The organism is Pedobacter sp. ISL-64, from assembly GCF_018613605.1.
GTDB lineage: Bacteria > Bacteroidota > Bacteroidia > Sphingobacteriales > Sphingobacteriaceae > Pedobacter.
The window spans coordinates 139626-197296 of the sequence record NZ_JAGGPU010000020.1; the positions used below are offsets into that span (position 1 = coordinate 139626).

Below are 57671 nucleotides of genomic sequence, written 5' to 3' on the forward strand. Positions count from 1 at the left end.
TAACCAATAGATTTAACGAGATCATGATGAAAAAACTTATCTTATCTGCGGCAGTATTCTGCAGTTCTATTTTAGTGCACGCACAAAACGAAACACAGTTAACCATTAAACCAGCTGGCGATCAGATAGTGAGCAAGCACATTTACGGTCATTTTTCGGAGCATTTGGGCCGATGCATTTATGATGGCTTTTGGGTAGATGAAAATTCTACCATTCCGAATAAAGGAAGGATCCGTTTAGATATTGTAGATGCCCTGAAGAAAATAAAAGTCCCTAATCTGCGCTGGCCAGGCGGCTGTTTTGCCGATGAATACCATTGGAGAGATGGCATCGGTCCGAGAAACCAACGTCCGAAAATGGTCAATACCAATTGGGGCGGCGTAACAGAAGACAATAGCTTTGGTACACACGAATTTCTAGACCTCTGTCAGATGCTCGATTGCGAACCTTATATCGCAGGCAATGTAGGCAGCGGAACTGTTGAAGAAATGGCCAAATGGGTAGAATACCTGAATTTTGACGGGGTTAGCCCAATGACGGCCATCCGTGCTCAAAACGGAAGAGAAAAACCATGGAAAGTTTCTTTCTGGGGCGTGGGTAACGAGAGCTGGGGATGTGGTGGCAATATGACACCTGCTTATTATTCTGATTTATACCGCAGGTACGCCACTTATGCACGTAATTATCCGGGCGCTCCGTTAAAAAGAATTGCCAGCGGTGCAAATTCCGACGATTACAACTGGACAGAAACCTGCATGAAAAACATCGGCGACCAGATGTGGGGATTAACTTTACATTATTACACCATCCCAACAGGAAACTGGGGCAAAAAAGGATCGGCTACCAAATTTGATGAGGCACAATACTTTTCGACCATGAAAAACTGTTTAAAAATGGAAGAACTGGTAACCAAACACTCAGCAATAATGGATAAATACGATCCAAAAAAGAAAGTGGCTTTAGTGGTTGACGAATGGGGAATCTGGACGGATGTAGAACCAGGAACAAACCCTGGTTTCTTGTATCAACAGAACAGTTTACGCGATGCTTTAATTGCTGGTACAACTTTGAATATCTTTAATAATCACTCCGATCGTGTTAAAGTAGCCAACCTGGCACAAACAATTAATGTTTTACAGGCCTTAATTTTAACCGAAAAGGATAAAATGGTCTTAACCCCTACTTATCATGTTTTTGATCTGTACAAAGTGCATCAGGATGCAAAATATCTACCGATTGCCTTTACCAGTCCTGATTATACTGTAGGCGATCAAAAAATTCCGGCTTTAAATGTTTCTGCTTCTCAGGATGCAAGTGGTGTTATCCATATTTCATTGGTGAATTTAGACCCAAACAAGAAAATTGCCTTAAGCACCGTTTTAGATGGGTTAAAATGGAGTTCGGTTACAGGACAGATTTTGACCTCAGCCAAACTTACCGATGTAAATACGTTTAGCGATTCGAACAAAGTGCACAATGCAAAATTTACAGGCGCAAAAAAATCAGGAAATTCGCTTAAAGTTGAGTTGCCTGCGCAATCAGTTGTGGTACTCGAATTAAAATAAAATGATAAAAAAACTCATATGCCTCTCTATAATCTTACTATCGGCTTTTTTTAATGCTCAGGCACAGTCGAAAAAGGAGGTTTATCTCTTTGCCTATTTTAAAGGTAACGGGGAAGACGGGTTGCATCTGGCCTATAGTAACGATGCATATAAATGGACCACGCTTAAAAATGACCAATCGTTCCTTACGCCTATGGTAAGCAAAGATAAATTGATGAGAGATCCTTGCATTATCCGAGGGGCTGATGGCTTATTTCACATGGTTTGGACAGTAAGCTGGAAAGATAAAGGTATCGGTTATGCCAGTTCGAAGGACCTGATTAGCTGGAGCGAGCAGCAGTTTTTACCGGTAATGGCTAAGGAAGATGGTGCGAGAAATACCTGGGCCCCTGAAATCACTTACGATAGCCGTACTAAAACCTATATGATTTATTGGGCTACAACCATTACGGGTAAGTTTAATGAAACAGCCTCAACTGAAGAAAGCGGCTACAATCACAGAATTTATTACGTTACCACCAAAGATTTCAAAACCTATTCGAAAACCAAACTACTTTACGATCCGGGTTTTAATGTAATTGATGCTACTATTGTAAAAAACGGGAAACAGTTTATCATGTTTTTAAAAGACGAGACCCGTGAGCCCGCTCAAAAGAATATCAAAATAGCTTATGCCGATCAATTGATTGGTCCTTACAGCAAGGCGGGAAATCCAATTACTGGGAATTACTGGGCTGAAGGACCAACAACCTTAAAAACCGCTAATAACTGGATGGTGTATTTTGATAAATACCGCGATCATAAATATGGCGCAATCCAATCTGCAGATTTAAAAAACTGGACCGATGTTTCTGATAAAATCTCCTTACCAAAAGGTTTACGACACGGAACCATATTAACAATTAAGGAAAAAGAACTCAAAATCTTGTTAAAGCAATAGGGGTTAAGAAAGCGAAATAATACCTGATTCTCCGTGGTCTGTGTCCGCACAGACCCCTTATATTCATGGATAAGATTTCTCCATTCCGTTGCACTTCAGTCGAAATGACGCCTTACATAATAGATCCTGAAACATGTTCAGGAGGACGATCGCCTTTAGATCCATCGTCATTTCGATCAACATTCTCTGGTCTGTGTCCTCACAGACCACTTATATTCATGGATAAGATTTCTCCATTCCGTTGCACTTCAGTCGAAATGACGCCTTACATAATAGATCCTGAAACAAGTTCAGGATGACGATCGCCTTAGATCCATCGTCATTTCGATCAACATTCCCTTGTCTGTGTCCTCACAGACCTCTTATATTCATGGATAAGATTTCTCCATTCCGCTGCACTTCAGTCGAAATGACGCCTTACATAATAGATCCTGAAACAAGTTCAGGAGGACGATCGCCTTTAGATCCATCGTCATTTCGATCAACATTCTCTGGTCTGTGTTCTCACAGACCACTTATATTCATGGATAAGATTTCTCCATTCCGCTGCACTTCAGTCGAAATGACGCCTTACATAATAGATCCTGAAACAAGTTCAGGATGACGATCGCCTTAGATCCATCTTCATTTTGATCAACATTCCCTGGTCTGTGTCCTCACAAACCTCTTATATTCATGGATAAGATTTCTCCATTCCGCTGCACTTCAGTCGAAATGACGCCTTACATAATAGATCCTGAAACAAGTTCAGGATGACGGATCACGAAAATCAGTCCTCTATCTCACCAACCTCACTTCGTATATATTTGCAATAGCTGATCCCTGATCGGCAACAAATTTCACTTCTAAGTCTGCTTTTAATAGCTCTTTGGGGATTAGATATTCTTGTGTATAAAAAGTATCACCTTTGTTTCCATCCAACTTTACTTTTTCAATTACAACACCATTAATCGAAATAGAAAAGTTTTTATTCTTTTCTTTTCCGTAATAAGTTAAACTCAGCTTATTTGCCGATAAATCTTTGTTTTTAAGCACATAACTAAACCATGCTTTTCCATTTCTAAAATGCCTTTCCTGATAAGTTCCGTTGTCGGTTTGCTCGCCCTTAAAATTGTGATCCGATTCTGGCTGCTGCTCTCCAGTGGTGATCAGATCGACGGTTCGCTGTTCCGTTTTCATTTTTTCTTCTTCTGCCAGCTTAATCGCCTTTGCACGCTCTGGCAATGCCTCTGCGCTGCTGTAAGGAAAATAAACCACATATCGCTTTTCAACCAGGGTGTAAAAAGGAACCAATTTTAAAGATTTGTATTTTGGCTGATAGATCGCATTTTGAGCACTGAAGGTTAAACTGTTTTTATCAATCAAAGTAATTTCATTTGCTAAGGTATTTTTAGCTCCTGTAACGAGTGGTGCGTCACTGATCGGGAATAATGGCCCTGAAGCAATATGCCCCATCCTACTGCCATCAGCTAATAAATTAGGTTGATTTAATGTATCCATCGCTGCAGCGAGCACAACCGGGCCACGAAGAAAGGCCACCCAATCAGAACCGTCGGGCATAAACTCAGTAGTGGTGTGCATTGGCAATGAAATGTTAATCACATCGCCGGTAGCCCAAACACGATCGATACTGGCATACCCATTCGCATTACTTTCAGTGGCAACTTTTTTTCCATTAACCAAAACAGTCATTTTTCCCTGTTCTATCCAAACCGGCTGACGAAAATGTAGGGTAAAACGTTGCTTGTTCTTTAACTGAAGTTTGATTGTCGTATTTTCAGCATCTGGAAAAAGTGTTTGTTGTGTAAGCTGAATACCTTTTTCCTTCCAGTTTAAGGTAGAGGGAATGAAAAGATTTACATACAAGTCATTCTTGCCATGAGCATAAATCAACTCTCCATATTTACCATGATTTTCCAATCCCGAGCCTACACAGCACCAGAAACTCTCCTGCGGACTCGAATAAGTACGGTAATGCCCCGGCCGCATCGGTGTAAAATATACAAAACCACCTTTTGGCCGCTGCGAAGAGAGGATATGATTGTAAAGCGTGCGTTCGTAATAATCGAGATAAGTGTTAGAAGGCGCGGCCAAAAATAGTTGTTTGGTGAGCTTCAGCATATTGTAAGAATTGCAGGTTTCAGGCCCTTCGCGCGATTCTGTCATCGATGAAAAATCGTTGGCCGGATGAAAATGTTCCCTAACACTATTTCCGCCAATAGCTACTGTTCTATGTTCTACTACTGTTTTCCAAAAGAAAGCAGCCGCATTTGCCCAGGAAGGGTCTTTATCCAACAAGGCGATCTGCTCAAAACCAATCACCTTAGGTATCTGTGTATTTGCGTGCAGACCATTCAGTGAATCAGTATTTTTTAGCAATGGATTTAGAATGGATCGATCTGAAAACCGTTTTGCCAGTTGAAGGTACTTTTGATTACCCGTTATCGCATAAACATGTGCGAAAGTTTCATTCAACCCACCATGTTCGCTTTTTAGAAGTTCCTGTACTTGCTGATCAGATAAATTCGTGACCAAATCCACACACCAATCGGTGAGTTTTAGGAGCATTTGTTTTGCTTTTTCATTACCTGCAACCGCATAAGCATCGTAAAGGCCTGCATAAATTTTGTGGATATTGTACAAAGGAACCCACTTTCCATTCAGCGAAAAACTTGACGACTTGATGTTGCCTGCTTTGATCTCCTTCCAGATTTCTTTTCCACCAGGAATACCTGCCAAATACCCATCACCGTTTTTTACCTGGCATTTATCCAATTCGGCAATCATGTATTCCATTCGGTCTTTAACCTTTGTATCACCGGTTGAAGCATACATTAAAGCCAGAGCAGACAAATAATGTCCGCCAATATGCCCGTCTAAACCCGTGTTTTCCCAGTTTCCGTATGATGCTGCTTTAGGTTTTAATCCTGCCTCCCTTAGGTAAGGCGCCAAAAGCCTATCCGCATCTAACGAAAGTATGTATTTTTTATCGGTTTCCTGAGCCTGCTTAAAAGGCCCTTCAAGCAAACGTACTTCCGTTAAATTAAATGGCTGCAAGTTCGCCTGTCCAAATGCAGTTCCGTACAGGGCGGTAAACAATACAGCTGTAATTATTTTTTTCATTGCTAAATGATAGTCTATTTTAAATGTTTATTTATCTCTTCGGCCATTCTTAATCCCAGCGCCCAGGTCCCATTGGTACCAAAATGGATATGATCTTTTGGATAACGCGTATTTTTATCACTCGCTCTTTGGCTAAGATCATCAGTGAGTATAACATAAGCGTTGCGGACAGATAATGATGTTTTAGCACTCGATGCCACTTCACGCTGTCCGTTTCGAACTTCATCTATTGCTATACTCTTGTTGGGTGGTGGGCAAACATAACCGTAAACAAACAGCATATTGGCTGTTTTTAAATCCTGTCTAACCCGAATAATGAATTGTTTCAAATTTTTACCGTAACTCTTGCTTATTTCCTCCCCTTTATCAGTATCGGATTCGCCCTGCTGCCACAACATACCCTTAATCAAAGGTTGATAACCACGTTTGACTAAACTATCCAACCCAGATTTAATCGTACTCATAAATACCTTATATTGTAAACCTTGGTTTATGGTATCCTTTTGGTCCTTCCCTGGATTCCATTGTTTATAAAGATTGGTACCACTATGTGCATGTTTTATAATGGCTATACGAGCTTTTGGACGAAGATTTTGTAATTGTGATCCAAAACCCAGTTCAGGGCCAAAACGGTCGGGCGATTCTGATGAAGCATGTAATGGAAACCATTGATCAGGTAAAAAACTACTATTAAGATGAGGTTTTCCTGTATGATAAATCAAAACCCTGCGATCAACTTTCATCGAATCATCCATATTGGACAAGTATCCTTGTCCAGTTGCATTCGACTGTCCACCAATCAGATAAACCTCAATTACAGGCTTTTTTTGACCGAAACAAGAAAAGCTAATAAAAGTTAATATTAAAATTAAGTTACCGCTCATTTTAATTCCCATCTGGTTTAACCACACTGCTTTTAGGGCTCTCTGGCCAGTGCCAATCTGTAGGGTTATCTGGTTTTGAAGGATCGAATTTGGGCAGATCGTCTACCAGGTATTTTGCAATGGCTAATTTCTGTTCCTTAATACCTAAAATGATGCATTGTGCAATTTCATAAGCCCCATAAGGATTAAAGTGTGTGTTATCGGCTAATGCTTTATCCTGACCTGGATAACTGTTAGCAGGATAATGAACAAAGGCTTTTTTCGATGGCTCTTCGCCCAAAGCATTAAACAAAGTCGATGTCATGGCATTTAAATCAATTAAAGCTACTTTTTCATCAGCAGCCACTTTACGTGCTGCAGCAGGGAAATCGCCAAGAGAATTTACAATTTTTCCATCCAGGCCAAAAGACCTTCTACTGGTTGAGGTAACCACAACAGGAATCCCTCCTTTTTTCTTCACTTCCAAAATAAATGTTTTTAACCTTTCGGTATATGATTTATAAGCGCCATCGTTTGGCCCTTTATCTTTTTGATCGTTATGTCCAAATTCAATAAAAAGGTAATCGCCAGGTTTCATCACACTTAAAACCTTCGCTAATCTTTTGCTCCCTAAAAATGAACCCAGCGTTAAGCCAGATTCAGCGTGATTGGCAATCGCAACACCAGGTTTAAAAAAACGGGGAATCATTTGCCCCCACGATGCCCAAGGTTCATCATCCTGGTTCACCACAGTCGAGTTCCCGGCTAAGAAAACAGTAACCTGATCGTCTACTTTTGTAATTTCGAGTGCCTGTAGTGCGGTTTGATGGTCAAATTCTAAAGTCAGTTTATCATCCCAATCGAGTTTGGTAAGTTCGCGTGGTTTTAAAGAAACAAGTTGTCCGCCGGCAATATGTTTATCTTTAATATTTACGATAAAAGTTTTAGTTAGCGATTGCCCAGCTGTGGTTTTCACATTTTCGAGCATCAACCTTCTCGATTCTGCTTTTACCGTACTTAATGCGGGGCCTTTCGGATCGCCTAATGTGATTGTTATTTTGTAATTACCCTCTGGAACGGCTACCGAAAAATAAAATGGTTTATCACTCTTTACCAGATCTGAAGTCAAATAATTCTTCCCACCATAATCTATGCCCACAACTTTCGAATCAAAATCGAAACCATAACCCTTTTCTGTGCTGTAAACATCAGTTGGCAAAACTGGTGTATAACCTTTAGCAACCTTTCCGGTACCAAAATCAAATTTGTAATTGGTTTTTTCTTGGGCCTGGGATAGATTGACAATTAAACCAAGAAAAATGAATGGTTTAATAAACTTTTGAATGCTCATATACTTAAGGTTTGACGTAGGATCTGTTTGATGATTGAATCCATCATGATCGCTTTCCTAAACTCTGGTTAAATAAACGTCTACCTGACATTTATAAACGAATATATAAAAACAATTCCCAATTAAAATGAGAATGAACAGCGTATTTAAAATTTAAGCGTTTTTTTAATAAAAGTACATTCTCGGCAAACTCAGAAAACAACAAATTTCCAATTTTAAATACTAATTAATACTACAAAGATAAACGATTCACAATGTCACATAAATTTCTTCAGTTTTTAATTAAAAAATTATAAGTCAAAGAAATATTAAGCTATAAGACCAAAAACCCCATTTCACGAGCTTAAATCAATAAAAATTCAATAATTTTTAATCAAAAAAGCATAAAAATTCAACACAAAACGTATAAAATCAGACTATTATAAAAATAAATTCGTAAATTAACCCATTATTAATACTAACTCAATATGGATAGTCTTTTTTTGTATTTGAAATTTAAATACACTACATAAAGAACCATAATTGAAAACATTAATTAGAATTTTGTTCATAAAATTCATTTTTAAATGAAAAAATAGGTTGCTTTTCAAACGCTTGTTCAGTTCATTCATTTATAAATTTTTAAAACAATTTGACTTGATCAAGTCGTATATTAGTCTAATTAATCATACACACTAATTGCAGCCCTAAAAAGCTCTGTTATTGCGTATTACAGGCAGGCATAAAGAACCATTATGTTTCGCTTTTAGTCATCCATCAAACAGAAGAAGTAGAAAAATCTAAAGCCATGAACAAATACGCCATTATTGGAGTAACTCCTTTCGAAATCCCTGATAGTAAATTGGTTTCTAATTTACAAAAAGCAGATTGCTTTCCGGTTCTCAGTCTTGGACACAACATAACCGAAACGGAAAACGCACTTCATTCACTTGTAGAATTGGGTATTTCAGATTTTGGTGTAAGTATCAATTCGGCGGTATTCGCCAACATTGATCTTCCTGCCCAGGTAAGTTTAATTATTGCTCCATATGATTTCGTGATAAAGCGTAAAACATCTTCAAAAATTATCTATCAGGTTTTTGATCTCGAATCGGCACTGGCTGCACAAGCAAAGGGTGCCGATGGAATCATAGTAAAAGGAAATGAAGGTGCTGGCCGTGTGGCTTACGAATCTTCTTTTGTACTTTTTCAACGGATTATTAAAGAAATTACACATATTCCCGTTTGGGTTCAGGGTGGTGTGGGTATCCATACTTCCGCTTCATTAATGGCTCAAGGCGCAGCAGGGATTATTTTAGATAGCCAACTCGCCTTATTCCCAGAATGTTCCGCTCCTGAAGATTTAAAAACTGTTTGTGGTAAATTAAGTGGAACAGAAACCAAACTGATCGATAAAGCTCGCGTATTGGCCCGTCCAAATTCGCCGGCATTGGCAGAAGATATAGATTATAATGGTCTTCAAAAATATTTTAAGGGTTACAATCTGGAAACAAATTATCTTCCAATGGGTCAGGATATTGCCCTATCGATTGATCTGGTTACCAAATATAAAAAGCTTGATAAGTTGATTTTTGGCATAAAGGAAGCCATTTACGGCCATTTAAAACAGGCCAAAGCCATCAATGTAATAAAAGCGGATAACCCGCTTGCTAAAGATTTAAACATCACCTATCCTATTGCGCAGGGCCCAATGACCAGGGTAAGCGATGTGGCGCCGTTTGCAGATGCAGTTTCGGAAGCTGGTGCCTTATCGTTTATAGCGTTATCCTTACTAAAAGGTGCGTCGGCAAAAAACCTGATTGAAGAAACCAAAAAACTGGCTGGCGAAAAAACATGGGGCGTAGGTATTTTAGGTTTTGCACCACAAGAGCTTAGAGATGAGCAACAGGAATATATATTAAATGCGAAACCTCCCGTTTTACTAATTGCAGGCGGAAGACCATCGCAGGCTAAACCCTTCGAAAAAGCAGGGATCAAAACTTTTCTCCATGTACCCTCTGCTTCTCTTTTAGATATGTTTTTAAAAGAAGGAGCTAAACGTTTTGTATTCGAAGGCCGCGAATGTGGTGGCCACGTTGGCCCCCTATCGAGCATGGTTTTGTGGGAAAAACAGATTGAACGTTTGTTAAAGGAAGAAAATCCGGAAAGCATCAGTGTTTTCTTTGCAGGTGGCATCCACGATTCTTTTTCCACTGCATTCATTTCAGTAATGGCTGCTCCTTTGGCAGCCAAAGGAATGAAAATCGGTGTATTAATGGGCACCGCTTATTTATATACCAAAGAAGCCGTAAGCAAGGGCGCCATTTTAGATAAATTCCAACAGGAAGCCATGCAGGCAAACGAAACCGTACTGCTTGAAACCGCTCCAGGACATGAAACCAGGTGTTTAAATTCTTCATTTGCCACCTTCTTTAACGAAGAAAAAAAGAAACTTCAGGCAGAGGGAATGGATAAAAAAGAAATTTGGGCAAAACTTGAAACGCTAAATGTTGGCCGTTTACGTATTGCCGCAAAAGGTATAGAAAGACGTGGCGATGAACTGGTAAAAATCGACGAAGCTGAACAAACTGACCTGGGCATGTACATGATCGGTCAGATTGCACCTATGCATAAAGAAGTGATGTCATTGCTCGATCTTCATCAGGATGTAGCCGACAACAACTATACACATATTTTAGACGCCACACTTTCATCACCTCCTGAAAATAAAACCAAAGCACTGGATGTTGCCATTGTGGGTATGGCTTGTATCTTCCCTGGGGCTAAAAACCTCGAAGAATACTGGCGCAATATCATTCTAGGCAAAGATTCGGTAACCGAAGTGCCGGATGAAAGATGGAATAAGGACCTGTATTATAATCCAGATTCTACTGCAGGAGATATGTCGCACTCTAAATGGGGCGGTTTTATCCCGAGGATAGATTTTGACCCCTTAGAATTTGGTATTCCACCGCAATCGCTTGCGGCCATAGAGCCTACCCAACTGCTTACCCTAATGGTAGCCAAACAGGCTATGCAGCACGCAGGTTATGCGGATGGTGGTGTTGACAATGAAAATGTTTCGGTAATTATTGGTGCCGAAGGTGGAAACGATCTGGCCAACAGCTACAGCTTTAGAGGTTTTTACAAACAGGTTTTTGGCGAAATGCCAGCCGAAGTAGATGCCATATTACCAAAAACAACAGAAGATTCTTTTCCGGGTATTTTGGCGAATGTAATTTCTGGCAGGATCACCAACAGGTTAAACCTGGGCGGTCGAAATTATACGGTTGATGCGGCCTGCGCTTCATCTTTGGCCGCAATAGACCTGGCTTGTCAGGAGTTATTTTTAGAAAAATCGGATATGGTTTTGGCCGGTGGAGCAGATCTGCACAACGGCATTAACGATTACCTGATGTTCTCGAGCACACATGCCCTTTCTAAAAAAGGAAGGTGTGCCACTTTTGATGCCGAAGCAGATGGGATTGCCCTTGGCGAAGGGATTGCCATGATCGTATTAAAAAGATATGATGATGCTTTACGCGATGGTGATACGATTTATTCTATTATTAAAGGTGTAGGTGGATCGAGTGACGGCAAAAGCCTTGGTTTAACTGCACCACGTAAAAACGGACAGGTAAATGCCTTAGAAAGGGCTTATAGCCAGGCTGGAATTACGCCATCACTGGTTGGTCTGGTAGAAGCACATGGTACAGGCACAGTGGTTGGTGATAAAACTGAAATCAGCGCATTAACCGATATGCTCAACCAATCAGGCGCAACCGCCGGACAAACGCATTTAGGCTCCGTAAAAACGCAGATTGGCCATACCAAATGTGCTGCCGGAATTGCAGGTTTGATTAAAGCATCACTATCGGTTTACCATGGCATTAAACCACCTACCATCAATTTAAAAACACCAAATAGTTTCTACAATGCCCAAACAAGTCCATTCGCTTTTCATACCGAAGCTGGTTTATGGATGGAAGAAAAAAGATATGCTGGCGTGAGTGCCTTTGGTTTTGGCGGAACAAATTTCCATGCGGTATTGGAAAGTGCTCAGAATACCGAAAATAAAAATTCGATCTTAAAATCGTGGCCATCAGAGCTTTTTGTTTTCAGGGGAGATACTTACGAGGAAGCCAAAAGCCGCGTAATTTCGGTAAAAAATCTCTTAGAACTGAACGATCAGATCGAACTGAAAGATATTGCCTATAGTTTAGCAACCGCTGATACCAAACCTGTTCAATTGAGCATCGTTGCCAATCATGCAGAAGATCTGGTAATGAAAATCGACCTTGTTTTATCTGGTGTAGAAAGCAAAGACACTTACCTTACTCAAAAACAGGAAGGCAAGGTTGCTTTTATGTTCCCAGGGCAAGGCAGCCAAAGGGTAAATATGGCAAGAGATCTTTTTGTGGTTTTCCCTGAAATGAGAAAACTGCTGAAAGCTTATCCTGAATACGAAAAAATCCTATTTCCAAATACCGTGTTTAACGAGGTTGATGCGAAAGCACAAAAAGAACGCATAAAAGATACCCGCATGGCACAACCGTTATTGGGTATTGTTGATCTTGCAATCGCTAACTTCTTAAAATCATTGGGTATTGTGCCTGATATGGTTGCGGGCCACAGTTATGGAGAATTGCCTGCGCTTTGTTTTGCCGGTGCTTTTGAAGAAGAAACCCTGGTTTACCTGAGTGCAGAAAGAGCAAAATCTATTTTAAATGCAGTAGAAAACGGCGATCCGGGCACGATGCTCGCCGTGAGCGCAAAACAGGAAGACCTTGCACAATATCTTGGCGATATCAAAGACGTTTATCCGGTAAACTTTAATGCGCCAACCCAATGTGTTATTGCGGGTAGCACCGCAGCTATCGGCCAGTTGGCTACAGTTTTAAAGGAGGCCAAAATATCTTTCCGCCCGCTAGAGGTGGCCTGTGCTTTCCATAGTCCATTGGTAGCCAAATCGAAACAGCTTTACCAACAAGTACTATCTGGTGTAAACTTTAATGATCTAAAAATTCCGGTATGGTCTAACACCACGGCAAAAGAATATCCAACTGAAGCTGCCGCTGTAAAAGAACGTTTGACCGACCATTTGATAAAACCTGTCCTTTTTGTTGATGAGCTTAGGGATATGTATGCAGCCGGCGCCAGGGTTTTCGTAGAAGTTGGCCCTGGCAAGGTGCTAAGCGGTCTAACCAAAGCTTGCATCGGTAAGGACGAAGTGATTTTACACACCGAAGATCAAGGTCAGAATAAACTCAGCAATTTATTAGGCACACTTGCAGGTTATATGGCTACTGGCCGCGAAATCAAACTCGAAAAATTATTCGAAGGCCGTTCTGTTAAAAGCATCAAATTGGATGAACCTTCAATTTATAAAAAAAGTCCCGCTATCTGGTATGTGAACGGTCAACACGCTGTTCCATCAACGGGTAAACTTCCGGCAAATGGTGCATCCCCTATTACTAAACCGATTATCCTTATGAATAACACCTCTACACCAACTGAAAATCAGCAGGTTAATGGCTCTGCCAAAGACTTGATGATGCAGGAGTACCTGCACAGCATGAAAATGCTGATTCAGGCACAACGCGATGTGATGCTTTCCTTTTTAGGGCAGGCTCCCGCAATGCCTTCGCAAATCATTAATCAACCTTTAACATCATACCAGGCACCTCAACCTGTCCGTATCGAAAATCAGATCACAGTAAAACAGGAAGTGCCACAAGTACAAACCATCGAAGTAATAACACCTGTTGTTGCACAAAAAGATTTAAAACTAGTGCTTTTGCAGCTAGTAAGCGATAAAACCGGCTATCCACAAGAAATGTTGGGTATGGAAATGGATCTGGAAGCCGATTTAAGTATCGATTCGATCAAACGTGTAGAAATTATTGGTGCTTTACGTAGCGAACTGGGTGGTTTCTCTCAATTAAACCTTCCGGAAGATAAAATTATGGAACAGCTTGCCGGACTTAAAACCTTAAGCAGCCTTGTAAACTGGATTACAGAAAACACCGAACAGCCAAAAGCGGTTAGTGCACCTGCTCCGATAGCCGTAACAACAAGCCAGGCTGAACCTGCAAAATTTTCATTAGATCAGCTAAAATCGGCCATTCTTGATGTGGTGAGTGAAAAAACAGGTTATCCAAAAGAAATGCTGGGCATGGATTTAGATCTTGAAGCTGATTTAAGTATCGATTCGATCAAACGGATGGAAATTATCGCCTCTTTAAAAGAAAAAATCGGATTTGGCTCACAAAGTGAACAAGCTGATGATTTAATGGAGAAACTGGCCGCAATCAAAACCTTAAATGCCCTGATTAACTGGATTGCCGATGTTGAAGCAGAAAGCTCGGAGGTGCTTACAGAAGCAAAAAAGCTTATTGAGGAGAGCATCGATGATCAAACGGTTAAAGAAAAATTATCCCGTTTAAGATTTGAGCTAACTCCTGCTGCACTTACCATTACCGAAGCAGCCATTTTAAAAGGTCAGCGTTTTGCCTTAACCGATGATGGTGGCGGACAGGCGATCAAAATCAAGAAAGTGCTCGAAAAACATGGTGCTATTGCCAATCTGGTGAGCTTTGAAGACTCATTGGATGGCTATCAGGGTCTCATCATTTTGAACATGTTCGAAGCACAGCAAAAAGTAGGCATTCTCGATCATTTCGCAACGATTAAAAAACTAAATTTTGATACCGTAAAATGGGTGTATCTGATTGCTGATACCAAACAATATTTTAACGATCAATCTGATATTTCTTTCTTAAGAAATTATCAAGGGTATTCGGGATTCTTTAAAAGTTTAGACCGCGAATACGAGCATACCAAATGCCGTTTCATCAGTCTCGAAACCAAAATGTCGCCGGATGAAATCACCAATATTACCTTAAACGAAATCCTGAATCCGGATAAACCTTCGGAAATTATTTACAACGACCATAAAAGACACATTATGGAACTTGTACCGCATCAATTGAGTACCGAAACCGATGCGCACATCCATTTGGATAAAGATGCCGTGGTAATGGTTTTAGGTGGCGCACAAGGCATTACAGCCGAACTGATGATCCACTTTGCAAAAGATTACCCTTGCAGGTACATTTTGGTGGGCCGTTCTGCAAATCCAATAGCTTCGGCAAATGAAGCCAGTTCTTCGTTAAAAACCAAAGATGAGATCAGGCAGTACGTAATTAAGCAGGGCGAGATTAAAAAACCTGCCGAAATAGAACAGGAAACGAATCGGATTTACAAAAATAACCAGATTTTACGTTGCATTGCAACTTTAGAGGAAGGTGGATCGACGGTAGTTTACGAGTCGTTAGACCTTAAAGATGAAGAAGCACTGACCCGTTTGATCAATCAGGTTTACGAAGATTATGGTCGCATAGATGGCGTGGTACATGGTGCAGGTTTATTGGAAGATAAATTGTTCCATAGTAAAACTTCCGAATCTTTCGGACGCGTTTTTGATACCAAAGTAACCCCATTAAGGGTATTGGCCGAGCAGTTAAGACCAGAAACTCAATTTGTGATCCTTTTCTCGAGTATCGCTTCGGTTTACGGAAACCGTGGGCAAACCGATTATGCCGCAGCAAACAGTGTAATGGATAAATATGCCTGGGCCTTAAAACAGAAGATTCAAGGCAAGGTAATGGCCATTAACTGGGGGCCGTGGAAAGGTGCAGGTATGGTTTCGCCAACATTAGAAAAAGAATACCAGCGCAGGGGAATTGCATTGATCCCGTTACAGGATGGAATGGAAACTTTCTTAAACGAACTTAAATATGGTAAAGAAAGCCAGGTATTGATCATGGCCGGAAACACTTGGACATAGAAAATCGCATAACCAAACAGCAGATGAAGAAAAGCGACGTAGCAATTATTGGAATGTCATGCATTTTTCCGGGTGCAAAAGATATGCAGGCCTTTTGGGAAAATATTATCAACCGCGTAGATTCTACACAAGAGGTTCCGGCTGATCGGATTGACCCTGTTCATTTCGACAAAGCAGTTAGCGGGGTAGATCGTTTTTATTGCAATCGAGGAGGTTTTATTCCCGATCATCAATTTGATCCCCAACGCTTCGGAATTTTACCCTTGGCTGTTGAAGGTACCGAACCCGATCATCTGTTGACCTTAGATCTGGTTCATCAGGCACTGGAAGATGCTTCGGTATTTGAAAAAAAATATTCCCTCGATAAAACCGGGATCATTATTGGCAAAGGCAATTATGTGGGACCTGGGGCAACCCGCGCCATCGAAATTGTAAGAACTGGCGAGCAAATTTCGAGTGTATTAAAAGACTTGATGCCACAACTTACCGATGCAGAAATTGAAAAGGTAAAACACGAATTTCAATTGCGCAAAGGCCGTTTTAGTGCCGATACCGCAATGGGATTGATCCCTAATTTAGTAGCCTCACTGGTAGCAAATCGCCTTAACTTAGGCGGACTGGCTTTTACTTTGGATGCTGCCTGTGCCAGTTCGCTCATCGCAGTTGATCATGGCGTGCAGGAGCTGAATAGTGGTCGTTGCGATATGATTATTGCAGGCGGTGTACATTTAGGCCAGAATGCAGCCTTTTGGAGCATTTTTTCACAGCTGGGCGCTTTATCCAAACAAGAAAAAATAAAACCTTTCGATCAAAATGCCGATGGATTGATTATTGGCGAAGGTTGCGGTTTTGTTGTGCTCAAACGCCTCGACGATGCCATAAGGGATCAGGATAAAATTTATTCAGTAATTAAAGGTGTAGGCATCAGTAGCGATGGCAGCGGAACCAGTGTAATGAGTCCATCGGTTAAAGGCCAATTAAAAGCCATTACCGAAGCCTGGAAAAACGCAGAATTAGAAAGTAAAAATATTGGCTATTTAGAAGCCCACGGAACAGGTACACCACTTGGTGATAAAACTGAGGTTGAAACTTTAAAACAGTTTTTCGGTCAGGATGCCGATCTGCCAAAAGCAGGTATCGGTTCTGTAAAATCGAATATCGGCCATGCCATGCCCGCAGCGGGTATAGCAGGATTGATCAAATCGAGTCTGGCTTTATATCACGGTATCATCCCCCCTACTTTACATTGTGATGAACCTGTAGCACAACTGGCCGAAACCCGTTTTTCTGCCGTACAAAAAGCGATAGACTGGAACCAATCGGGTTTGCCAAAACTGGCAGCTGTAAATGCATTCGGTTTTGGTGGAATAAATGCCCATGTGGTATTAACCGCTTATGATACGCCTAAAAAAGATGAAGTATTGGTCATCGCAAGGCCAAGTCATGAGGCCTTGATCGAATCGCTCGAAAATGGAGATTATAGCATTGGGAATGGAAATTTCCGTTTAGTGTTATTTAATCCAAGTTCCGAAAGAATCAAAAAGGCCTTAAAAATTGTGGCTAAAAATTCTCCCTGGAGAAATAAACAAGACATTTGGTACACCAATGCGCCACTATTGGCGAACGATGGAAAAATAGCATTTGTTTTTCCGGGTTTAGATGGACTTGCAGGTGGCGAAATCAAATCGGTAGCCGATTATTTCAACATTAGTATCGACGAAAACGAAAAACAGGACGGTCTTTTAAGCGAGGCCCTGAACATACTCAATAAAAGCAGTGTTTTAGATCAGGCTTTAAAACAACTGGGCATTAAATCTGATATGAATGCAGGGCACAGCCTTGGCGAATGGCTTGCAGCAAGATCTTCAGAACTGGCGGAAGAAAGTTCGGTAATGAATTTACTGAATGTGCTTAACCCCGAAACTTTTGAACTGAAAGATTCGCGTTTCATCGCCGTGGGCTGCGGTTTAGATACACTTCAACCCATAATCGAAAGCATTACCGATTTATATCTTTCTAACGATAATTGCCCGCAACAGGTCATCCTTTGCGGCAGCAAAATAGCACTCGATGAACTGGTTCCGATATTAAAGGTCAAACAGATCTTTCATCAAGTTTTGCCTTTCCAATCGGGTTTCCATTCTCCATTTGTAGCCGATAAACTGGGTTTGATCCTCGAGGGTATGCAGGATATGCAGTTTCGAAAAACTACTACACCCCTTTGGTCGGCCACTACTTTAGAAACTTATCCCGAAGGCTTTGAAGCCATCCGTCAATTAAGTGCTGAACACCTGATTAAACCAGTGCGTTTCCGTGAGCTTACCGAAAAGTTATATGCAGAGGGTGCGCGTGTTTTTATTCAGGTGGGTTCTGGTGGTTTGGTCGGCTTTATCGACGATACTTTAAGGGGAAAAGAAATCAGCACCATTAGTGCTAATGTGCCGATCCGTTCGGGCATTACGCAGTTACAAAGGGTTTTGGCAGCACTTTTTATTGAAGGAAAAGAAATTGGCCTTAATTATCTGGGCAATATCAAATCAACCCCACCGCAAAAAAATAAAGGCATTAAACTCGAACTGGGCTCGCCGATTATCCATAACCTGCAAACACTTAAAGGCTTAACCATTAAACAAGCCCAACCAACACCATCTAAAAGTTTTGTGGAGGCTAAACATCCGGTTTTACAGGCTTTTAATGAGAATGTGATGGAAATGATCAACATGCAGAGCGAAATGATCGAACTGTTCGAAAATGCAGCGTTACAAGTCGATCAGCCGAGCAACTGGGCACCAGCCAAACCAATAAAACCCGTAAGGCAATCTTTTAGCCAAAAACTTGATGTGAGCCTTGAGAACTGCCCTTACCTGATCGACCACTCGCTGTTAAGGCAACCCAAAGGCTGGCCAACCGTCGAAGATATGGATCCTGTGATCCCGATGACCATGATTTTTGAAGTGTTTGCTGAAATAGCCAACGCACAATCGCCTGAAGAAAAGGTACAGAAAATCATGAATATGCGGGTTTTCCAATGGATGAACGTGGTTAAACCTTTTCAGGAAACCGTAACGGGCGAATGGAAAGACGAGCAAAGCGTTTACCTTAATCTGGAGCGTTTCGCTAATGCAGAAGTGCAGCTGGCTGCACAGTTAAGTGCCGCTCCAAACAGAAATTTTGATATTGGAAAATTATTGGATATCGACCGTACTTCTGCGCAGATTTACGACGCGCACATGTTCCACGGACCAGATTACCAGGGTATCAAAAAACTGACCGCAGTTGGTGAAAAAGGAATTACTGGCATCATCGAAGCCTCAGGCGGAAAAGGCTCATTGCTCGATAACGCTGGTCAATTATTTGGCTTATGGCTTCAACTCACTTTAGAAAAAGATAGGATTGCTTTCCCTGTTAAAATTCAGGAAATAGAATTTTTCGGCGATATGGCCGATCAGAAAGGACAATTCGAATGTACCTGCGTACTTACAGAAATAAACGATGAATTTGCCACTGCCGATATCGTGATGAAAAGAGATGGCATCACCTGGCTCATTATATCAGGCTGGCAGAACCGCAGATTGGAAATAGACGAACCGCTTTGGAACGTGTCGATGTCGCCACTCCACAACCGTTTATCGAAAGAGGTTGCACCTGGCGTTTTCCTTTTCGGCAATGCTTATTCACGAGTGGTATCATGGGATTTTATCCTGAAAAGATATTTCAACCAGACAGAGAAAAAGCACCACCAAAACCTCTTACCCAATAAAAGAAGAACCTGGATGATCAGTCGCGTGGCGGCGAAAGATGCCGTTCGGAATTTATTGAATACACAGAAAAACCAGGCCTGTTACCCCATCACCTTCGAAATCTATTCGGATGAATTCCGCAAACCTTACGTTAAAGGTGGTTTAACAGATAACATCAATATCTCGATTGCACATAAAGGTACCGATGCCGTCGGCATAGCACGTTTTAACGAACCTGTTGGTATCGACATCGAACATATTGAAGAACGGAGCGCCGGTTTCTTCGATCTTGTGTTTAACGATCACGAAATGGCACTGCTCGAAAGCCGCGACAAAACAGAATGGGCAACCCGGTTCTGGGTAGCCAAAGAAGCTTATGGAAAATACCTTGGCAAAGGCTTACAGGGCAATCCCAAAGCCTATACTGTTGAAGTAATCAACGGCGAAGAACTATGCATCAATAACATCACAATCAAAACAATCAAACATAAAAACTATATCATCGGATGGACACTATAACTACGAAATTAAGCAGCGAAGAAATCTTCAACCTCATGAAACAATTTATCACCGAAGTAATCGGCGAAGAATTTGTTGAAGAAATGGATATCACCCCTGAAAGTTCTTTCACCAAAGATCTGGAAATGGATAGCATCGAAATTGTATCTTTTTCCGAAAAAATCAAAGCGCATTTTGGCGAACAGATCGATTTTACGGGCTGGTTATCTTCAATGGATTTAGATCAGCTGATCAACTTAAACTTAGGCATGATCATCTCTTATATCGAAGAATGCCAATCATAACGGTAAACAACAAATCGGTTCACATTCAGGAGCTCAATAAAGGGGCTGCTGAAACCATCGTCCTCGTTCACGGGATGTTCAGCAACCTGTCTGTCTATTACTTTAATATCGCGCCGCTATTGGCCACAAAATGTCATGTGGTACTGTACGACTTAAAAAGTCATGGCATGAGCGAAAAGGCTTTGGAGGGATACGACCTGACGAGCATGACCAACGATCTGTTCGCATTAATGGAGGTTTTAAACCTTCAAAAAGTGCATTTAGGTGGTTATAGTTTCGGTGGATTGATTGCTTTAAAAATGGCCATCCGCTTTCCAGAACGCATTAATAAACTGGCAATAATTGAAGCACCAGATCCGAATGACGATAAAACAAGGGGGATTATTGATGAGTACAGCCGCGAATTTTTAGAACATTACGTTGAAAATTTCACTGATACCACAAAAGTGAAAATGGGTAAAAGGCAGATGGAGCGCAACCACCGCATGTACGAGTACCTTTTTTATCAAACTTCGATTAAAACCGACATGGAACTCGAAAAAGACTTTTTTGGCAGCCCTGCAATCGAAACCATAAAACAGTCTACCCTATTGCTATATGGCACCGATTCCAATTGCCTAAATGCAGGTAAACATTTAGACGGAATGATTAAAAATGCCTCGTTAATCGCTGTGCCGGGAGATCATAATATCCCGATACAACAACCATTGGTAATCGCCGAAGCATTGTTAAACTTCTTTCAGGAAATATAAAATTAAACACACATGGCAAAATTTGTATTTGTTGTTCCTCCGCTAACTGGCCATATTAACCCTACGCTAAGTATGGGTACTGCCTTGCTTGAAAGAGGCCACCGTGTAGGATGGATTACTTTAGATGAATCATTAGGCGATAAACTTCCTGCTGGAGGCGAGTTGCTGTTGATCAGTTACGACCAAAACGACCAACAGAAAAAAGATTCAGAAAAATACCTCGATATCATCACCAAAAAAATTGTTTACGGTATCGATAGCATCAAATTTCTGTACGAGGAAGTATTGATTCCGCTTAACAGGCACAGTTATGATGGCATTGCCGATTTACTCGATCAGTTCAAACCCGATTTGGTGATAACCGACCATCAAATGTTTGCCGGTGCAATTGCCGCAAGCAATAAAAACTATCCTTATGTTACATCTGTTACCGCACCTGCAGCCATAAAAGTAATGGATGAGCTGCCCAAAGTGCACGAGTGGGAAGTAAATCAGATTGTGGCCCTGCAAGAAGAATTCGGTATAAATGCCACAGATTCTATTGCCTGCTCTGACCTTGCCACTTTGGTATTTACCTCCAGAGATTTTTTTGGGGAGATGGATTTACCCGAGCATTTTAAATTTGTAGGCCCAGTTTTTAACCGCCGCAAAACTACAATTCCTTTCCACTGGGAAGCATTTCATACCAGCAAACCAAAAATACTGGTCAGCATTGGCACCACCTTCGATCATGAGCATAAAAAAGCCTTTTTTGCCAAGGTAATCGAGGCTTTCGCTAATGAAGACTTACATGTAGTTGTCGTTTCAGATCCTGCTTTATTTGAGGAATGGCCAGCCAATTTTACGGTGCAGCGCCAGGTACCACAATTAGAACTTTTGCCTCACCTTGATGCTGTGGTTTGCCATGGCGGACACAATACCGTTTGCGAAACCTTGATGAATGGCCTGCCCATGGTGGTTATTCCAATAGCATACGATCAAAGCCATGTTGCCGGACGTGTTTTCAGGGTCGGTGCCGGAGAGCGTTTAAACTTTAACCGGTTTAAAGCCAATCACCTTAAAGAAGCGGTAAACAAAGTGCTGCAGAACGAAAGTTATAAAATCGCTGCAGAACGGATTAAACAATCTTTTATCCAGGCTGGCGGAACAGAAAGTGCCGCCGATTTATTGGAAAATTTAAGCAACAAAACCTCAAACGTATTCATCAGTTAAATTATACATTATGTCAAAATTCCTTTTCGTTGTCCCACCTTTTTTTGGCCATATCAGTCCGACTTTAAGTATTGGCACAAGTTTATTGGCCCGCGGCCATGAAGTAAAATGGCTGGGTATTACCCCGCTTGCCCAGGTACATTTACCTGAAGGCGGCGAATTTATTTACCCTGAAGAAGATCTGGCTGAGCATGCTGATGAAATACAACGCATTTTAAAACGTCAGGATGATGGCCCTGCATGTTCTGGTCCGGAGGTGATGAAACTTGCTCTCGAAGAAACCTATGTTCCTTTTGCCAAAATGATGATGAAAGGGCTGAACAACTTTGTTGACGCCTGGAAACCTGATGTAATTATTAATGACTGCATTACCTTTGCTGGTGCATTAAGTGCACATTTAAAAGGCATACCATCTGTTACCACTACCCCAGTACCACCAGATGTGATGGGTGATACGGCTAACAGTGCACCCAAAATATTCGAGTGGCAACAAAACTTAATTAAAGGTTTGCAAAAAGAAGTAGGCATTTATAGCGATGATATTCACATCCATTCTCATCAGTTGAATATGGTTTTTACCTCACAGGCTTTTGCAGGTTTTGAAGAAAAGCCACCGCACATGCATTTTGTTGGTCCGGTAAAAGGCAGGCCAAATTTAGCGCCATTTGATTGGGAACGTTTAAGTCAGGCCACCACTCCTAAAGTTTTTGTTTCGTTAGGTACTTTGCTGGTTGATATTCGTAAAGAATTTTTCCAGAAACTGATTACTGCTTTCGAAAACCAGCCTGTAACAATCGTGGCGGCAACCAATCCTGATATTTTTGAACAATGGCCTGATAATTTTATCGTAAACGGTTTTGTTCCGCAATCAGAGCTGATGCCACATATGGATGCGGTAATCTGCCATGGTGGTTTTAATACGGTAAACGATACCTTCACCAATGGTTTACCAATGTTGATTACGCCTATTGCCTACGATCATTTTCATACTGCTAAACTAATTGAGCAAGCAGGTTGTGGAGTAAGCATCCGATACAAAAGGTTACGCATCAGCGATTTAAGAGATACCGTTTTCGAGCTTTTAGAAAACCCGAAATACCGCCAGGCCGCACAAAAAATAAGAGAAACATTTATCGAAGCTGGTGGTAACGATAAGGCGGTGCAATTGTTGGAAGATTTTGCAAAAACAGCGCAAGCTGTGGAAACCAACAGCTTGTAAACCTTCGACCGTCATCTCGACTGAAGCACAGCGGAACGGAGAGATCTATCCAGAAAGATCTCTCGACTGCGTTGCACTCCGCTCGAGACGACTTTCTATCAGAATAATACTAAGAAATGAAAAGAAAACTGTTATTTGGCGAAAGGATGTTATACGGAGATGGAAACAGTCCGTTTAACATTGTAATACCTTTCAAAATCAGGGGAGAAATCAAGGAAGATGATTTAAAGTTTGCCTTATTCAAAATCCAAAAAAAACACCCCTGGTTAACCGCCGCAATACGTTTTGATGAAGATAAAAGGCCTTGGTTTGTAACCAATCTTACCGAAACCTTTAGCATTCCAGTTCGCATTGTAGATAGATTAAACGATGCGCATTGGGAGGGGGAATCTACCTATGAATGGAAAACCGTTTTTGATGCTTCAATTGCACCACTTTGCCGCATTACATGGGTTAAAGGTAAAGCCGTATCCGAATTTTTGATGGTATATCACCATTGTCTTTGCGATGGCACTTCGGCACTTTCTATTTTAACAGAATTGCTTCAGCTTTTGGATGACCCCGACGCCAATATTGGGAAAGAGATTCCAATTATGGATATAAAGGATGTGATTCCGAAAAAGGTATTAAACAGCTACCGCAACAGGGCCAAAAACAGATTAATCGGCAAAATTGCAACTTTAGCACTTTGGATCATCCCAATCAAAAAGGTAGCGGTAGAACGTAAAAAGGATTTTATGCTCCGATGGAAATTTGATCAGGAACTTACCAAACAGCTAATCCAGTTTTGCAAAGCCAATCAGTTCACTGTAAATACTTTGTTGAGCGCTGCTGTTTTGACGGCATTTAAAGAGGTGAGAAAAGAAAAAGCATTTAATAAAATATCATTACCGGTTGATATCCGAAACTTTAACCCGATTATTAAAAAAGACCACATTTTTGCCTTCGGATTAATGATTGTACTTTCCCTGATGCCAGAAAAAGACTTTATTGATAATGTGAAGGCCTTACAAAAAGATGTAAACGATAAATCGGCCAAACTTAATCCTTACAGCTTGATGATGATGATGGAAGCCTGTCACCCTGCATTAAACAACTTCACTAATTTCTTAAAATATGGAAAATCGAGTAATGATTGTATGTTTTCAAACCTGGGCAAAATAGACATCGATTACCAATATCGAAACTTCGAAGTAGAGTCCATATTCAGTCCTTCGGTAATGGGACCGTTAGGCAACACCACCACCATGATTGCCTCCACTTACCGCAATCAAATGGATTTTACCTTTGTGGCTAGCGAAGGTTATGTTCCTTTTGTAGAAGCAGAAGCCATAAAAGAAAAAGTAATAGCTATCCTTAAAGAACAGGTTGAAAAACCAATCGAGATTTTAACTGCAACTGCATGAAAAGAAGATTAATTTTAGGCGAAAGAATAATGCATGTAGATGCTAAAACACCTCTAAACTGTGTTTTTGGCGCCAAAATTTCGGGTAAAATCAGTGAAGAAAATTTGCACAAGGCACTGTTTAAAATCCAACAGAAACATCCACTGCTGCAAATGAATATCGATGCTACAGGCAATACACCATATTTTGTACGAAACGAAAACATCAGAAAAATACCCGTTAGGATTGCTGATCGCCCAACAGATCAAAGCTGGTTGGCTCAATCAAAAATAGAGTGGTATAAACTTTTTGACACCTCAAACGAGCCATTAGCCAGGTTAGTTTGGTTAAAAGGCGAAACCGAATCAGACCTTTTGCTCGTACTTCCTCATTGTATTTGCGATGGAACTACCATTTTAAATTTAATGCGGGAGCTGATGACTTTGATTGATGATCCTGAACAAGATCTGGCTCCATATCCTTCATTTCTTTCTGTTCGTGACCTGTTACCAGAAGATTTTGTGATGAGTAAGGCGGGGCATTTTAAAGGGAAAATTTTTGCAGCGCTTGGCCGTTTGTTTTTCTTTTTTAAATCTACTTCAAACAATAACATAGACAGGAGCAATTACGCTGTTCATTGGAAAATCAGCACAGAAGACACCAAAAACCTATTAATTAAATGTAAGGAACAAAACACAACTGTACATGCCGCCATCTGTGTGGCCTTTATGGAAGCTTTTAAACATGTACAAGGCACCAAAGCCCATGGCAAAGTGATCTGTCCGGTTGATATCAGGCGGTTTGTAGAAGCCATAAAACAAGATACCATGTTTGCCTTTGCACCCATTGTCGAGTTAAAATTAGCGCAAGGCGAAAACGATTTCTGGACAAAAACCCGAACCTTAAAAACCGATCTGGAAGCAAAAGTAGCAGAAATGAAAGTCCACAACCTGTTAAACATGAGCGAGTATTTCCATTCATCAGTAAATAAAATGATCGGCTTTTTGAAAACAACAAAGGGCACACACGATGTGACGCTCAGCAACATGGGACTTTTAAACATCCCGAAGGATTATCAGGATTTTTCGATTGAAACCATTTATAGTCCTACGGTTGCTTTCCCATGGAAAAACGCCAACACTTTAGTATGCAGCACTTTTAACGGACAGCTGGATTTCTCTTTTATGTCAAACGAATCATTCCTTCGGGAATTCGAAGCCTGGCAGATAAAAGACAGGGTAATGGAACTGATTAAGGAAAATTTAAACGAACTGGTCAATGTCTGATAAAGTGGAATATGATGAGCAGGCAAAAGTGTCGAACTGGCGAAAGTTTGTTCGCAAAAACCTGCTGATACACCTTATCCCAAACACGGTATTGAATACTATAGTGCCATATTTTGCTTTTAAAGCACAAAATTCGGTGCATTTATTTAGTGGAGAGCAAAATCTGGCCAGGTTTTTATTGCCGATGTCGTTGCTCTTACCCTTTATGATTACCCTCGATATTTTAAAAAAAATAAAACTGCTGCAACACTCTGGCGCCATTAACTATAAGATAGACGAAAAAATTACAGGTTACCCTTTTATATTGAAAAAAGCAGGTTTAAATGGCTTGTACAGCATTTTGGCGGTATTTGCATTGATGCTCACACTGCACTTCTCTTTTCCTAAAAATCACGATTTCGGAATTACCCCATCTGCTGTATGTGCGGGATTGTTGGCAGGTTTATATTCCATTACCTTTTTTTATCTCGCTATAAGAAGGTTTAAAGATGATGCGGTGTAGCATTGTTCTCGGCATCAAAGAGTGTCGCCGAAATTGTCCTCTTTTGTAATGAGGACTATTTAAAGTATCTTAACACAAGCCTTTGTTAAATAGCCCTGATGGCAGTGGATCCCGATTTAAGCACTAGTTTTTACTCTTTTATTGTGTGCTTGCTTGTTTCACAGGTTTCTTCGGGAGCAACGTACAGCAGGACGGAACCTCTCCTATATATTACAGGAATTGCGCTCCAAAAACCTCAATAAACTTCACCCAGCAGGTACTCTTCCAAAATGATATTTTTTTTTGTGAATTCCATTTTTTAGAGATCCTTCGACTCCGCTACCATTGTCAGATCCAATAGAAGGGTCGTCATCTCAACCGAAGCAACGCGTAGTGGAGAGATCTTTGGACTATATTAAAAGATCTCTCCACTACGGTCGAGATGACGATTCTTCGCGGCCTATCAATTCGTTAAAATCCCTCATTTATGGTGCTTTTACACAATAAATTAACCCTCAGTATGACAGTAAAACTATTCCAGCCAAACCATTTGTGTAAAAGCACCATTGGTTGCAATATCCCATGCCTCTACCCTTACCCACTTACACCCTTTTAAATTAACTGCCCAATTGTAATCTTTTTTTCCAAAAGCCTGGGTATCGTTTAAATTAATACGGTTGCGATAAACCTTTGCCCCATCACCCGATACAATTTCGACAAAGCTTAAGGGGAATGTCCAGTTAAGTTGTATATTTATCTTTGCTTTTCCACTATTATCAATCTCCAAAGTCTCTCCTGCACCTTTTCCGTTAACATTAAAACTCGGGATCAATACCTCACCTGTTGATACAAAAAACTTCCCTTTCCGCATTACATCTAAAACAGGCTGCCAGCCATCGGCATAATTAGGTACCTTATCCAACTGCAAATAATTCACGTTTAAATGTGCATACATTTCATTTTGCTCAGTAATGGTAAAGATATCAGCCTCTGAAATAATGTGTTTTTTCAAACCCCAGTTGGCCATATCATCCATCAGGTTCAATACCCGTTTACTTAAGGTTGGCAACGAAAGATCTCCTGGAATGGCCTTCCACGCTGCGCCCATAAAAGTCTCCGATTTAAAAAAGTCTTCTTCTTTATATTTGTCTGGGTAACCTGTCGAAGCCTTTGTTCGGGCATGGGCAGTCCAGGCTAAGCCATGTTCTTGTTCCAATAGTTTAAGCATTTCTGCTTTGTCATTAATGCGGTAAACCTTACCATATTTAGGATCGTTGGTTTCGAAAGGCTGATCGCTTTTTCTCGACATAATCCAATAAATTGGTTTAGGAAAAAATGCCAGCCAATGTCCACCATAAAAATTATTGGCTTCTTCTCCTGGTAACAATAAAAAATTTGGATCAGATAACCTTTTGGTTTGTTTAAACAAGGCATCTAATTCTTTTAAACGAACAGAATCGGGTCCTTTGGGGTGGCCTGGTCCGTGAAATTCGGCAAGCTTAACGATATTTAAACCCGCCTTTTTCAATACCTCAACAAATTCGGGCTTTTCCGGAACGGCTTTTCCGCTCAGCACTACGTCCGAAATAAATTCATTGTGGAAATGACTAGCCATTGTTTTATAACCTGTCAAGGGCACATAAGTATCATTGTGCGTAAACTTTTTAACTTCATCCAACGCTGCTCCTGCCTTCCCAGTGCTTAATAAACAGAAAAAATTAAGACGCTGTTGGGTATTTGGTGGTGCATTGAACCAGGGCACATAACGTTTATCGCCTAATGGATCCTGCCTGATCCCAATACCAAAGTCGGGGATTAAGTTTAAATAATTGCTCCCTTTCCAGGTAAATTTAAGGTTAAAAGCTTCATCTAAGGGATAGAAATATTGATGCGGAGCAGGGAAAACGGCCAAACTTCCACCATTATTTTCGCCGATAACGGTGCGGTATTTTACTTCTAAATTTTTACTTGGATCTGCTGGTGCTGCCTTTTCGCGCTGAAGATTTCCTTTTACATCAGACCAAGCGATATTAGACCAGATATCTTTTTTGCTAAGCAATCCGGCATCGTATAAAATGGCTGTAGAATCTTTTGGGGTTGATACAACTGCAGCCACATTAAACAAAGGGCTTCCATTGTAAAGTGTTATTTCTAAAGCACCGCTAAAGTTTTCGCATTGAACTCCATTTATTCGCACCACAGTTTGCGAGCCCTTCGTAGAAACACTGGCTGCCCCTTTTTCGAATTTTACAACGTTTGTGGTATATGGTCTGGTTGGAACCCGGTCGAAAAAAACATCCCAGCCCCCACTGTTTGGACTTAAAGTGCGTTTACCTATTCTCAGCACAAATCCAGGGTCGAGATGAGCAGCAACTTCTTTTAAAGCGCCTTGCTTACCTAACAGCAAACTTTTAAACAATGGTTTGGTACGATCAAGATCTAAAATCATTTTACCTAAGGTTCCTTTACCAGCTGGCCAGGTGAGCATGAGTTCTTTTTGGTTGGAAGAAACAGTAGCACCATTGGTTTTAAATGCTTTAAGGTTTACCTGGCTTTGGGCATAAAATGCTGAAAAGCATATTATCATTAATAAAGAAATACTGTTTCTCATACAACTTAATCGTTTTAGTAAAGATAAAATGCAAGATAACAATTAAGTGCAAAACATAAAATATTCGCTAATCAGTAATGCATTTCGTTCATAAAAACAAAATCATTCTTGTTGGTTATTCAAAAACAAGTTTATTAATATTATGAGTAGGTGTGTTTTGCCTAAGCCTTTAACCAGCTCTATTCCTGATATTCCCGGCATTTCGATATCAAGCAACAGTAGTCTATTTTATGAAGGGCTAAATTCTTTAAGCTTTGGCTGCACTTTCGCATTCAACAATCAATTTAAAGCTAGATCAACCTACAAAAGGCGGCTCACGATATATCTGGCGATTATATGATCATCAACTATTAAACGATTCATTACGATCAGATTATCGTTGCAATTAAACTCAGCATAACCGGGAGATTATTTTCACAAATAATAATGAACAAAATGAATAAAATATATATTTGTAAAAAAAATACCCCCATTTTCAAAGCGCGCACTACCCCATTCGTCTAATATTTTGCCTTTCCAACGACTAAACATAGTCAAAAAAACCATTCAGGAGTAGATTTATAACGTACTAAACAGGAATCATCAACCATAAAAAATAAAAAAAATAAAATGAACAATATTAAAACAATTGCATTCGCTGCATTAAGTATCTTATCAGTTTATAGTGTGAAAGCTCAAAACTTTAAAGAGCCTGTTAGCTATAAACTCAAGAATGGCATGAATATCATTATTTCAGAGAACGAACGTTCGCCAAAGGCATATTCTAGCTTTACATTAGATACTAAGGCTTTTCAGGGCAAAAAAGACGGCATAGTGGAATTGTTAAACGCCGTGTTAAACGAAAACCTAAGTAAAAACTCAAATATTAGCTTTAAGGATAACAGCGGCAAGCTGGCTACATTAAATGCAGATCTTGAGAACGACCTGGCAACAATGGCTTCAGTAATTCAAAATGCAAGCTTCGACCAAAAAACTTTTAATACGGCTAAAGCTAAGTTAATTGCCAGTATAAAATTGCAGGATTACGATTATGACCAAACGGTAAATGAAAATTCGATTAATGCATTAACCTTGGCAGATGTTAAAAACTTTTACAGCCAGATCTCTCCAGAAAAAACATTTTTAACGATTGCCGGAGATGTTGAATTAAATACAGCCAAAGCTTCAGCTAAAAAAGCTTTCGGCAACTGGAACCGCACACAAGAACTTGCATTAACTGTGGCAAGGTAATATTAAAATTAAATTTGAGGCCCTTTGATTAGTTTCGAAGGGCCTTTTTTATGCCCAAAATGTTACAAGGGATTAGGTTTTAGCTGTCCGTATTCAAGGAATCATTCGATATATTCGTTTTTAAATAAAAATCATTGTTTCTGAAAAAACCGACAGATGAAAAAAATCTACACATTCCTACTTCTTGTTACTATAAGTTTATCTGTACAGGCACAAGTTGTGGTTAACCGAAATCAGGATATTGATAAAATGGTTAACGCTGTAAATCAGGATTCGCTAAAATCATATATCAGTAAAATGGTTTCTTTCGGAACAAGAAATACGCTTAGTGATATTAAAAGTAAAACGAAAGGAATTGGAGCTGCCAGAAATTGGGTCGTAAATAAGTTTAATCAGTTTGCAAAGCAAAGTGATGGCAGGCTTACTGCATACCTGGATACCATTACATTTAAACCCGATGGCAAAAGAGTAGATCAGCCTACACTTTTAGGCAATGCTGTAGCCATATTAAAAGGCACCGATGCAAACGACAAACGTGTTTATGTGGTGAGCGGACACCTCGATAGCCGAGTTACCGATGTAATGAACAGAACCAGTGATGCACCTGGCGCCAATGATGATGGCAGTGGTGTTGCCGGTGTAATTGAGGCTGCAAGAATTATGAGTCAATATAAATTTTCTGCCACCATAATTTTTGTAGCCGTAAGCGGTGAGGAACAATCGTTATTAGGTTCTGGTTTTATGGCTGCAAAAGCAAAAAAAGAAAACTGGAATGTAGATGCCATGTTAAACAATGATATGATTGGCAGCAACAACAGTAGCGAAACGCAAATCATCGACAATACCAGGCTCCGTGTATTTAGTGAGGGCTTACCCAGCTTTGATCTGGATAAAACTGCGAAGAGCATCCGTCAGTTTGGTTTAGAGAACGATGGTAAAAGCCGTCAGTTGGCACGGTATGTTAAAGAAATTGGCGAGCGTTATGTAGATCAGTTAGAAATTAAATTAATTTACAGGAACGACAGATTTCTCCGAGGTGGAGATCATACTCCATTCGTAGAAAATGGATTTATAGCGGTTCGCATAACCGAAATGAACGAAAACTTCGATCACCAGCACCAGGACCTTAGAACTGAGAAAGGCATTAAGTATGGCGACCTTCAGGAATTTATGGATTTCGAATATTTACGTAAAAATACAGGTGTAAATATTGCGGTTTTGGCCAGTCTGGCCAAAGCTCCCTCAAGCCCTAGCGAAGTAAAAGTTGATGTAAAAAACCTGAGCAACTCTACTTTTTTATACTGGAAAGCACCTGCTAATGGCACAGTAAAGGGCTATTATGTTTTAATGCGCGAAACCAGCAGCGCCGTTTGGGAAAAGAAATTTTTCACTTCTGCCACCGAATTACGATTACCTTATAGTAAAGACAATTATTTATTTGCGATACAAAGTATCGGAAACGACGACACTGAAAGCCTACCAATAGTGCCGGGAATTGGCAGGTAATAAAACTTTTGGGGTTTACCGCTGTTTAAACTCAAATTTAGCGCATGAAATTTAAACCTTTAGCTTTTATTGTTAATATAGCCATCACACTGGGTGTTGGTGCTTTAGGTGGATGGGCAACTGCTCAATCGGTTAAAACCTGGTACCCAACGTTAAACAAACCGTCCTTTAATCCACCAAACTGGCTTTTTGCACCTGTTTGGGCCGCATTATATATACTTATTGGTATTGCGGCCTATCTGGTGTGGATTAGACGCGATAAAATTGTTCATTTCCCGCGAACAGTTGCCATTTATTTAATCCAGTTAATTTTAAATTTGGGCTGGTCGTTTATTTTCTTTTACCTGCACGAGCTAGGTTTTGCCCTGGCCGAAATTATTTTACTGTTGATCATCATTGTCATCAATGCATCCATGTTCTATAAAATAAACAAATGGGCGGGTTTAATATTCATCCCCTATATCCTTTGGGTAAGTTTTGCATCATTTTTAACATACAACATTTTCATATTGAACTAATTTTAAAAGAAAACCCTATTTTTAAGGGTGGTAACTTTTAAAAGATTTTTGCTGATGCTCTTCGTTCTGTGCTGTAACCAATTGCAGGCGCAAAAGGTAGGTCTTGTGTTTAGCGGTGGCGGTGCAAAAGGATTGGCGCATATTGGCACATTAAAGGCTTTGGAAGAAAACCACATCCCTATCGATTACATTACAGGCACATCGATGGGTGGCATAGTTGGCGCCATGTATGCTGCAGGTTATAGCCCGGCGGAGATAGAAAAAATTGCATTAAGCAACGACTTCCAAAATTGGGTAAATGGACGATACACCAGCGATTACACCTTTTTCTTTCAGAAAAATGCGCCCAATGCGTCTATGCTTACCGCAAAAGTGGCTATTGATACGGGTTTTCATTTTAGTTTCCGTTCTAACCTGATTAACGATATTCCATTAAATTTTGCCTTTCTTGAGCTTTTCGCCCAGGCTTCAGCCGTTTCTAAAGACAATTTCGACAATCTTTTTGTTCCCTATCGTTGTATGGTTGCAGATGTGCTTTCGCAAAAAAGTATCACAGTAAGCAGAGGAAGTTTAGCAGAAGCAGTAAGGGCAACTATGACGGTTCCAATTATCTACCGGCCCATTAAACTGGATGGAAAATATGTTTTTGACGGGGGGTTATATAATAATTTCCCTGCCGATGTAATGGAAAGAGACTTTAAACCTGATTTTGTAATCGGCGCCAATGTTTCTTCAAAAATTTACAACGAATACCCTAAAAACATCGACGATCGTTTAATGAACCGCTTTTTGATATACATGTTTCTATCCAAATCAGACTCTACTATGATTGGGAAAAATGGCGTATACATCCAACCGAATTTAGCTACTTATAGTGTAACTAATTTTGCTCCCGTAGAAGAGCTGATAAAAAAAGGATATGATGCAACAATAGCCGATATGCCAAGGATTAAAGCTTTAATCAGCAAAAGAGTGAGCGATGAAGAACTGGCACAAAGAAGGGAAAAATTTAATGCAAAAAAGCCAGATCTAAAGTTCAGCAACATCATCGTAACCGGTGTAAACAGTCAGCAGAAAAAATATGTAGAAAGGCTTTTCAAAAGCGATAAAGTTACTTTTAACCTGCAAGATATTAAACGTGGGTATTATAAACTGGTTGCCGACCAAACTTTCGAAACCGTATTTCCTAAAATTTCATACCAGGCAGCAACAGATAGTTATACTTTTGAGGTGGTGGCACAGCCGAAAAAGAGCTTCAAACTCGAATTAGGTGGCAATATATCTACAAGGCCCATCAGCAATGTTTTTTTGGGTGCCCAGTACAATTACCTCAACCGAAAATCGTATACTTTTGGAACCAGCTTTTACTCTGGCCGTTTTTACGAATCGGTACAGGTAAATGGCCGGGTAGATTATCCAACCAGACTTCCCTTGTTTCTGGCCGCTGAGTTAACCTATAATCACTGGAATTTTTATAATACCAGCCAGATATTTATCGAAAACCCACGCCCCATTTACATCGAACAATCTGACCGTAAGATTGACCTTATGATGGGAATGCCTTTAAATTACAATACCAAAATTGTTCTTCATTCTACTTTTATAAATAATAATGATCGCTATAGCCCAAACAATACCTTTGCGGTAGGCGATCTGCTCGATCAAACTATTTTTAATGGCTTTAGGGGATCCTTAAATCTCGAAAAAAATTCATTAAACCGGAAACAGTATGCCAGCAGAGGTCAAAGCTTTTCGCTAAGTTTCAATTACACCACAGGCCGCGAAAACTATAATCCCGGCAATATTTTCCGAACCACTCCGGGTTTTGTTAAAATTCCGGGCAGCAGTCATTTGCGCCAATGGGGAAGCATAAAACTTACCCAGGAAAACTACTTTTTACACATCAAAAAATATACATTGGGTTATATTGTGGAAGGCGTTTTCTCTAACCAACCTTTATTTAGCAATTATTACGCTACGCTTTTAACTGCTCCAGCCTTTTATCCTTTGCAAGATAGCAGATCGTTATTTCTGGATAAATTCAGGGCCACAACCTATGCTGCTGGCGGAATAAAAAACATTTATAATGTTAAAAAAAATCTCGATTTTAGATTGGAAGGTTATTTATTTTTACCCCATAAGGAGTTTGAGCTGAATAATTTTCAGGATGTAGATTATGCCAAAGCCATCACAAAAATACGCTATGCAGGTACTGCAGGTTTAGTTTACCATTCACCGCTCGGCCCTGTAAGCCTAAGTTATAATTTATATAATGATGCAGTTAAAAGAAATGGTGTATTATTGCATATCGGTTATTTAATTTACAATAAACGTTCTATCGAATGAGACGAATCTTACTTTTGCTTTCACTGTGTTTAATCGGGTTTTTCAGCCATGCACAAACCGCAGCAATCAATAATTTTCTGGTAAAAGAAAATTTGCTTAAAAACAACAAACTGGCCATTATAGCAGCCGATTCTTTAAACAACCCCAACGAAAACATAAACGGAATCTACACCTTTAGTGTAAGTGGTTTTACACAGGTATTAAAATTTAACGATGGCATAGCGGTGTTACCTTTGCCCATCGATAAATCTACCTTCGTTTACATCAAACATCAAAACGACTCTGGCACCCATAGCAAACTGGTGTATGTGTATAAAAAAGATACCGATTTAAGTCCGTATGCCATAAATAGTTTATGGCTTTTCATTATTCCGATTATACTGGTAATTATTGCCTTTGCCTTCCGCAAACTGATCATATTTGTGGTCATTGTTTTTCTGGTATTTGTGTATTTTAACCACAGCAATGGCTTAAACCTTTCTACCTTTTTCGAAAGTATATTCGATGGGTTAAAAAACCTCGTCTGATTTTCTAAATAAAATCGTCATTGCGAGGAGGAACGACGAAGCAATCTTACTACTATGGGTTGAACTTCGCAAATAAATAAGACAATCCTAGCGATTGCTTTAAGATTGCTTCGTGCCTCGCAATGACGGCAAGTTCATTACAGGATAACTTCAAGCTTTGTTTTTTTTGAAAAGCAGTGCCTGTGCGGTTTCGGTTAAACCAGTCCCGCCCTTTGCTTAATCCCTATAAAATTATAACGATAAAAAAATCACTTTAAATCGGGATAACGCTGTCGGTCGGGTTTATTATACCACAGATAGCAGCACAGTTGTAACCACCTAAGCCCGATCGAAGCGAGATGCCGATTATTTCAATCGGCAGAAGCGGGAGCGGGACTACAGAGAACCAATAGCTTCTGCAAAGCCCTTCCCATAAAAAAGAAAATTAATTATAACAGCAGTAAATTAACAATTTGTGCTCACGTTCGTTCCTAATAAGTGTGAAATAACAAATCGTTTAGCGTATAAGGTCTAATGCGAATGCTCTTTTTTTAGAAAAGCAAGGCCTGTGGTGCTTCGGTTATACCAGTCCCGCCCTTTGCTTAATCCCGATAAAATTATAACGATAAAAAAATCACTTTAAATCGGGATAACGCTGTCGGTCGGGTTTATTATACCACAGATAGCAGCACAGTTGTAACCTCCTAAGCCCGATCGAAGCGAGATGCCGATTTTTCATCGGCAGAAGCGGGAGCGGGACTACAGCGCACAACTAGCTTCTGCAAAGCCCTTCCTATAAAAGAAAAATTGTTTATCACGATAGAAAATTAACAATTCATCATTACTTTTTTACTAAAATTTTTAGTAAATTTGATTTATGGAAAATCTATTTTTAGTGTGTTTAGTTCCTCCTGTTTCTGTTGTAGAAGACATAGATGAGATTAGAACATACATTTCAGAGAAATTTAATGTGTATGAATCATTAAAACGGCCTGCCCACATCACCTTATACCCTCCGGTAAAACTGTCAGCTTACGATGCAGAAAAAAGATTTTTTAAAGCTTTAGCAGATGCCGCTTTCAGTCAGCCATTTACACAGGTACTCCGAAACTTCAATTCATTTCTGGAGCATACCTTTTATCTTGATGTTGAACAAAATTAGGGCTTAATGACCCTGGGAAAACAGATTACTAAAGAATTACAACCTTTAAAACTGATAGCGAAAAAAGAAAAATTTAACCCACATTTAACTTTAGCGTTCAGAGATGTAAAACCACCCATTTTCAAACAGCTTTCTGCTGAATTTAAAGACCGGAAATTTAAACGTGAGTTCCAGGTTTCATCCTTTTCTGTTTACAAACACATGGATAAAAGATGGCAACCCTTTAAAGAATTTTCTTTTAAAGATCCGAATACCAAACCTAAAGCATTAAGCCTTTTCGGTTAATTAGAATGGCATACCAATACCAAAGTTATACTGAAGGAAACGATAGGTATCAGGCCCGTGTGTGGCGTTATAGCTATTTTTAAAATCTCTGGCCCCAGATAAAAATTTGCTGATTACCCACTGGTCTGATCCGATAAACTGAGGATCTTTAAGTTTCAGCCCCACATCAAACCTGAAAACAAAATACTGAACATCGTATCTTAAACCAACACCAGTACCAATAGCAACTTGCTTAGCCAATTTACTAAGCTTAAACACGGTCAATTCATCCAACTCAGGGTATTCAAGCGTAATCGACTCCCCTCTTCGGATATTCCAGATATTACCGGCATCAACAAAAGCGGCCCCTTTCAAAGTAGCACCGAAAAATTTTCGGGCAACTGTAAACCGATATTCAAAATTAGTTTCTATCCGTAAAGTACCCAATTGATCCAGCCCAAAAACAGCCTTCCGTACTTCATCGCTGGCAAGTACCTGTCTATTATAATTACCTGGACCGATGGTTCTGGCCTGCCAAGCCCTTAAGCCGTTAGATCCACCGGCAAAAAATTGCTTTTCGAAAGGAATACCCGTTAAAATTGAATTACCATAAGCGTAGGCTAATCCGGTGTTTAAACGGGCTATAAATTGCCTTTCGCCACCCAAATGTTTATACCACCTAATATCTACCTCTGGCCTGGTATACTGGTTAAAAGGTAAGCCTAATATCTTTGCCGGGTCGTTGTTTGCCGGATCATGCTTAGCACCGGTTAGTTTAGATATGCCCTGCAACATATTGCCTGCAATATCCATCCCCGCCCTTAAATAAACAAAAGTTCTCAGTTGGTTTAACTTATCCCCATTCAGCGTGTAGGTATATTTCATACCCAGTGTTAAATCTTTACGATCGAGTAGTGAAGAATAATAAAGGTTGTTAAAGCGGGTAATTGCATCCACTTTAGATGTATCGAGGTTACCAAAACGGTACTCAAAATTTAATGGAGTAAAAGAGTGTAACTTAGATTTAGTTTCAAACCAATCATAAGTAATGGAGTTGATAAAAATCCTTCTTACCGAAACATCTTTTTGTAAGGCATAAATGTAACTGGTTGCAAAAGTAGTGTGCGGCATTCCGTTTCCACCTAAAACAGGATTATAGAAAGGGATCATCAATCTGGGTACCGAAATACTGGCACTGATGGAAAAATCGCGCTGATAAATATCACTGAAAACCTTGGCACCGTTACCTATACGTGATTGCAAACCACCTTTTACCTGGAGTTCAAATCGTTCTGCCCCTCTAAAAATATTGTTGTTGGTATAAGTATTTCCGAGAGTAAACCCAACGGTACCCCCATTAAACGGAACCTCGCCTTCCACGCGGTTACTCATTACCTTTTGGGGGGTGAGCAAAATGATTGCATTGATTTTATTTGAGGTACTATCCCTTCTGAAATAATCGATCTTTACGTTTTTGAAAACATTTAGCTCATACAAGCGATCGTAAGTAAGATTTTCATTCCGGATGTCATAAAGGTCACCTTGCTTCAGAAAATCGTAGCGAACGATCGGATTACGTCTGTAGCGCTTAGAGAAATCGGTATAAATAATACCGTTCAAAGTATCTTTGCTTAATTTATATCTTGCCGAATCGGGCAAACCGTCAGGATTTGGCGCAATTAACAAATGCGTGTAACCAATATTAAACTGTTTATGCGGGCCATTTGCAGGATCTGTTACATTAAGATTCAAATCGATTTTATTAGTCTTAGAGCTGGGTTCGGCACCATATACATCGAAATTCACATAGGGTCTTAAGAAATAGAAATATCCATTTTCTTTCATAATTCTATAAATCTGCTCCCTTTCATAAGTTAAAGAGTCTTCATCGTACTGCATTCCCTTGTGTAAATGGGATATTTTAGCCTTATTCGATTCGTAAAGGTTCCTAATATTTGCATTGGGTATCGAATCAGAAAGTTTCTCAATAAAATAAGCAGGCCCAGGTTTTGCACTGAATACAATTTCGGCCTTTTTATCTGCAATCTTGATGGCAGAAGTTACTTCGGCCTGGCGGTAGCCCTTACTTTTTAAAAACTTCTGTATCTGTGTTCTGGAAATTTCGACCAATGTACTATCTAAAATAGCAGGCGGTGTACCAAACGGCTTAATATCGCTGGTTTTATACCGACCATCTTTTGTATTGAACAAATTGTACAAAGGCACATTGATACTCAGCTTAGATGCCGGCCTGATATCTTTCTGAACATAATTGTAAGCCTGTTCTTCAAATTTAGCATCAACACTATCAATAGTTACCTTTTTCACTATCGATTGATAGTCGGCAATGTACTTAGTTGATGAGCAGGCCTGAATTAAAACAATAATAAATAGTAATATTGCAGTGCTTTTCAGTTTAATATTTATTGAGTTTTGGTATGCTTTCAAAATCACAGATTAGTTTTATAAAGTCGTTACATCAAAAAAAATACCGTAAAGAACATGGTTTATTTATTGTTGAAGGTATAAAATCCATAAAAGAATTTATTCAGTCAAGTTACCACATTCATACCATATTTTACAACAGCGAACAATACAATTTGTTACCCAAATTGCCTGCAAATATAAACTTATTTGAAGTAAAGAACGCCGAATTAGACAAGATTAGTACGCTGCAAACGCCACAAGGCTTTTTAGCACTCGTTCATATCCCCAAAAACAAAGCGTTAGCGCTAAAAGAGTTAAAAAATCAGTTCACTTTGGTTTTAGATGGCGTTCAGGATCCAGGCAATATGGGTACCATTATCAGAACCGCAGATTGGTTTGGCTTTAAAAACATCATCTGCTCTGCAGACTGTGTAGAAGTATTCAACCCAAAGACCGTACAGGCCACAATGGGTTCTTTGGCGCGGGTAAATATTTACGAAGCAGATCTACCAGCCTTGTTAGAGAAAAATACCATCCCTGTATTTGGGGCGTTGTTAGATGGCGAATCGATTTACAAAACGCAATGGGGAGCAGAAGGATTGGTGATTTTAGGCAACGAAGGAAAGGGAATTTCGGCAGAAGTGATCAAAAAAATAAACAAGCCGGTAACCATTCCGAGAATTGGGGAGGCCGAATCGTTAAATGTAGCAGTAAGTGCGGCAATCTTTTGTGCTGAGTTAGTGCGAGTTCGAAATTAAATTAAGATATTATTTGCGGGCTAACTAATAATTGCTATTTTTGCAGCCTTGAATTTAAGGGTCGAGTGGCCGAGTGGCTAGGCAGAGGTCTGCAAAACCTTCTACAGCGGTTCGAATCCGCTCTCGACCTCCATTTGTACAAATAAAATAATTAAAAGGTTATTACCATGGCAGTTACCAGATTAAAAAGAAAAGACAGAAGAAATAAAAATACAGCTCACCAAGAGGTAGCATTTTTAAAGAGAGCAACTAACATCGAGTTGGGAAGCCGCTCTGCACAACCTAAAAACGATCAATTAGCTAAAAACAATGCTGTTTTAGCTGCTTTGGCAAAATAGTTTTTAGAAATTTCTTCTTAAAGAATTTAAAGCATCCTTCTGATCAAAGGATGCTTTTTTTTATGCCTTAAAAGATCTGGATAATCTTTAAATTTGGAAACAGCGAAAGGTAAAACCATGAATCTTACAGAAACTCTTTCAAAACTAGAATCGCTCGGCGATGAGAAAGTCCGCGCCATGCATATTAAGAACGGCGCAAGAGAAAATATTTTTGGCGTTAAAATGGGCGATATCAGGGCGATAGCCAAAAAGATCAAAACCGATCATGAGCTTGCGCTTAAACTTTGGGAAACCGAAAATATTGATGCCCGGCTGCTGGCTATCTTAATCCTTAAGCCAAAAGTGCTATCTGCAGCACAAATCGAGCAAATGGTAGCTTCAGAAAATTTTACCTGGGCTGCAGATTGGTTTTACAATTACATCATTAAAGAATACCCTGATAAGGAACAATTCAGGGAAAAGTGGATGAATTCAGGAGATATTATGCTGGCCCGCGCAGGCTGGAGCCTAACCAGCGGACGTATAACCAGGGAACCTGAAGGAATAGACATCCCGGCAATTCTCGATCGGATTGAAAAAGAAATGCCTAAAGTAGCACCAGAAATCCAATGGACGATGAATACCGCATTAGCTCAGATTGGCATTAACCATCCTGATTATAGAGAAAGAGCCCTAGCCATCGGCGAAAGACTGGGCATATATCGTGATTACCCCGTTTCTAAAGGCTGTACTTCTCCATTTGCACCAATCTGGATTAATGAAATGGTAAGCCGGCAGAAATAGTTATTTAACCTATAACCCAATATGTTTTCAATTAGTAAAGGTCTTCGAAAGGCTATCAATAGAATGGTCGTCATCTCGACTGTAGCGCAGCGAAATGGAGAGATCTTTGTACCAAGTTATTGAGATCAAATTTAAAAGATCTCTCCACTACGGTCGAGATGACGATTCATTGTAAACCTGTCATTCAGCACAACCCATGGAATACTGATACTAATTTCCAAAAGCTAAAAACGTTTTTATATTGATTTATGAAATAAATTAATCCTTACACTAAAAAAAACGTATAGTAAGATTGGTTTTTACTCAAGAATAAAAAAGAAACCTTCAGAAATTTAAATGTTTCCGGTTTATCAGTTTAAAACGCTAAAGCATATTTAAACTAACTCTTTACAGATACTTTTGATCAACCCTGGTCCCTCATATATAAAACCGGTATACAGTTGAACCAAACATGCGCCGGCATCTAATTTTTCTTTGGCATCTTTTGCCGAATGAATACCACCTACCCCGATAATTGGAAATGCTTTGTTCGATTTCTCCGAAAGGTAACGGATTACTTCAGTGGAGCGTTCTTTAACAGGTTTACCGCTTAAACCACCGGTTTGCGTAGTCAAGTCTTTTTCTGTAGCCAGATTTTCCCTGCTAATGGTTGTATTGGTGGCAATAATACCAGCAATTTTGGTTTCTGCAACAATCTCGATGATATCGTCCAATTGCGCCGCAGTTAAATCGGGTGCAATCTTCAATAAAATCGGACGTGAAATATCGTTTTTACGGTTGCGCTGCTGTAAGGTATTGAGGATTTTTTTTAACGGTTCTTTTTCCTGCAGCTCGCGTAAACCCGGGGTATTGGGCGAACTTACATTCACCACAAAATAATCGACCACATCAAAAAGACGGTCGAAACATTTAATATAGTCGTTTACTGCATCTTCATTTGGAGTAGCCTTATTTTTACCGATGTTTCCACCAACTACGATATCAGGATGTTTATCTTTTAGCAAGCGCAAACGCTCAGCCATTACATCTACGCCCTTATTGTTAAAGCCCATCCGGTTAATCAAAGCTTCATCACTAGGTAAACGGAACATACGGGGTTTATCATTTCCGGGCTGTGGCATTGGCGTTACCGTACCCACTTCGATAAATCCGAAGCCTAAATTGCTAAGCGGCTCCACATATTCGCCATTTTTATCAAATCCGGCGGCCAACCCAACAGGATTTCTGAATTTTATGCCAAAAACCTCACGTTCTAAACCTTTAATGTGAACATCAAAGCTGCTCCGGATAATGGTTTTACCAAGCGGAAATTTATCATTAAACCATTTTAACCGCTTCACTACAAAATAATGTACGTTTTCAGGGTCAAATTTGAAGAATATTGGTTTAATAAGGCGATACATGGCACGAAGATAAGAACTTAATGGGAAAAAGGAAAATGGGACAGTTATCAATTTTCAGTTACTAATGTCCAGTGAACCAATGGCCAATGAACCAGTGAACTAATGAACTATCTAATTGCCCCATCTTCCATCCTTTAGTATGCTGCCGTAAACTGCTCCTGGTGGTGTGCCTTATTTTCCAGCTCATCGGCAATAACGATTGCTAAATCTTCTACCGATAAAATAGAACGGCCTTCTTCATTAAAAACCGGGCTTGTTTTACCCAAGCGGTATTTCCCCGTACGACCGGTGGTGATGCCTTGGTGCATTTCAATAGCCGGACTAAAAAATAACCAATCTAATTCCTTCTCCTGTTTTAGCGTATTAAAATAATCTCTTACTGCTGTTGCACCTGGCTTGTATTCGGCAGGGAAGTTCGGTCCGTCTACAATTTGGTGACCATCAATCTGCAAAGTACCCGCTCCGCCGATAAAAATGTAACGTTTAACGCCCGATGTTTTTACTGCAGCCTGAATAGCCTCCGCTCCCTGTACCGTATCGTTATATAAATTCGGATTGGTCCAACCTGCGTTAAAAGCACTTACCACTGCGTCGGCACCCTTTAAAACCGCTGTTAATTTTTCAGTATCCAAAACATCAACTGCGATTTTACTTACCTTATCATTGTTATTTTCAACTTTAGCGGTATCACGTGCAATGGCAATCACTTCATTTCCACGACTTACCAATTCGTTCAAAATGGCTTTGCCTACAAATCCAGAGGCTCCAATTAATGCTACTTTCATGTTATTTAATTTTTAAAATTTATTAATCCAATTCAAATTGTAACATTTTTTATTACAGTTATACCCAAAATTTTTTATTTAAAACCCGCACTAAAATCTTTTAATGTTTTAGATGATAAACTTTTAACCAAAGCGGTTTCGGCATCATCATATAAATCGGTCAGGTGTTTAGTAATCTGCTTCCCTACCGGACAATCGGGATTGGGTTCATTTTTGCTTTCGCCTAACAGTTTTTTCTGTTTAACGGCCCAGTACACATCTCCCAGGTTAATCTCGGCAGGATTTTTCGCCAATGTAGAACCTCCACCCTTTCCTTCCTTGCTCTGTACAAAACCATGTTTATGCAGGTTGGCCAATTCTTTTCTTACCAAAACAGGATTACAGTTAATGCTTCCGGCAATATATTCAGAATTCAATAGCTGCCCCTTTACCTGATCGAGCAGCGTAAGGATGTGAAGCGATATAGAAAAATGACTGCTGTTCATACTGTAACTATTTTTATTACAGAACAAAGGTATGATAATTTTTATACATCATAAAAATTTAACATCATTTAACCCTGCACTGACAATTGTAATGCGCTACTGTTTTATCAATAAAGTTTGAGGATCTTGAGCAGATAAGCGTTGTATCGAGTATCAATTTAAAACAGTAATAACTACTAAACAGGTACTTAAAAGCTTTTGTTTTTACAAAAAATGATTTTTAATGCTACCGCGATACCAATTGGCAGGTATTGCTTTCCGCATAACCAATTAATGTTGTTGGCTTATCCTATTTGACTTTCCATCTGAAAAAAGCCTTTAAATTTCGTACTTTTGCAGCCGAAATGATTTCAATAAATAATTTAACCTTCCTGATTGGCTCAAGAGCCTTGTACGATGACGCGAACTGGCACATTAAACCTGGCGACAGAGCTGGTTTAATTGGCGCCAATGGAACAGGAAAATCAACACTTTTAAAAATAATTGTAGGCGAATATGCACCGAGTTCGGGTACTGTTTCCATGTCTAAAGACCTGAAAATTGGCTACCTAAACCAGGATTTACTTTCTTACGATTCGCACCATAGCATTTTGCATGTGGCCATGGAAGCTTTTGAGCGCCAAAACCAATTGCATGATGAGATTGAGGAACTGCTTAAAAAAATCGAAACGGATTATAGCGAAGAGGTTTTATTTAAATTAAGCGATAAACAGCAAGAGTTTGAAGCTTTAGATGGCTATAACATCGAATATAGGGCAAACGAAATTTTGGCAGGTTTAGGTTTCAGTACGGCAGATCAATTGCGGCCGTTAAATACCTTCTCCGGGGGTTGGCGTATGCGTGTAATGCTGGCAAAAATATTATTGCAAACTCCTGATATCTTATTACTGGATGAGCCCACCAACCACATGGATCTACCTTCTATTAAATGGTTAGAAAACTATTTAATGGGCTTTGAAGGTGCCATTGTAATTGTATCTCACGATAGGTATTTCTTAGATAAAATCGTAAACCGTACCGTAGAATCACGTAAAGGAAAACTAAACGTATATGCGGGTAATTACAGTTTCTATGTTGAAGAAAAAGCTTTACGTGGCGAGATCCAAAAAGGTGAATTCAAAAACCAACAGGCCAAAATTAAACAGGAAGAACGTTTAATTGAACGTTTTAAAGCTAAGGCGAGCAAGGCTAAAATGGCCCAATCGCGGATGAAAGCTTTAGATAAGATGGAGCGTGTGGATGATGTGGATGATGATAACCCAACTGTAAATTTTGCTTTCAAATTCTCTAAACCATCGGGCAGGCACGTGGTACGTATAGAACATGCCAATAAGAGCTACCCGAATGTGCATATTTTAGATGATGCTGAAGGTGTGATTGAAAAAGGCGATAAAATTGCCTTGATCGGTGCAAACGGTAAAGGTAAATCTACTTTATTGAGAATGATTGCCGGAGCCGAAAAATTTGAAGGTTTCTGCGAAACGGGTCATAATGTTACCACCACTTTCTTTGCACAGCACCAATTAGAATCGCTGCATTTAAACAATTCCATTTTAGAAGAGTTGCAAGCTTTTGCACCAAAACATAGCGATACCGAATTGCGTGGTATTTTAGGTTGTTTCCTTTTTACCGGCGATGATGTTTTCAAAAAGATTAAAGTGCTTTCGGGAGGGGAAAAATCGCGTGTGGCATTGGCAAAATCGTTAACAACAGATTCGAATTTCCTGATTCTGGATGAGCCTACCAATCACTTGGATATTCAATCGGTTAACATCCTGATCCAGGCTTTACAACAGTTTGAAGGTACTTTTATTGCTGTATCTCACGATAGGTATTTCCTGGATAATGTAGCCAACAAAATCTGGTTCATAGAAGGTGAAAAGATTAAACAATACCCTGGTACTTATGCCGAATATGAAGAATGGAATAGCAAAAGGGTAATTCCTGTGGCTAAACCTATTCCGGTTAAAATGCCTGAGAAAAAGGAGCAGCCAAAAGTTGTTACGCCGAATGCGGCCAATCAATTAAAAAAACTGAACGACGAACTGCAGAAAACAGAAAAGCTGATTACCGAACTGGAGCAGAACGTTAAAAACATTGAAGCAGAATTGGCTGATGAGAATGTATACGCCAAAGCCGATAAATTAGCAGAAGCCAACAAACGTTATTTAGCGACCAAACAGGAGTTAGACAATAGCCAAAATAAATGGGAAAGTTTAGCTGCTGAGATTATTGAGCTGGAAGGATAGTTTTAAACACCAGTAGGTATAAATATATAGCCGTTTCGATTTTACATCGTGACGGCTTTTTTGTACATTAGTTGCTATAGAGATATCGATGTAGTTAAACGCTTCGCTGCGTCATCTCGACTGAAGCTCAGTCCCGAACTTTCGGGAGAGAGATCTGTTCAGTAGATTTAGCTTCGCTGAGCCTTCGGGTTCTCGACTGCGTTGCACTCCGCTCGAAATGACGGCACGCTGAAAATCTTCCTTGTCAATCCGTGCTTCCATGGCTAAACTTAACAACAGGTTTTGCCACTTCCCAATAAAACTTTACTTTTAGCCATGCAGAAAATATTAATTCCGGTTTTATTTTTCATTTCTACACTGGCCTTTGCGCAAAACGACAAAACGTTTACCAACGGAAATAAAATTTATCTTCCAAATATTAAAACTGTACTTTGCTATAACAGCAATAAAGAGCAGAGCCTACCTGTAATTATGCTCAATTCGTCAGAAACGATAACTTTTTCGTTCGACGATTTACTTGCAGGCACCAAAAACTACTGGTATACCATTGAGCATTGTACCGCAGAATGGGAGACTTCGAAAATTTCGAGCATCGATTATCTAGGAAGTTTTAACGACGACCGCATCATCAATTATCGCTATTCTTCCAACACCACAAGAAAATACACCCATTACGAAATCAGTTTACCCAATACCCAAATACAGCCGAAAATTGGGGGTAATTATGTGTTAAAAGTTTATTTAGATGGCGATAAAAACCAACCTGTTATTTCGCAACGCTTCTACATCCTCGATAGTCAGGTTGCCGTAGCGGCAGAAGTAAACAATTCCATGCAGGTTGAAAACAGGAACTACAAGCAAAAAATCAATTTCACCATTAACCATGCTTTTCCCATTCCTAACCCCTACCAGGATATAAAAGCAGTAGTGATGCAAAACTTCAATGCCAATACTATCCAGGTTAATACTAAACCATCTTTTGTAAGACCAAACCAATTGGTTTATAACGACCTCAATACAAATGATTTTTGGGGAGACAACGAATTTAGAAAATTTGATACGAGGAGTTTGCGTTACAAGGCTGATAATGTAAAGGATATCTATCGCGACAATCAATCCGTAAACGTCATGCTTTTTCAGGATGCACCCAGAACTGTTGGTGCATTTGCCAATCAGTACGATGAAAACGGAAACTTTTTTATCCGCAATACCGACGGACGTGACGATAAAACAGAAGCAGAATACATGAGTGTTTTATTTACATTAAATGCTCCGGCACCCAGCCCAAATGGCGATGCTTATGTTGTTGGCCGGTTTAACAATTATACCATGAGCAATGAAAATAAACTGTTATATGATGCCAACAGGAAACAGTTTTACGGTAATGTTATACTTAAACAGGGCCTATACGATTATGAGTTTGCCTGGTTTAATAAAGACACCAGGGTAATAGAAACCAAACCTTTCGAAGGTGCATTCTTCCAGACCGAAAACAGCTATCAGATCTTTGTTTATTACCGCCGCCCCGGTGCGCGATGGGATACATTGATTGGTTATACCAACCTGAGCAATAAAGTTACCGATAGAAGGTAAGTCAGCTTGCAATGATGATTCGTCAAAATGTAAAACAAACGATAAGCTATATAAGCTTAAATGACCTTATATTCCTTATGTGGCAAAAAACCTTTTACCTATAACACGCTTAGGCAATTAATTATAAGTGATATCGATTTAAAAGATCTTCGCCAATTAGATCCTGAAACAAGTTCAGGATGACGATAGCTTTAATTGTCAATTTGACTTTTAATGTTACATTTCTTACCTTTATTGTTACATAAATCTTCTTTGTTTTAAATGCGGTTATTTACTTTAGCGTTTCAGAAAGTAACCAGATAAACACCTAGAAAATAGTGTATCTAACCAAAAATTATGTTTAAAAAGTTAATTGCCGTAGCATTAATCTCCTATCCTTGTGCACAGATTTCAGCACAAACTTCTAGTGAATCGTACACACAATCCATTAATGGAACAAAATTAAAATTCGATATGCAGGCCATACCGGCAGGCAAATTTAAGATGGGAAGTAAAACAGGAAAACCTGATGAACAACCCGTTCACGAGGTTAAGCTCGATGCTTTCTGGATTGGAAAACATGAAGTAACCTGGGATATTTTCGAACCTTTCCTTTATCGCGATTACGAAAAACAAGCCAGCATAAGTGCTATTCCAGCCGAGGTAGATGCGGTAACCAGACCTACAAAACCCTATCTCGATATGACTTTTGGCATGGGTAAAGAGCACCAGCCAGCGGTAGCCATGACCCAATATAATGCCATCCAATTTTGCAAATGGCTTTATGTGCGTACTGGTGTTTTTTATCGTTTACCAACAGAAGCAGAATGGGAATATGCCTGTAAAGCGGGTTCTGAGACCAATTATTCTTTTGGCAATGATGTATCAAAACTTGGTGATTATGCCTGGTATAAAGATAACAGCGACAACAAAACACACCAGGTTGGCCAAAAAAAACCAAATCCCTGGGGATTATTTGATATGTACGGAAACGTTAGCGAATGGACTTACGACCAATATATAGCTGACTTTTACGGCCAAAGCAAAGATAAAACAGCCGAAAATCCAATCGCCACACCCGAAAAACTCTATCCTAATGCAGTTCGCGGTGGCTCATATGATGAAACACCTAATAACTTAACCTCAACCGTTAGGTTGGCATCTGATCCATCATGGAAACAATTAGACCCACAGATCCCAAAAAGCAATTGGTGGTTCCCTGAAGCACCATTTGTAGGCATGCGTCTGGTACGACCGATAAAAATACCATCAAAAGCAGAAATAGACGCTTATTACAATAAACAACCTATAAAAGACTTTTAACCGACACTATCTAACCAAAATAAAAACTAAACACATGAAAAAACCAATCAACCAACAAGATCGTCGCGATTTTTTAAAAGCGACAGCAATGCTCGCAGGTGGCGCAATGTTAAGCAGTATTCCATTGGCGGGAGCTTATGCTTCAGGATCAGACACGATTAAAATCGCCTTAATTGGCTGTGGCGACCGTGGAACAGGAGCAGCTTTCCAGGCCTTGAGCACTAAATTCAATATTAAATTGGTGGCTATGGCCGATGCTTTTCAGGATCGCCTGGACAGCAGTTACCAATCGTTAAGTTCGAAATTTGGAGCAAAGATGGATGTTCCAAAAGAACGCCAGTTTGTAGGTTTCGATGCTTATTTAAAAGCCATCTCATTAGCCGATGTAGTATTATTAACAACTCCTCCGGGCTTCCGCCCGATCCATTTCGAAGAAGCGATTAAACAGAACAAACAAGTTTTCATGGAAAAACCTGTTGCTGTAGATGCACCGGGCATTAGAAAGGTATTGGCCGCAGCCGAAGAAGCCAAAAAGAAAAAATTAAATGTTGTAGTAGGTTTACAGCGCCGTTACCAGACCAACTATCGCGAGTCGATGAAACGCATTAACGATGGTGCCATTGGCGATATCATGTCGGGCCAGGTATACTGGAACAGTGGTGGCGTTTGGGTACGTCCACGTAAAGCAAACCAAACCGAAATGGAATACCAAATGAGAAACTGGTATTATTTCAACTGGTTATGCGGCGATCATATCGTTGAGCAACATGTACACAATATCGATATTGCCAACTGGATAAAAAACGGACATCCGGTTTCGGTACAGGGAACAGGTAGCCGTGCCTGGAGAACAGGAAAAGATTACGGAGAGATTTACGATAACCACTCCATCGAATTAACCTATGCAGATGGTGCGGTAATTAATAGCCAGTGCCGACATTTCGAGGGTATCAGTAATCGTGTGGACGAATCTTTTCAAGGTACCAAAGGTAAAATTTATCTTTCAGGCAGCAATCAGGCCATTATGAAAGATTACAGCGGCAAAGAACTATATAACCACAATACCAAAGGAAACGCAAATCCTTACCAAACAGAACACGACGAACTGTTCGATGCGGTTTCTAAAGGAGAATATAAATTTAGTAATGTAGACTATGCTGCAACAAGTACATTTTCGGCAATAATCGGTCGTTATGCTACCTACTCTGGTCAAACCATTAAATGGGATGAGGCTTTAGCTTCGAACATCAGTTTAATGCCGGAGCGTTTTGCATGGGATGCGAACCCAAGGTTAATGCCTGATGAAAAAGGACTATACCCTATCGCCATGCCTGGACAAGCAAAGGTGATCTAAAACTAAATTGATGCGCTATAGGTTTTTGCTTTTCCTGTTACCACTGATTTTTGCTTTCTCCTTGAAAAAAGAAGTGAGGCAATACAAAATCAATGGTTATGCGCAGGGAACCGATTATGCTATAATGTACTATGCCACTGATAGTTTAGCCACTAAGGCGGGCATAGATAGTTTATTAAATGAAATTGATTTATCGATGTCGCTTTACAAAAAGGGATCATTGATAAATCAATTTAATGCTGCTAAAAAAGAAATCAAAACCGACCGTTTTATAAATGATGTGCTCAAAAGGAGTTTCGAGATCAACCGGGATACAAAAGGTATTTTCGATATTACGGTTGCTCCTTTGGTACAGGCCTGGGGTTTTGGGCCAAAAGAGGCTAAAAACGAGCCCGATCCTGCAGTCATTAAATCGATACTCGCCTGTGTGGGCATGAAAAACCTAAAACTAAAGAACGGTTTATTAAGCAAACTAAAGCCTTGCGTGCAGATCGATTTAAACGGAATTGCCCAGGGTTACAGTGTTGATTTAATTGCCGCTTATCTCGAAAAAAAAGGAATTAAGCAGTACGTTGCCGAACTGGGGGGCGAGATTCGGATTTTAGGACCGAAACCCAATGGCGAAACCATGAAGATTGGTATTGAAGGTCCTGATAAAGATGGAACTCCGGTAATCAGGCATATCGCTGCGATCAATTCAGGAGCAATCACAACTTCTGGTAACTACCGGAAATTTCACCAGAGCGGAAAGAAAAAGATTTCACACCTGATCGATCCCAAAACAGGTTATCCGTTAGATAATGAAATGATCAGCGTAACAGTATACGCTAATGATGCCATTACAGCCGATGGTTACGACAATGCCCTAATGGCCATGCACCTTAAAGATGCAATTGCTTTTGTAGAAAACAGAAAAAACCTCGAAGCTTATTTTGTGTACCATCAAAAAGATGGCAAAGTGGCTGATACCTTAACTACAGGGTTTAAAAAATTAATTACGCACTAATACCTATCCGTTTAAAAACAAACCGATGAAAAGAAGTGAATTTATAAGAAACAGCTTGTTAACTGCTGGTGCAATAACTACAGGAACCGGAATTACCGGTACTTTTGCAGCTGAAAAGCAAAATACGTTAAGTGATAAGGTTTTTAACATGGATTATGCCCCACACCAGGGCATGTTCGAAAACCATGCGGGTAAGAGCTTTTTAGATCAGATCCAATTTATGTACGATAAAGGTTTCCGTTCTATCGAAGATAACGGCTACCTAAACCGTTCTGTAGAAGAACAGGAAAAAATTGGAAACCTGCTGGCGAAACTGGGTATGCGCATGGGCGTTTTTGTGGTAGATGGCGGCGATAACTGGAAAACCTCTTTAACTACTGGCAAAAAGGAATTTAAAGACAAATTTGTAGAAACCTGTAAAAAATCGGTAGAAGCCGCAAAACGTTGTAATGCAAAATGGCTTACCGTTGTGCCTGGGTTTTATGAACGCAACCTGCCTTATGGCAATCAATTTGCCAATGTAATTGATGCTATGCGTGCGGGGGCCGAAGTTTTCGAACCCCACGGATTGATTATGGTTTTGGAAACCTTGAGCGATACCCCGGAGCTTTTCCTGCAAAAAACAAATGAAACCTACGCGGTTTGTAAAGCGGTAAAAAGTCCTTCATGTAAAATTCTTTACGATATTTACCACATGCAACGTACAGAAGGCGATTTAATTAAAACCATCGATCGTTGTTGGGATGAAATTGCCTACATCCAGATTGGTGATAATCCAGGCAGAAAAGAACCTACAACCGGAGAAATCAATTATAAAAATCTATTTAAACACCTGCATAAAAAAGGTTATAAAGGGGTTATGGGCATGGAGCATGGCAATTCTAAAAGCGGAAAAGAGGGTGAGCTTGCTGTTATTTCGGCTTATAGAGCAGAGGATAATTTTTTGTAAATAATGTTCAAATAAAGCATCGTCATCTCGACTGGAGTGCAGTCCCGAACGTTCGGGAGAGAGATCTATCTAATAGATTTCTCGACTGCGTTGCACTCCGCTCGAAATGACGATCTACCTACCCCACCTTCAATACCCACACCGATACACTTCCGGCATTGCAGTGAAACTCCGCCCAACCATTTTCATCAATGGTTACTTCCTGCTGGCGATAGCCTAAAGCATCAACAAAGGTTTTTCTGGCAAAGTGTTTACCGATTTCCATTTCTTTATACCCTTCTTCTCCCGTGCTTAACAATACCGCCAAGCCACTATTTTCGTGTTCCTCATCACCAGCACGGGTCCATCCTACGCAAATGCCGTGGTCAAAATAATCACGTTGCTCACCGTAAGCTAAGGTTGTACGGATTTTACTCATGGTTTCTACTGCAGGAATTGCGACTAACTCCACATGCACCTCATCGCCTTCTTTGTCTTTATCATCATAAATTCCTCCGTACAGATCAGGAAAGAACAAACACGGAATCCCTTGTACACGGAGCAGAATGATGGCATAAGCCAAAGGCCTGAACCAAAAATCGACATAAGATTCCAGTGCCTGCAAAGGTTGCGAATCATGATTATCAACAAATGTTACCGCCAGATCAGGCTTTACCTGAACCAGGGTTCCATCAAAAATCGTCCGCATATCAAATTCCTCATCCTTACTCGCCAGGAAAAAATTATGGTGCAAAAGCGAATCAAATATTTGTGTCCGCCCACCTGTAATCTCAATATATTTTAATTGTCCTTCCCTATCCACCACATTCCAATCTTCGGCCACGATAAAAAATTCGCGGTTAAATTTTTGGTTCAGGTGATCGATCCACTCAACAATAAAATCAGGGTTGATGTGTTTAACCGCATCTAATCGAAAACCATCTACTTTGGTGGTTTCCACTATCCATTCACCCCAGTATTTTAATTCTTCAACTACCGCCCTGTTGCGGTAATCGATATCGTTAAACATCAGATAATCATAATTGCCCAATTCGGTAGAAGGGACCTCTTCAAAACCTTCTCCTAAATAATTCTGGATCGAATAAATAGCCGTTTCTTGGAGGTCTTCGGCCCAGTCTACCCCACTAAAACACTCATGATTCCATATAAATTCAGAATATTTTCCCTGTCGGCCAGGAAAAGTAAACTTCGTCCAGGCTTCTATTTCGAAAACATCGCTGGTAAATTCGTTTCTATCTTCTGGATTTACAGTTCTAACGGGTATTTTTTCGAGTTCATCGCCCCCGGCTTTGTGGTTAAAAACCGCATCGGCCAAGGCGCCAATTCCGTTATCGTGCAGGGCTTCAATAGCTTTGATATATTCATCTTTGGAGCCATGTTTGGTATTCACACTTCCTTTCTGATCGAACTCGCCCAAATCGAATAGATCATAAACCGCATAACCAACATCGTAAGCCGCATTGTTTGATTTATAGGCTGGTGGTAACCAAACAGCGGTTATCCCAATTTCTTTTAAATGATTCGCTTCGGCAGCTACTTTAGTCCACAAATTTTGTTCTTCGTTATAATACCAATGGAAAAATTGGATCAGGATCTGGTTTTGCATTAAATTCGATTTTTTGTATGGATAACATGATTTTTTACGAATTGTTTTTTGGGTTTACAGGAAAACCTCGCATCCTTTTTCGCACTGATTTCGCTGATGCCCGCAGAAAAACAACTTAAATCTGCGAAAATCCATTTGATCTGCAGGAACCACCTTGCCTATGTCTTCCCGCTAATTGCGCAGATCACCGCAGAAAAACAAAATAATAAATCTGCGAAAATCTATTGAATCTGCGGGAACAATTTTATGCGTGCTTTTCCTACTAATTACGCAGATCACCGTAGAAACAACTTCCAAATCCGCCAGAATCTATTTGGAATACCATTTTACCCACATTTTACTTACTTTTGCCATCAAATGAGCTTAAAAAAGAAATTTGCCAGAGAAAGTTTTACCATCATGAACGAATTGGTATTACCAAACGATACCAATACCTTAAACAACTTAATGGGTGGGCGCTTACTCCATTGGATGGATATTGCAGCGGCAATTTCGGCTCAAAAACACTGTAACCGTATTGTGGTAACTGCTTCGGTTGATAACGTTTCTTTTAAACAACCCATTAAATTAGGTGATGTTATTACCATTGAGGCCAAAGTGACCAGGGCTTTTAATACTTCAGTAGAAGTTCGATTAGATGTTTGGGCAGAGAATATTCCAAGTGGTGCCCGCCAAAAAAGTAATGAGGCTTATTATACCTTTGTTGCGGTAGATCAGAGTGCCCGTACCATCCCTGTGCCAGAACTAATACCAGAAACACCCGAAGAAATTGACTTATTTGACGGCGCTTTACGCCGCAGGCAATTGCGTTTGGTTTTAGGTGGAAAAATGAACCCTGATGACGCCAGCGAACTAAAGGCTCTTTTCTTTAAAGCATAATTTTTACATTAAATTTCTTTCTGCTTAGCATGATTGTTTTATTTTAGCGGTTTACCCTGCGCTGAAAAATATGACAACTTATACCATTCTTATTATTTTAAGCGGATTAGTTATTTTCTCTTATCTGTTTGATTTAGTGGCGAGTAAAACCAAAGTGCCATCGGTTTTATTGCTGCTGCTTCTAGGTATTGGTTTACGTTTGCTCGTCGATAACCTTAAAATACAAACCTTCAATTTCCTCTCTATCCTACCCACATTGGGTACCGTAGGCTTAATTTTAATTGTTTTTGAGGGCTCGCTCGAACTTAAATACGACCGGCATAAAAACAAGGTTATACGCAGTGCTTTTTTCTCGGCCCTAAGCATTTTAATGGGAACCATTGTGGTAATAACCAGTATTATTTACCAGATCACTCACCACGATTTATATACCTGTATTGCAAATGCCATTCCCTTTAGCGTAATCAGCTCGGCTATTGCCATCCCTTCAGCAGCGGCATTAAACAATACCGATAAAGAATTTGTAATTTATGAATCTTCTTTCTCTGATATTTTAGGCATTATCATCTTCAATTTTGCCATTACCAACCATTCGATCAATACATCTGCTTTTATTGGTTTGGGGTTAAGTACCTTCCTCATCCTTTTACTATCGGCCATTGCCTGTGTGGTGTTGTTGTACGTAATGGGCCGATTGGTACACCACATTAAATTCTTCTTAATTATAGCCATACTGATACTGGTTTATGCCATTGGTCAGTCTTACCACCTATCCTCTCTGGTGTTGATTTTAAGCACAGGTCTATTCCTCAACAATGCCGATACGATTGAGAATGCCTGGTTTAGAAGTGTCTTTTTATATAAAAATTTAACAGCCGATTTATCCCAGCTCTATCAACTATCGGCCGAGAGCGCTTTTATTCTGCGGACTTTTTTCTTCGTTATTTTTGGCTTTACCATGAATATTGGCGACCTGAACAACAAAATTGTACTGGCCAACGGCTTTTTCATTTTAATATCGATTTACATCATCAGAGTGGTATTTCTCAAAATATTCAAAAAAGAAAACCTGAGTCCGATTTTATACATCGCCCCTCGCGGACTGATCAGTATTTTACTCTATTTCAACCTGCCAGCTTCCTTAAAAATACCTGAGGTGGGTACGCCATTCCTGTTCCTGGTTGTACTGGGATCGAGTATTGTAATGACACTTGGGATTACGTTGAGTAAGAGAAATAGTCTGGTTCATTAGTTCAATGGTTCAGTAGTCCATTAGTCATTGGTTCATTGGGTTGATCGTATAGACTCTAATAGAATGATCGTCATCTCGACTGTAGCGCAGTCCCGAACTTTCGGGAGAGAGATCTATCTAGACAGATTTATATCGTGGTTCTCGATTGCTTTGCACTCCGCTCGAAATGACGATAGATTGAGGGAGCTATCTCCCTTTATTGTTTAAACCGATTAATCGACACCAAACGCCCAGCGCCACACGCCAAAGCCCTAAGGTTTAAACGAAGCTGAAATGCTTTTTAGCTGGTGCAGTTCGGCGAGCACATTTGGATTGGCCTGATAGTAAATGGAATAATAACTGAGTTCGTTTAACTTATTTCTATCTACTTTATTAAAGTTAAAACGTGCCAGGTTCGGGTTAATGGCATGGATGGGCAGCGCGACAGCATTTGCTATTGCGGTAAAAACCACAGAGAATACAGTTGCCGCTGCGTCTTCTTTAAAAGTTGGCTCTTCCTTGCCCCATTTATCAACTATTTTACCAGCTGTATTCATTTTGTATTCTTCCGCCCGATCTTCACCAATTTTAATAAAACTCATTCCTTCATAGCCCTTTTTAATCGTTCTAATCTGTACGGTTTTAATTTCATCCAGAGGAACCTTAATAAATTCGCCACCATGGTTCAGAATGGCGTTTGCTGAATCAACTTTATATAAAATCCCTTTGTATTTCCCATTTTGGGTTTTCAGAATGGCGATATAAGGTTTTACGCTTTGAGCCATGGCAAAGCTTAGAGAAAAGAAAAAGATGAGGGTAAAATAGATAGACTTTATCATGTTATTGGTTCATTGTTTGATGGTTCATGGTTGATAGCCTTGTGTTTAATATACTAACGGGCTATGCCTTACTAATCGATTAATCCACTCCAAACGCCCAATGTAATTAAGTTAAGCCATTGGCACAGGTGAAAATAATTTAACCACAGATAAAAAGGATGCACACAGATATAAAAATCCGTGTTTATCTGTGTCCATCTGTGGTTAAAAACCTTAACTGAATGACATTGCTCCAAACGCCACACGCTTAGCGCTTAAGGTTTATCAATATAGTAAGCTTTGGAGTAAATTTCTAATTTTTTATACTCAGTGGCAAACAATTTTTCATCTTTATTGATCTTCAAAAACATTCTTTTAGCCTTAAGTTCAGCAATAAGGCCATACGTTGTACCTACTGCAGCCCCTAAAGTGGTAGCGGCCAAAAATGCCACAAGCTGTTCCTGGCCAGCCCCATTGTTATTATCTGTAAATGCCAAAGAACCAATTGCCGCGCCCGCAAGCGTTCCGATCAGGAATCCTTTACCTGTGTTGATACCTTTTTTCTTTAAGCGGATGCTGATGATATTTTTAGCTCGGAGCATGATGTAATTTCCATAACCATCATTCACAGCGACACCTTCAGGAGAAATTTTCTCCAAAGTACCTTTTACAACAGGTAAAGAATCAGAAATCACTTTTACCTGGTAATTGATAAATCCCTGCGCTTTGGTTTCGCTAAGAAACAGATTACTAATAAAAAAACAGAGTGATAAAAAGAAAATTTTCATTAGAGAGCGATTAGATTGGTTAATTGTGTAAACTGGTTAATTGATTAAATCGTTAATAGAGGTCGGCTTCAAACGGGTAAATTGACTAACGACTGCAGAATCAGGACTTTGGACTAAAACCGACCCATCCACTCCCAACTCCTAACACCCAACTCCAAACTTAATCACTACCCCTCGTTCAGTAGACTCAAGACTTCGTACTAAAAATCGATCAATCCACTCCCAA

General features: G+C 39.9%; 40 protein-coding genes and 1 tRNA gene. 30 read left to right on the forward strand and 11 right to left on the reverse strand.

From position 1 onward, the window contains the following. Together J7E57_RS21825 and J7E57_RS21830 are read left to right on the forward strand one after the other, a co-directional pair. A partial coding sequence (locus J7E57_RS21825) for an alpha-N-arabinofuranosidase (protein ID WP_317196569.1) occupies positions 1-1565 on the forward strand: 1565 nt, incomplete at its 5' end. A gap of 1 nt (position 1566) precedes the next feature. Next, a complete protein-coding gene (locus J7E57_RS21830) occupies positions 1567-2505 on the forward strand; it encodes a glycoside hydrolase family 43 protein (RefSeq protein ID WP_251030005.1) in 939 nt (312 codons plus the stop codon). A 777-nt stretch (positions 2506-3282) separates the two neighbouring features. On the opposite strand, the gene J7E57_RS21835 is transcribed toward J7E57_RS21830, so the two are convergent. From J7E57_RS21835 to J7E57_RS21845, 3 genes are read right to left on the reverse strand one after another with little or no spacing between them, the layout of a single operon-like run. Further along, positions 3283-5628, reverse strand: coding sequence for a glycoside hydrolase family 127 protein (locus J7E57_RS21835; RefSeq protein ID WP_215130942.1), 2346 nt, complete (start codon positions 5626-5628; stop codon positions 3283-3285). 14 nt (positions 5629-5642) lie between these two features. Continuing rightward, entirely contained in the window at positions 5643-6512 is an 870-nt protein-coding gene (locus J7E57_RS21840) for a sialate O-acetylesterase (protein ID WP_215130940.1), read from the reverse strand. Between the two features lies 1 nt (position 6513). Continuing rightward, positions 6514-7842 carry a rhamnogalacturonan acetylesterase gene (locus tag J7E57_RS21845; protein ID WP_215130938.1) on the reverse strand — a complete coding sequence of 443 codons (1329 nt, stop codon included), beginning with the start codon at positions 7840-7842 and terminating at the stop codon, positions 6514-6516. A gap of 787 nt (positions 7843-8629) precedes the next feature. Here J7E57_RS21845 and J7E57_RS21850 point away from each other — a divergent pair. The 9 genes from J7E57_RS21850 to J7E57_RS21890 all read left to right on the forward strand — a co-directional run bounded on the left by J7E57_RS21850 (position 8630) and on the right by J7E57_RS21890 (position 26569). Further along, entirely contained in the window at positions 8630-15670 is a 7041-nt protein-coding gene (locus tag J7E57_RS21850; protein WP_215130937.1) for a type I polyketide synthase, read from the forward strand. 23 nt (positions 15671-15693) lie between these two features. After that, entirely contained in the window at positions 15694-19929 is a 4236-nt protein-coding gene (locus tag J7E57_RS21855) for a type I polyketide synthase (RefSeq protein ID WP_215130935.1), read from the forward strand. Beyond that, entirely contained in the window at positions 19917-20213 is a 297-nt protein-coding gene (locus tag J7E57_RS21860) for an acyl carrier protein (RefSeq protein WP_057933556.1), read from the forward strand. Before J7E57_RS21855 ends, J7E57_RS21860 begins: the two co-directional genes overlap by 13 nt. After that, on the forward strand, positions 20201-20965 hold the full coding sequence (locus J7E57_RS21865; protein WP_215130933.1) for an alpha/beta fold hydrolase: 765 nt from the start codon (positions 20201-20203) through the stop codon (positions 20963-20965). Before J7E57_RS21860 ends, J7E57_RS21865 begins: the two co-directional genes overlap by 13 nt. A 12-nt stretch (positions 20966-20977) precedes the next feature. Then, positions 20978-22177 carry a glycosyltransferase gene (locus tag J7E57_RS21870; protein WP_215130931.1) on the forward strand — a complete coding sequence of 400 codons (1200 nt, stop codon included), beginning with the start codon at positions 20978-20980 and terminating at the stop codon, positions 22175-22177. Between the two features lie 10 nt (positions 22178-22187). After that, positions 22188-23396 (forward strand): glycosyltransferase, encoded by a 1209-nt coding sequence (locus J7E57_RS21875; RefSeq protein ID WP_215130929.1) that lies wholly within the window; start codon positions 22188-22190, stop codon positions 23394-23396. A gap of 116 nt (positions 23397-23512) precedes the next feature. After that, positions 23513-24802, forward strand: coding sequence for a condensation domain-containing protein (locus tag J7E57_RS21880; protein WP_215130927.1), 1290 nt, complete (start codon positions 23513-23515; stop codon positions 24800-24802). Beyond that, positions 24799-26067, forward strand: a complete 1269-nt coding sequence (locus tag J7E57_RS21885) for a hypothetical protein (RefSeq protein WP_215130925.1) — start codon at positions 24799-24801, stop codon at positions 26065-26067. The genes J7E57_RS21880 and J7E57_RS21885 overlap by 4 nt, the downstream gene beginning before the upstream one ends. Next, a complete protein-coding gene (locus J7E57_RS21890; protein ID WP_215130923.1) occupies positions 26060-26569 on the forward strand; it encodes a hypothetical protein in 510 nt (169 codons plus the stop codon). The genes J7E57_RS21885 and J7E57_RS21890 overlap by 8 nt, the downstream gene beginning before the upstream one ends. A 511-nt stretch (positions 26570-27080) precedes the next feature. Here the strand turns inward: J7E57_RS21890 and J7E57_RS21895 are convergent. Beyond that, positions 27081-29159, reverse strand: coding sequence for a hypothetical protein (locus J7E57_RS21895; protein ID WP_215130921.1), 2079 nt, complete (start codon positions 29157-29159; stop codon positions 27081-27083). A gap of 609 nt (positions 29160-29768) precedes the next feature. Between J7E57_RS21895 and J7E57_RS21900 the strand changes: the two genes are divergently transcribed. From J7E57_RS21900 to J7E57_RS21930, 7 genes are all read left to right on the forward strand, one after another. Further along, positions 29769-30389: a hypothetical protein gene (locus J7E57_RS21900; RefSeq protein ID WP_215130919.1), complete on the forward strand. Its 621-nt coding sequence runs from the start codon at positions 29769-29771 to the stop codon at positions 30387-30389. Positions 30390-30545: 156 nt separating this feature from the next. Continuing rightward, a complete protein-coding gene (locus tag J7E57_RS21905; protein ID WP_215130917.1) occupies positions 30546-31895 on the forward strand; it encodes a M28 family metallopeptidase in 1350 nt (449 codons plus the stop codon). 44 nt (positions 31896-31939) lie between these two features. After that, a complete protein-coding gene (locus J7E57_RS21910) occupies positions 31940-32413 on the forward strand; it encodes a TspO/MBR family protein (protein ID WP_215130915.1) in 474 nt (157 codons plus the stop codon). A 54-nt stretch (positions 32414-32467) separates the two neighbouring features. Further along, complete coding sequence (locus J7E57_RS21915) at positions 32468-34759, forward strand: patatin-like phospholipase family protein (RefSeq protein ID WP_215130913.1); 2292 nt, start codon at positions 32468-32470, stop codon at positions 34757-34759. Then, entirely contained in the window at positions 34756-35286 is a 531-nt protein-coding gene (locus J7E57_RS21920) for a hypothetical protein (protein ID WP_215130911.1), read from the forward strand. The genes J7E57_RS21915 and J7E57_RS21920 overlap by 4 nt, the downstream gene beginning before the upstream one ends. Positions 35287-36142: 856 nt before the next feature. Beyond that, a complete protein-coding gene (locus tag J7E57_RS21925) occupies positions 36143-36427 on the forward strand; it encodes a 2'-5' RNA ligase family protein (protein ID WP_215130909.1) in 285 nt (94 codons plus the stop codon). A 6-nt stretch (positions 36428-36433) separates the two neighbouring features. Continuing rightward, positions 36434-36712 carry a 2'-5' RNA ligase family protein gene (locus J7E57_RS21930; protein WP_215130907.1) on the forward strand — a complete coding sequence of 93 codons (279 nt, stop codon included), beginning with the start codon at positions 36434-36436 and terminating at the stop codon, positions 36710-36712. Here the strand turns inward: J7E57_RS21930 and J7E57_RS21935 are convergent, their stop codons facing one another. Then, positions 36713-39139, reverse strand: a complete 2427-nt coding sequence (locus J7E57_RS21935; protein ID WP_215130905.1) for a BamA/TamA family outer membrane protein — start codon at positions 39137-39139, stop codon at positions 36713-36715. Here J7E57_RS21935 and J7E57_RS21940 point away from each other — a divergent pair. The 4 genes from J7E57_RS21940 to J7E57_RS21955 all read left to right on the forward strand — a co-directional run bounded on the left by J7E57_RS21940 (position 39130) and on the right by J7E57_RS21955 (position 40997). Next, positions 39130-39876, forward strand: a complete 747-nt coding sequence (locus tag J7E57_RS21940) for a TrmH family RNA methyltransferase (RefSeq protein ID WP_215130903.1) — start codon at positions 39130-39132, stop codon at positions 39874-39876. The two genes, J7E57_RS21935 and J7E57_RS21940, sit on opposite strands and share 10 nt — an antisense overlap. A 59-nt stretch (positions 39877-39935) precedes the next feature. Beyond that, positions 39936-40009 (forward strand) — tRNA-Cys (locus J7E57_RS21945). A 34-nt stretch (positions 40010-40043) separates the two neighbouring features. Then, a complete protein-coding gene (locus J7E57_RS21950) occupies positions 40044-40214 on the forward strand; it encodes a hypothetical protein (RefSeq protein WP_029275070.1) in 171 nt (56 codons plus the stop codon). 117 nt (positions 40215-40331) lie between these two features. Continuing rightward, complete coding sequence (locus J7E57_RS21955) at positions 40332-40997, forward strand: DNA alkylation repair protein (protein WP_215130902.1); 666 nt, start codon at positions 40332-40334, stop codon at positions 40995-40997. A 374-nt stretch (positions 40998-41371) separates the two neighbouring features. Here the strand turns inward: J7E57_RS21955 and J7E57_RS21960 are convergent, their stop codons facing one another. From J7E57_RS21960 to J7E57_RS21970, 3 genes are all read right to left on the reverse strand, one after another. Continuing rightward, positions 41372-42400 carry a quinone-dependent dihydroorotate dehydrogenase gene (locus J7E57_RS21960; RefSeq protein ID WP_215130900.1) on the reverse strand — a complete coding sequence of 343 codons (1029 nt, stop codon included), beginning with the start codon at positions 42398-42400 and terminating at the stop codon, positions 41372-41374. A 134-nt stretch (positions 42401-42534) separates the two neighbouring features. Next, positions 42535-43185 (reverse strand): NAD(P)-dependent oxidoreductase, encoded by a 651-nt coding sequence (locus tag J7E57_RS21965; RefSeq protein ID WP_215130898.1) that lies wholly within the window; start codon positions 43183-43185, stop codon positions 42535-42537. Between the two features lie 74 nt (positions 43186-43259). Further along, positions 43260-43670, reverse strand: coding sequence for an RrF2 family transcriptional regulator (locus tag J7E57_RS21970; RefSeq protein ID WP_215130896.1), 411 nt, complete (start codon positions 43668-43670; stop codon positions 43260-43262). Positions 43671-44014: 344 nt separating this feature from the next. Here J7E57_RS21970 and J7E57_RS21975 point away from each other — a divergent pair, with 344 nt between their 5' ends. From J7E57_RS21975 to J7E57_RS22000, 6 genes are all read left to right on the forward strand, one after another. Then, positions 44015-45919 carry an ABC-F family ATP-binding cassette domain-containing protein gene (locus J7E57_RS21975; protein WP_215130894.1) on the forward strand — a complete coding sequence of 635 codons (1905 nt, stop codon included), beginning with the start codon at positions 44015-44017 and terminating at the stop codon, positions 45917-45919. A gap of 315 nt (positions 45920-46234) precedes the next feature. Continuing rightward, entirely contained in the window at positions 46235-47512 is a 1278-nt protein-coding gene (locus J7E57_RS21980; protein ID WP_215130893.1) for a DUF5103 domain-containing protein, read from the forward strand. Between the two features lie 336 nt (positions 47513-47848). Further along, a complete protein-coding gene (locus tag J7E57_RS21985) occupies positions 47849-48814 on the forward strand; it encodes a formylglycine-generating enzyme family protein (protein WP_215130891.1) in 966 nt (321 codons plus the stop codon). Between the two features lie 34 nt (positions 48815-48848). Further along, complete coding sequence (locus tag J7E57_RS21990) at positions 48849-50168, forward strand: Gfo/Idh/MocA family oxidoreductase (RefSeq protein WP_215130889.1); 1320 nt, start codon at positions 48849-48851, stop codon at positions 50166-50168. A 10-nt stretch (positions 50169-50178) separates the two neighbouring features. Continuing rightward, positions 50179-51174 carry an FAD:protein FMN transferase gene (locus J7E57_RS21995; RefSeq protein ID WP_215130887.1) on the forward strand — a complete coding sequence of 332 codons (996 nt, stop codon included), beginning with the start codon at positions 50179-50181 and terminating at the stop codon, positions 51172-51174. A gap of 25 nt (positions 51175-51199) precedes the next feature. Continuing rightward, the gene (locus tag J7E57_RS22000) at positions 51200-52123 is read left to right on the forward strand and encodes a hydroxypyruvate isomerase family protein (RefSeq protein ID WP_215130885.1); all 924 of its coding nucleotides are present in this window, start codon (positions 51200-51202) and stop codon (positions 52121-52123) included. Between the two features lie 118 nt (positions 52124-52241). On the opposite strand, the gene J7E57_RS22005 is transcribed toward J7E57_RS22000, so the two are convergent. Continuing rightward, entirely contained in the window at positions 52242-53729 is a 1488-nt protein-coding gene (locus J7E57_RS22005; protein WP_215130883.1) for an alpha-amylase, read from the reverse strand. A gap of 357 nt (positions 53730-54086) precedes the next feature. On the opposite strand from J7E57_RS22005, the gene J7E57_RS22010 reads away from it, so the two are divergent. Continuing rightward, complete coding sequence (locus tag J7E57_RS22010; protein WP_029275086.1) at positions 54087-54608, forward strand: acyl-CoA thioesterase; 522 nt, start codon at positions 54087-54089, stop codon at positions 54606-54608. Positions 54609-54678: 70 nt separating this feature from the next. After that, positions 54679-55860, forward strand: coding sequence for a cation:proton antiporter (locus J7E57_RS22015; protein ID WP_215130881.1), 1182 nt, complete (start codon positions 54679-54681; stop codon positions 55858-55860). 251 nt (positions 55861-56111) lie between these two features. Here the strand turns inward: J7E57_RS22015 and J7E57_RS22020 are convergent, their stop codons facing one another. Beyond that, entirely contained in the window at positions 56112-56678 is a 567-nt protein-coding gene (locus J7E57_RS22020) for a hypothetical protein (protein WP_215130879.1), read from the reverse strand. 254 nt (positions 56679-56932) lie between these two features. Continuing rightward, positions 56933-57445 (reverse strand): hypothetical protein, encoded by a 513-nt coding sequence (locus J7E57_RS22025; protein ID WP_215130877.1) that lies wholly within the window; start codon positions 57443-57445, stop codon positions 56933-56935. Between the last annotated feature and the right edge of the window lie 226 nt (positions 57446-57671).

Bases quoted from the DNA above. Each gene is read 5' to 3' on its own strand.
- J7E57_RS21915 (WP_215130913.1), top strand. From the start codon at position 32,468: ATGCTCTTCGTTCTGTGCTGTAACCAATTGCAGGCGCAAAAGGTAGGT.
- J7E57_RS21925 (WP_215130909.1), top strand. From the start codon at position 36,143: ATGGAAAATCTATTTTTAGTGTGTTTAGTTCCTCCTGTTTCTGTTGTA.
- J7E57_RS21865 (WP_215130933.1), top strand. From the start codon at position 20,201: ATGCCAATCATAACGGTAAACAACAAATCGGTTCACATTCAGGAGCTC.
- J7E57_RS21860 (WP_057933556.1), top strand. From the start codon at position 19,917: ATGGACACTATAACTACGAAATTAAGCAGCGAAGAAATCTTCAACCTC.
- J7E57_RS22010 (WP_029275086.1), top strand. From the start codon at position 54,087: ATGAGCTTAAAAAAGAAATTTGCCAGAGAAAGTTTTACCATCATGAAC.
- J7E57_RS21835 (WP_215130942.1), bottom strand. From the start codon at position 5,628: ATGAAAAAAATAATTACAGCTGTATTGTTTACCGCCCTGTACGGAACT.
- J7E57_RS21845 (WP_215130938.1), bottom strand. From the start codon at position 7,842: ATGAGCATTCAAAAGTTTATTAAACCATTCATTTTTCTTGGTTTAATT.
- J7E57_RS21870 (WP_215130931.1), top strand. From the start codon at position 20,978: ATGGCAAAATTTGTATTTGTTGTTCCTCCGCTAACTGGCCATATTAAC.
- J7E57_RS21895 (WP_215130921.1), bottom strand. From the start codon at position 29,159: ATGAGAAACAGTATTTCTTTATTAATGATAATATGCTTTTCAGCATTT.
- J7E57_RS21920 (WP_215130911.1), top strand. From the start codon at position 34,756: ATGAGACGAATCTTACTTTTGCTTTCACTGTGTTTAATCGGGTTTTTC.
- J7E57_RS21995 (WP_215130887.1), top strand. From the start codon at position 50,179: ATGCGCTATAGGTTTTTGCTTTTCCTGTTACCACTGATTTTTGCTTTC.
- J7E57_RS21960 (WP_215130900.1), bottom strand. From the start codon at position 42,400: ATGTATCGCCTTATTAAACCAATATTCTTCAAATTTGACCCTGAAAAC.
- J7E57_RS21880 (WP_215130927.1), top strand. From the start codon at position 23,513: ATGAAAAGAAAACTGTTATTTGGCGAAAGGATGTTATACGGAGATGGA.
- J7E57_RS21855 (WP_215130935.1), top strand. From the start codon at position 15,694: ATGAAGAAAAGCGACGTAGCAATTATTGGAATGTCATGCATTTTTCCG.
- J7E57_RS22000 (WP_215130885.1), top strand. From the start codon at position 51,200: ATGAAAAGAAGTGAATTTATAAGAAACAGCTTGTTAACTGCTGGTGCA.
- J7E57_RS21950 (WP_029275070.1), top strand. From the start codon at position 40,044: ATGGCAGTTACCAGATTAAAAAGAAAAGACAGAAGAAATAAAAATACA.
- J7E57_RS22005 (WP_215130883.1), bottom strand. From the start codon at position 53,729: ATGCAAAACCAGATCCTGATCCAATTTTTCCATTGGTATTATAACGAA.
- J7E57_RS21970 (WP_215130896.1), bottom strand. From the start codon at position 43,670: ATGAACAGCAGTCATTTTTCTATATCGCTTCACATCCTTACGCTGCTC.
- J7E57_RS21940 (WP_215130903.1), top strand. From the start codon at position 39,130: ATGCTTTCAAAATCACAGATTAGTTTTATAAAGTCGTTACATCAAAAA.
- J7E57_RS21930 (WP_215130907.1), top strand. From the start codon at position 36,434: ATGACCCTGGGAAAACAGATTACTAAAGAATTACAACCTTTAAAACTG.
- J7E57_RS21955 (WP_215130902.1), top strand. From the start codon at position 40,332: ATGAATCTTACAGAAACTCTTTCAAAACTAGAATCGCTCGGCGATGAG.
- J7E57_RS21975 (WP_215130894.1), top strand. From the start codon at position 44,015: ATGATTTCAATAAATAATTTAACCTTCCTGATTGGCTCAAGAGCCTTG.
- J7E57_RS21875 (WP_215130929.1), top strand. From the start codon at position 22,188: ATGTCAAAATTCCTTTTCGTTGTCCCACCTTTTTTTGGCCATATCAGT.
- J7E57_RS21905 (WP_215130917.1), top strand. From the start codon at position 30,546: ATGAAAAAAATCTACACATTCCTACTTCTTGTTACTATAAGTTTATCT.
- J7E57_RS21890 (WP_215130923.1), top strand. From the start codon at position 26,060: ATGTCTGATAAAGTGGAATATGATGAGCAGGCAAAAGTGTCGAACTGG.
- J7E57_RS21830 (WP_251030005.1), top strand. From the start codon at position 1,567: ATGATAAAAAAACTCATATGCCTCTCTATAATCTTACTATCGGCTTTT.
- J7E57_RS22015 (WP_215130881.1), top strand. From the start codon at position 54,679: ATGACAACTTATACCATTCTTATTATTTTAAGCGGATTAGTTATTTTC.
- J7E57_RS22025 (WP_215130877.1), bottom strand. From the start codon at position 57,445: ATGAAAATTTTCTTTTTATCACTCTGTTTTTTTATTAGTAATCTGTTT.
- J7E57_RS21910 (WP_215130915.1), top strand. From the start codon at position 31,940: ATGAAATTTAAACCTTTAGCTTTTATTGTTAATATAGCCATCACACTG.
- J7E57_RS21885 (WP_215130925.1), top strand. From the start codon at position 24,799: ATGAAAAGAAGATTAATTTTAGGCGAAAGAATAATGCATGTAGATGCT.
- J7E57_RS21980 (WP_215130893.1), top strand. From the start codon at position 46,235: ATGCAGAAAATATTAATTCCGGTTTTATTTTTCATTTCTACACTGGCC.
- J7E57_RS21985 (WP_215130891.1), top strand. From the start codon at position 47,849: ATGTTTAAAAAGTTAATTGCCGTAGCATTAATCTCCTATCCTTGTGCA.
- J7E57_RS21850 (WP_215130937.1), top strand. From the start codon at position 8,630: ATGAACAAATACGCCATTATTGGAGTAACTCCTTTCGAAATCCCTGAT.
- J7E57_RS22020 (WP_215130879.1), bottom strand. From the start codon at position 56,678: ATGATAAAGTCTATCTATTTTACCCTCATCTTTTTCTTTTCTCTAAGC.
- J7E57_RS21840 (WP_215130940.1), bottom strand. From the start codon at position 6,512: ATGAGCGGTAACTTAATTTTAATATTAACTTTTATTAGCTTTTCTTGT.
- J7E57_RS21990 (WP_215130889.1), top strand. From the start codon at position 48,849: ATGAAAAAACCAATCAACCAACAAGATCGTCGCGATTTTTTAAAAGCG.
- J7E57_RS21965 (WP_215130898.1), bottom strand. From the start codon at position 43,185: ATGAAAGTAGCATTAATTGGAGCCTCTGGATTTGTAGGCAAAGCCATT.
- J7E57_RS21900 (WP_215130919.1), top strand. From the start codon at position 29,769: ATGAACAATATTAAAACAATTGCATTCGCTGCATTAAGTATCTTATCA.